The 55,772-nt window shown below is 70.4% G+C and carries 54 protein-coding genes (2 of these 54 cut by a window edge); 31 read left to right on the top strand and 23 right to left on the bottom strand.

Going from position 1 to position 55,772, the window contains the following annotated elements:
- The 4 genes from OG266_RS40075 to OG266_RS40060 all read left to right on the top strand — a co-directional run.
- On the top strand, nt 1-1,256 hold the 3' portion of the coding sequence (locus OG266_RS40075; RefSeq protein ID WP_371551845.1) for an ABC transporter transmembrane domain-containing protein. The gene continues 577 nt to the left of window position 1, outside the view; the window shows 1,256 of its 1,833 coding nt (coding positions 578-1,833); its start codon lies off the left edge, out of view; it ends in the stop codon at nt 1,254-1,256.
- Complete coding sequence (locus OG266_RS40070) at nt 1,253-3,034, top strand: ABC transporter ATP-binding protein (protein WP_371551843.1); 1,782 nt, start codon at nt 1,253-1,255, stop codon at nt 3,032-3,034. The genes OG266_RS40075 and OG266_RS40070 overlap by 4 nt, the downstream gene beginning before the upstream one ends.
- A gap of 237 nt (nt 3,035-3,271) precedes the next feature.
- A complete protein-coding gene (locus OG266_RS40065; RefSeq protein WP_266469078.1) occupies nt 3,272-3,742 on the top strand; it encodes a DUF5709 domain-containing protein in 471 nt (156 codons plus the stop codon).
- A 36-nt stretch (nt 3,743-3,778) separates the two neighbouring features.
- Entirely contained in the window at nt 3,779-4,054 is a 276-nt protein-coding gene (locus OG266_RS40060; RefSeq protein WP_266469077.1) for a type B 50S ribosomal protein L31, read from the top strand.
- Nucleotides 4,055-4,071: 17 nt separating this feature from the next.
- Here OG266_RS40060 and OG266_RS40055 read toward each other — a convergent pair whose 3' ends face one another.
- Nucleotides 4,072-4,866, bottom strand: a complete 795-nt coding sequence (locus tag OG266_RS40055) for a metal-dependent hydrolase (protein ID WP_266469075.1) — start codon at nt 4,864-4,866, stop codon at nt 4,072-4,074.
- Between the two features lie 145 nt (nt 4,867-5,011).
- On the opposite strand from OG266_RS40055, the gene OG266_RS40050 reads away from it, so the two are divergent.
- Complete coding sequence (locus OG266_RS40050; RefSeq protein ID WP_266469072.1) at nt 5,012-7,525, top strand: RNA helicase; 2,514 nt, start codon at nt 5,012-5,014, stop codon at nt 7,523-7,525.
- Between the two features lie 19 nt (nt 7,526-7,544).
- On the top strand, nt 7,545-8,411 hold the full coding sequence (locus OG266_RS40045) for an acyl-CoA thioesterase (RefSeq protein ID WP_371551838.1): 867 nt from the start codon (nt 7,545-7,547) through the stop codon (nt 8,409-8,411).
- Nucleotides 8,412-8,461: 50 nt separating this feature from the next.
- On the opposite strand, the gene OG266_RS40040 is transcribed toward OG266_RS40045, so the two are convergent.
- Both OG266_RS40040 and OG266_RS40035 read right to left on the bottom strand, forming a co-directional pair.
- Nucleotides 8,462-9,439, bottom strand: coding sequence for a DUF6397 family protein (locus OG266_RS40040; RefSeq protein ID WP_371551836.1), 978 nt, complete (start codon nt 9,437-9,439; stop codon nt 8,462-8,464).
- A 125-nt stretch (nt 9,440-9,564) separates the two neighbouring features.
- Entirely contained in the window at nt 9,565-9,978 is a 414-nt protein-coding gene (locus tag OG266_RS40035) for a roadblock/LC7 domain-containing protein (RefSeq protein WP_266469066.1), read from the bottom strand.
- Between the two features lie 94 nt (nt 9,979-10,072).
- Here OG266_RS40035 and OG266_RS40030 point away from each other — a divergent pair, with 94 nt between their 5' ends.
- Nucleotides 10,073-10,501: a PPOX class F420-dependent oxidoreductase gene (locus OG266_RS40030; protein WP_371551833.1), complete on the top strand. Its 429-nt coding sequence runs from the start codon at nt 10,073-10,075 to the stop codon at nt 10,499-10,501.
- Nucleotides 10,502-10,551: 50 nt separating this feature from the next.
- Here the strand turns inward: OG266_RS40030 and OG266_RS40025 are convergent, their stop codons facing one another.
- The 5 genes from OG266_RS40025 to OG266_RS40005 form a co-directional block, all read right to left on the bottom strand.
- Nucleotides 10,552-11,157, bottom strand: coding sequence for an ATP/GTP-binding protein (locus OG266_RS40025; protein WP_266469061.1), 606 nt, complete (start codon nt 11,155-11,157; stop codon nt 10,552-10,554).
- Between the two features lie 218 nt (nt 11,158-11,375).
- Nucleotides 11,376-11,789: a DUF742 domain-containing protein gene (locus OG266_RS40020; RefSeq protein WP_266469059.1), complete on the bottom strand. Its 414-nt coding sequence runs from the start codon at nt 11,787-11,789 to the stop codon at nt 11,376-11,378.
- Between the two features lie 19 nt (nt 11,790-11,808).
- On the bottom strand, nt 11,809-12,246 hold the full coding sequence (locus tag OG266_RS40015; RefSeq protein WP_266469056.1) for a roadblock/LC7 domain-containing protein: 438 nt from the start codon (nt 12,244-12,246) through the stop codon (nt 11,809-11,811).
- A complete protein-coding gene (locus OG266_RS40010; RefSeq protein ID WP_371551830.1) occupies nt 12,243-14,771 on the bottom strand; it encodes a nitrate- and nitrite sensing domain-containing protein in 2,529 nt (842 codons plus the stop codon). The genes OG266_RS40015 and OG266_RS40010 overlap by 4 nt, the downstream gene beginning before the upstream one ends.
- Before the next feature lie 61 nt (nt 14,772-14,832).
- Nucleotides 14,833-15,606 carry an MHYT domain-containing protein gene (locus tag OG266_RS40005; protein ID WP_326724736.1) on the bottom strand — a complete coding sequence of 258 codons (774 nt, stop codon included), beginning with the start codon at nt 15,604-15,606 and terminating at the stop codon, nt 14,833-14,835.
- Nucleotides 15,607-15,758: 152 nt separating this feature from the next.
- On the opposite strand from OG266_RS40005, the gene OG266_RS40000 reads away from it, so the two are divergent.
- Nucleotides 15,759-16,358, top strand: a complete 600-nt coding sequence (locus OG266_RS40000) for a class I SAM-dependent methyltransferase (protein ID WP_371551827.1) — start codon at nt 15,759-15,761, stop codon at nt 16,356-16,358.
- A 4-nt stretch (nt 16,359-16,362) separates the two neighbouring features.
- Here OG266_RS40000 and OG266_RS39995 read toward each other — a convergent pair whose 3' ends face one another.
- Entirely contained in the window at nt 16,363-17,121 is a 759-nt protein-coding gene (locus OG266_RS39995) for an alpha/beta fold hydrolase (RefSeq protein ID WP_371551825.1), read from the bottom strand.
- Between the two features lie 109 nt (nt 17,122-17,230).
- Here OG266_RS39995 and OG266_RS39990 point away from each other — a divergent pair, with 109 nt between their 5' ends.
- Nucleotides 17,231-17,773: a PadR family transcriptional regulator gene (locus tag OG266_RS39990; protein ID WP_371551823.1), complete on the top strand. Its 543-nt coding sequence runs from the start codon at nt 17,231-17,233 to the stop codon at nt 17,771-17,773.
- Here the strand turns inward: OG266_RS39990 and OG266_RS39985 are convergent.
- The gene (locus OG266_RS39985; RefSeq protein WP_371551821.1) at nt 17,741-18,640 is read right to left on the bottom strand and encodes an oxygenase MpaB family protein; all 900 of its coding nucleotides are present in this window, start codon (nt 18,638-18,640) and stop codon (nt 17,741-17,743) included. The genes OG266_RS39990 and OG266_RS39985 overlap by 33 nt on opposite strands.
- 114 nt (nt 18,641-18,754) lie before the next feature.
- On the opposite strand from OG266_RS39985, the gene OG266_RS39980 reads away from it, so the two are divergent.
- On the top strand, nt 18,755-19,060 hold the full coding sequence (locus OG266_RS39980; RefSeq protein ID WP_329548994.1) for a hypothetical protein: 306 nt from the start codon (nt 18,755-18,757) through the stop codon (nt 19,058-19,060).
- A gap of 136 nt (nt 19,061-19,196) precedes the next feature.
- On the top strand, nt 19,197-20,075 hold the full coding sequence (locus tag OG266_RS39975) for a hypothetical protein (RefSeq protein ID WP_329548993.1): 879 nt from the start codon (nt 19,197-19,199) through the stop codon (nt 20,073-20,075).
- A 277-nt stretch (nt 20,076-20,352) separates the two neighbouring features.
- Here OG266_RS39975 and OG266_RS39970 read toward each other — a convergent pair whose 3' ends face one another.
- The gene (locus tag OG266_RS39970) at nt 20,353-20,535 is read right to left on the bottom strand and encodes a hypothetical protein (RefSeq protein WP_081223009.1); all 183 of its coding nucleotides are present in this window, start codon (nt 20,533-20,535) and stop codon (nt 20,353-20,355) included.
- A 103-nt stretch (nt 20,536-20,638) separates the two neighbouring features.
- The gene (locus tag OG266_RS39965; protein WP_371551818.1) at nt 20,639-21,682 is read right to left on the bottom strand and encodes a fatty acid desaturase; all 1,044 of its coding nucleotides are present in this window, start codon (nt 21,680-21,682) and stop codon (nt 20,639-20,641) included.
- A 246-nt stretch (nt 21,683-21,928) separates the two neighbouring features.
- Between OG266_RS39965 and OG266_RS39960 the strand changes: the two genes are divergently transcribed.
- The 3 genes from OG266_RS39960 (at nt 21,929) to OG266_RS39950 (ending at nt 27,490) form a co-directional block, all read left to right on the top strand.
- Nucleotides 21,929-24,781: a DEAD/DEAH box helicase gene (locus OG266_RS39960; RefSeq protein ID WP_371551816.1), complete on the top strand. Its 2,853-nt coding sequence runs from the start codon at nt 21,929-21,931 to the stop codon at nt 24,779-24,781.
- Nucleotides 24,778-26,058 carry an SWF or SNF family helicase gene (locus OG266_RS39955; RefSeq protein WP_371551814.1) on the top strand — a complete coding sequence of 427 codons (1,281 nt, stop codon included), beginning with the start codon at nt 24,778-24,780 and terminating at the stop codon, nt 26,056-26,058. Before OG266_RS39960 ends, OG266_RS39955 begins: the two co-directional genes overlap by 4 nt.
- A gap of 88 nt (nt 26,059-26,146) precedes the next feature.
- The gene (locus tag OG266_RS39950; protein ID WP_371551813.1) at nt 26,147-27,490 is read left to right on the top strand and encodes an esterase-like activity of phytase family protein; all 1,344 of its coding nucleotides are present in this window, start codon (nt 26,147-26,149) and stop codon (nt 27,488-27,490) included.
- 69 nt (nt 27,491-27,559) lie between these two features.
- Here OG266_RS39950 and OG266_RS39945 read toward each other — a convergent pair whose 3' ends face one another.
- Both OG266_RS39945 and xylA read right to left on the bottom strand, forming a co-directional pair.
- Entirely contained in the window at nt 27,560-28,180 is a 621-nt protein-coding gene (locus OG266_RS39945; protein ID WP_371551811.1) for a hypothetical protein, read from the bottom strand.
- Nucleotides 28,181-28,651: 471 nt separating this feature from the next.
- Nucleotides 28,652-29,818, bottom strand: a complete 1,167-nt coding sequence (gene xylA / locus OG266_RS39940; protein WP_266468609.1) for a xylose isomerase — start codon at nt 29,816-29,818, stop codon at nt 28,652-28,654.
- A gap of 184 nt (nt 29,819-30,002) precedes the next feature.
- Here xylA and xylB point away from each other — a divergent pair, with 184 nt between their 5' ends.
- The 8 genes from xylB to OG266_RS39900 all read left to right on the top strand — a co-directional run bounded on the left by xylB (nt 30,003) and on the right by OG266_RS39900 (nt 39,390).
- Nucleotides 30,003-31,448, top strand: a complete 1,446-nt coding sequence (xylB, locus tag OG266_RS39935; protein ID WP_371551809.1) for a xylulokinase — start codon at nt 30,003-30,005, stop codon at nt 31,446-31,448.
- A gap of 56 nt (nt 31,449-31,504) precedes the next feature.
- Entirely contained in the window at nt 31,505-32,710 is a 1,206-nt protein-coding gene (locus OG266_RS39930) for an ROK family protein (protein WP_371551807.1), read from the top strand.
- Between the two features lie 356 nt (nt 32,711-33,066).
- Complete coding sequence (locus OG266_RS39925; RefSeq protein ID WP_371551806.1) at nt 33,067-34,080, top strand: acetamidase/formamidase family protein; 1,014 nt, start codon at nt 33,067-33,069, stop codon at nt 34,078-34,080.
- 51 nt (nt 34,081-34,131) lie between these two features.
- Nucleotides 34,132-34,731 carry an N-acetylmuramoyl-L-alanine amidase gene (locus OG266_RS39920; RefSeq protein WP_371551804.1) on the top strand — a complete coding sequence of 200 codons (600 nt, stop codon included), beginning with the start codon at nt 34,132-34,134 and terminating at the stop codon, nt 34,729-34,731.
- A 31-nt stretch (nt 34,732-34,762) separates the two neighbouring features.
- Entirely contained in the window at nt 34,763-36,139 is a 1,377-nt protein-coding gene (locus OG266_RS39915) for a GAF domain-containing protein (RefSeq protein ID WP_371551802.1), read from the top strand.
- Nucleotides 36,140-36,195: 56 nt separating this feature from the next.
- Complete coding sequence (locus OG266_RS39910; protein WP_266468593.1) at nt 36,196-37,719, top strand: aldehyde dehydrogenase family protein; 1,524 nt, start codon at nt 36,196-36,198, stop codon at nt 37,717-37,719.
- 8 nt (nt 37,720-37,727) lie between these two features.
- Entirely contained in the window at nt 37,728-38,084 is a 357-nt protein-coding gene (locus OG266_RS39905) for a DUF779 domain-containing protein (protein ID WP_266468589.1), read from the top strand.
- A gap of 76 nt (nt 38,085-38,160) precedes the next feature.
- A complete protein-coding gene (locus OG266_RS39900; protein ID WP_371551799.1) occupies nt 38,161-39,390 on the top strand; it encodes a phosphodiester glycosidase family protein in 1,230 nt (409 codons plus the stop codon).
- Nucleotides 39,391-39,431: 41 nt separating this feature from the next.
- On the opposite strand, the gene OG266_RS39895 is transcribed toward OG266_RS39900, so the two are convergent.
- The 6 genes from OG266_RS39895 to OG266_RS39870 form a co-directional block, all read right to left on the bottom strand.
- Nucleotides 39,432-39,626, bottom strand: coding sequence for a hypothetical protein (locus tag OG266_RS39895; RefSeq protein ID WP_266468584.1), 195 nt, complete (start codon nt 39,624-39,626; stop codon nt 39,432-39,434).
- 157 nt (nt 39,627-39,783) lie between these two features.
- The gene (locus tag OG266_RS39890; protein WP_266468582.1) at nt 39,784-40,638 is read right to left on the bottom strand and encodes a phosphatidylinositol-specific phospholipase C/glycerophosphodiester phosphodiesterase family protein; all 855 of its coding nucleotides are present in this window, start codon (nt 40,636-40,638) and stop codon (nt 39,784-39,786) included.
- 206 nt (nt 40,639-40,844) lie between these two features.
- The gene (locus OG266_RS39885) at nt 40,845-41,930 is read right to left on the bottom strand and encodes an acyl-CoA dehydrogenase family protein (RefSeq protein ID WP_371551796.1); all 1,086 of its coding nucleotides are present in this window, start codon (nt 41,928-41,930) and stop codon (nt 40,845-40,847) included.
- On the bottom strand, nt 41,927-43,108 hold the full coding sequence (locus tag OG266_RS39880) for an acyl-CoA dehydrogenase family protein (RefSeq protein ID WP_371551794.1): 1,182 nt from the start codon (nt 43,106-43,108) through the stop codon (nt 41,927-41,929). Before OG266_RS39880 ends, OG266_RS39885 begins: the two co-directional genes overlap by 4 nt.
- Nucleotides 43,105-44,082, bottom strand: a complete 978-nt coding sequence (locus OG266_RS39875; RefSeq protein WP_266468574.1) for an NADPH:quinone oxidoreductase family protein — start codon at nt 44,080-44,082, stop codon at nt 43,105-43,107. Before OG266_RS39875 ends, OG266_RS39880 begins: the two co-directional genes overlap by 4 nt.
- 86 nt (nt 44,083-44,168) lie before the next feature.
- A complete protein-coding gene (locus OG266_RS39870) occupies nt 44,169-44,777 on the bottom strand; it encodes a helix-turn-helix domain-containing protein (RefSeq protein ID WP_371551791.1) in 609 nt (202 codons plus the stop codon).
- A gap of 143 nt (nt 44,778-44,920) precedes the next feature.
- Between OG266_RS39870 and OG266_RS39865 the strand changes: the two genes are divergently transcribed.
- From OG266_RS39865 to OG266_RS39845, 5 genes are all read left to right on the top strand, one after another.
- Nucleotides 44,921-45,856 carry an NAD(P)/FAD-dependent oxidoreductase gene (locus tag OG266_RS39865; RefSeq protein WP_371551789.1) on the top strand — a complete coding sequence of 312 codons (936 nt, stop codon included), beginning with the start codon at nt 44,921-44,923 and terminating at the stop codon, nt 45,854-45,856.
- A gap of 29 nt (nt 45,857-45,885) precedes the next feature.
- Nucleotides 45,886-47,424, top strand: coding sequence for an ATP-dependent DNA ligase (locus OG266_RS39860; protein ID WP_371551787.1), 1,539 nt, complete (start codon nt 45,886-45,888; stop codon nt 47,422-47,424).
- Nucleotides 47,421-47,888 carry an NUDIX domain-containing protein gene (locus tag OG266_RS39855; protein WP_371551785.1) on the top strand — a complete coding sequence of 156 codons (468 nt, stop codon included), beginning with the start codon at nt 47,421-47,423 and terminating at the stop codon, nt 47,886-47,888. The genes OG266_RS39860 and OG266_RS39855 overlap by 4 nt, the downstream gene beginning before the upstream one ends.
- Before the next feature lie 98 nt (nt 47,889-47,986).
- Nucleotides 47,987-49,372 carry an NADP-dependent succinic semialdehyde dehydrogenase gene (locus OG266_RS39850; RefSeq protein ID WP_371551783.1) on the top strand — a complete coding sequence of 462 codons (1,386 nt, stop codon included), beginning with the start codon at nt 47,987-47,989 and terminating at the stop codon, nt 49,370-49,372.
- A 25-nt stretch (nt 49,373-49,397) separates the two neighbouring features.
- Nucleotides 49,398-49,637, top strand: coding sequence for a DUF6213 family protein (locus tag OG266_RS39845; RefSeq protein WP_266468554.1), 240 nt, complete (start codon nt 49,398-49,400; stop codon nt 49,635-49,637).
- Between the two features lie 36 nt (nt 49,638-49,673).
- Here OG266_RS39845 and OG266_RS39840 read toward each other — a convergent pair whose 3' ends face one another.
- Nucleotides 49,674-50,348, bottom strand: a complete 675-nt coding sequence (locus OG266_RS39840; protein ID WP_371551781.1) for a transcriptional regulator — start codon at nt 50,346-50,348, stop codon at nt 49,674-49,676.
- Between the two features lie 181 nt (nt 50,349-50,529).
- Between OG266_RS39840 and OG266_RS39835 the strand changes: the two genes are divergently transcribed.
- The 3 genes from OG266_RS39835 to OG266_RS39825 are packed head-to-tail and all read left to right on the top strand — an operon-like array spanning nt 50,530 to nt 53,343.
- On the top strand, nt 50,530-51,594 hold the full coding sequence (locus OG266_RS39835; RefSeq protein WP_371551779.1) for a type III polyketide synthase: 1,065 nt from the start codon (nt 50,530-50,532) through the stop codon (nt 51,592-51,594).
- Between the two features lie 5 nt (nt 51,595-51,599).
- Nucleotides 51,600-52,814, top strand: a complete 1,215-nt coding sequence (locus tag OG266_RS39830) for a cytochrome P450 (protein ID WP_329550319.1) — start codon at nt 51,600-51,602, stop codon at nt 52,812-52,814.
- Between the two features lie 7 nt (nt 52,815-52,821).
- Nucleotides 52,822-53,343: a cupin domain-containing protein gene (locus OG266_RS39825; RefSeq protein ID WP_266468540.1), complete on the top strand. Its 522-nt coding sequence runs from the start codon at nt 52,822-52,824 to the stop codon at nt 53,341-53,343.
- Nucleotides 53,344-53,350: 7 nt separating this feature from the next.
- Here the strand turns inward: OG266_RS39825 and OG266_RS39820 are convergent, their stop codons facing one another.
- Complete coding sequence (locus tag OG266_RS39820; protein WP_371551776.1) at nt 53,351-54,577, bottom strand: acyl-CoA dehydrogenase family protein; 1,227 nt, start codon at nt 54,575-54,577, stop codon at nt 53,351-53,353.
- A gap of 169 nt (nt 54,578-54,746) precedes the next feature.
- Between OG266_RS39820 and OG266_RS39815 the strand changes: the two genes are divergently transcribed.
- Nucleotides 54,747-55,391, top strand: a complete 645-nt coding sequence (locus OG266_RS39815; protein ID WP_266468534.1) for a TetR family transcriptional regulator — start codon at nt 54,747-54,749, stop codon at nt 55,389-55,391.
- Nucleotides 55,392-55,534: 143 nt separating this feature from the next.
- Here OG266_RS39815 and def read toward each other — a convergent pair whose 3' ends face one another.
- Nucleotides 55,535-55,772 carry the 3' end of a peptide deformylase gene (def, locus tag OG266_RS39810; protein WP_266468530.1) on the bottom strand. Its footprint extends 302 nt past the window's final position, so the window shows 238 of its 540 coding nt (coding positions 303-540); the start codon falls outside the window, past its right edge; its stop codon occupies nt 55,535-55,537.

Below are 55,772 nucleotides of genomic sequence, written 5' to 3'. Positions count from 1 at the left end.
GGGCCACCCGGCGTGCCGACTTCCAGCGCGAGAAGGCCGGTCGCGCCACCGAACTGGCCTCGGACACCGTCGCGGGCCTCCGGGTGCTGCGCGGCATCGGCGGCGAGGAACTGTTCCTCGACCGCTACCGCCGCGCCTCCCAGGAAGTACGCCACGCCGCCGTACGCAGTGCCCGCATGTGGTCCCTCATCTCGGCGATCCAGGTGCTGCTGCCCGGCCTGCTGCTGATCGCCGTCGTCTGGCACGGCGTGGGTCTGGCCCGCGACGGCCGGATCACGGTCGGCGAACTGGTCACCGTGTACAGCGCGGTCATGCTGCTCACCTACCCGCTGCGGCACTTCGAGGAGATCGCCATGGCGTACTCCTTCTCGCGCCCGTCCGCCAAGCGCGCCGCCCGGGTGCTCTCGCTCGAACGCGCCATGGACAGCGACGGGTCGCGATCGGCGGAGGTGCCGGCCGGGGATCTGTACGACCCGGCGACCGGGCTGCTCGCGCCTGCCGGGCGGCTCACCGCGGTGGTGTGCGGTGACCCGGACCTGGCGGGACTGCTCGCCGAGCGGCTGGGCGGACATCCCGGCGTCGAGGGCACTTCGGCGCTCCTCGGTGGCGTACCGCTGGACGAACTGCCCCTCGACTCGGCCCGTACCGCCGTCCTCGTCCAGGACAAGGACCCGGTGCTGCTGTCCGGCTCGCTGCACGAACTCCTCGACGTGCCCTCGTCGGGTGCGGTGAGCGCCGCCGAGGCCTTGGCGGCAGCGCAGTGCGGTGACGTGCTGGACGCGCTCGCCCAGGGGTCGCTGGAGGCGGAGGACCCGATGGACGCCCGTATCACCGAACGTGGCCGCTCCCTGTCGGGCGGCCAGCGGCAGCGTCTCGCACTGGCCCGGTCGCTGATCACCGACCCCGAGGTACTCGTCCTCGACGAGCCGACGTCCGCCGTCGACTCGCACACCGAGGCACGCATCGCCGACGGCGTCCGCTCACTGCGCACCGGTCGTACGACGGTGGTCTTCACCTCCTCACCGCTGCTCCTGGACCACGCGGACCGGGTCGTGCTGGTGCACGAGGGCGAGGTGGCGGCGGTCGGCGTACACCGCGAGCTGCTGCACAGCGAGCCGCGGTACCGGGCCGTGGTGACCCGGGAGACCGACGAGGAGGCCTCGGCCGCCGGCGCACTGGCAGAGGTACTGGACGAAGAAGCCGTACTGGACGACGCACTCGAAGACGTACTGGAAGAAATCGAGGAGACCGCATGATCGGCCTGGCGCCACCGGCGTACGACCCGGCGGCCCCGACGACGGCGAACACGCTGCCCGTCGGCGCCCCGGCGACCGTACGCGCCTACGTGGCCGAACTGTTCCAACGGCACCGCCGGGCCTTCCTGCTGCTCGTCAGCGTCAACACGGTGGCCGTCCTGGCCTCGATGGCCGGGCCCTATCTGCTGGGCTCGGTCGTCGAGCGGGTCTCGGACCAGGCACGCGAACTCCATCTGGAACGCACGGCCGCGCTGTTCGTCCTCGCGATCGTCGTACAGGCCGTGTTCGTACGTCAGGTACGGCTGCGCGGGGCCATGCTCGGTGAGCGGATGCTCGCCGACCTGCGTGAGGACTTCCTCGTACGGTCGGTGGGACTGCCGCCCGGCGTGCTGGAGCGCGCCGGAACGGGCGACCTGCTGTCCCGCATCACCACGGACATCGACCGGCTCGCCAACGCGATGCGCGAGGCGGTGCCCCAGCTGGCCATCGGCGTCGTGTGGGTGGCCCTGCTGCTCGGCGGACTCGCTGTCACAGCGCCGCCTCTCGCGCCCGCCGTGCTGGTCGCCGTACCGCTGCTGGTGGTCGGCTGCCGCTGGTACTTCAAGCGCGCGCCGTCCGCCTACCGCTCGGAGGCCGCCGGATACGCCGCCGTGGCCGCCGTCCTCGCCGAGACGGTGGACGCCGGGCGCACCGTCGAGGCCCACCGCCTGGGCGTGCGCCGTATCGACCTGTCGGATCGCCGGGTCAAGGAGTGGACCTCCTGGGAGCGCTACACGCTCTTCCTGCGCTCGGTGCTCTTCCCCGTCATCAACGTCACCCACGTCACCGTCCTCTGCTCGGTCCTGATGATCGGCGGTGTCTTCGTCCTGCAGGGCTGGATCGGTGTGGGCCAGCTGACGACGGGCGCGCTCATCGCGCAGATGCTCGTCGACCCGGTGGGGCTGATCCTGCGCTGGTACGACGAGTTGCAGGTAGCCCAGGTCTCGCTGGCCCGGCTGGTCGGTGTCCGGGACATCGAGCCCGACGCGGGCGACCCGGGGGTGGCCCCGGACGGCCGCGACGTGCACGCGGACCGGGTGCACTTCGGCTACCGCGCCGGCGTGGACGTCCTGCGCGACGTCTCGCTGGCGGTCGCGCCCGGCACCCGGCTCGCGCTGGTCGGCCCGTCCGGCGCGGGCAAGTCCACGCTGGGCCGGCTGCTCGCCGGCATCTACGCGCCCCGGGACGGCCGGATCACACTCGGCGGAGCGGAACTGTCCCGGATGCCCGCCGAGGAGGTGCGCTCCCACGTGGCCCTGGTCAACCAGGAGCACCACGTCTTCGTGGGCTCCCTGCGCGACAACCTGCTGCTCGCCCGGACGGGTGCCGACGACGCGGAGCTGTGGGCGGCGCTCGGCGCGGTCGACGCGGACGGTTGGGCCCAGGCCCTCGACGAGGGCCTGGACACGGAGGTCGGGTCGGGCGGGCTCGGACTCACCCCTGCCCAGGCCCAGCAGATCGCGCTGGCCCGGCTGGTGCTCGCGGATCCGCACACGCTGGTCCTGGACGAGGCGACCTCGCTCCTCGACCCGCGCGCGGCCCGTCACCTGGAGCGCTCCCTGGCGCGCGTCCTCGACGGCCGCACCGTCGTCGCCATCGCCCACCGGCTGCACACCGCCCACGACGCGGACGTCATCGCCGTCGTCGAGAACGGCCGCATCAGCGAACTCGGCAGTCACGACCAGCTGGTCGCCGCCGACGGCGCGTACGCGGCACTGTGGCGGTCCTGGCACGGGTGAGCGAGCGGGCCGCGCCGGTCCTCCATGGGCGCCCCTGGACACCCGTGGGCGCCCATGGTCGGACCGTGTGGCGTTGCGCGGTGCCGAAGGGGGGTGGAAGGCTGGACGTGGACACCGGCCCGGGGAACCCCCGGGAACCACCCGGTTCGCATCGGGCGACACCTGTGTCCAGCGGCCCGCGCGCCCGCCGTCGAGCGCGGCGGTACCGGGCCCGGCCCGCACCACCTGGAGGTACCCGTGGACAGCGCCGACGGATGGGGAGACGACGTCTACCAGCCCGACGGATCCGAGGTACAGGACGACGCGGGGCTGCTCGACGCCGAGGACACCCTGGACACCGACGGCGTCGGTGATCCCCTCGACCGTGGCTGGTCCCCGCCGGAGCGGCCGTGGGCGGTGGAGCACTCCGGAGTGACGGCCGAGGAACGCCAGCGGGGCGAGAGCCTGGACCAGCGTCTCTCGGAGGAGCTCCCCGACGTCGCCGAACCCGACGGGGACGGCATCGGCGACTGCGAGGGCACCGACGGCGAACCTCGGGACAACGAGGTGGGCGCCCTCCGATCCGGCCGTCTCGTGGCCCCCGACGAAGGGGCGCACGAAGACGAGGAGAGCGGGCTCATCGCCACGGACGTAGGCATCGACGGCGCAGCGGCCTCCGCCGAGGAAGCCGCTATGCACATCGTCGACGAGGACACCCTGTCCGGCTGACCGGCCCCCGTCACTCCCCCGCAAGGAGCATCGACCATGCAGAAGGACAAGCAGCCCGACTACCACGCCGTGGTCTTCCGCGACCGCACCGCCGGCTACGCCTTCCTCACCCGCTCCACCGCGACGAGCGACAACACCATCGACTGGGACGACGGCGAGACCTACCCCGTCGTCGACGTCGAGATCTCCTCGGAGAGCCATCCGTTCTACACCGGGAAGGCACGGACGGTGGACTCGGAGGGGCGGATCGCTCAGTTCGAGCGGCGGTACGGGGGTGCGGGGCAGGGAAGTGGCGAGGCCGGCACGGAGTGACCACGCGGCACGGTCACTCAGAAGACATTGAGCGCCGCCGCACACCCCACCCCGCCCAGCAGTATGAACACCGGCATCAGCACCTTGAGCTCCACCCAGCTGCCGGCCCTGAAGCGCAGCGCCTTGGGCGGACCGATCGGGTACCAGCGCTTGCGGCCGACCGGGATGGGCCACAGGATCGGGCAGCCGGAGACCGTCAGGGCGTCCCCGATGTCGTGTACCAACGCGCCCAGGACGATCGGCAGACCGAGCCACAGGTACTCCTGGCCCGGGGCTGTGAAGAGCCAGTCCGCGCCGTTGCCCGGCTTGTCCAGGGTTCCGGCGAGGATCCAGGCGCTGGTCGCGGCCAGCAGCCAGACCAGGACGTCGGCGCTGGAACCACGGGTCGCCCGCCAGAGCAGCCCTTCGATGGCGAGCACCAGGTGCACGAAGAGGATGGCCAGGACCGCCCAGCGGCCTCCCGTGATCGCGGCGACCGAGGTGCCCGCGCCGAGCAGCACAGCCCACAGCCAGGTGTGCGTCAACGTCCGGTGTCCACCGGAGCGGCGCGGGTCGCCCGGCTTGCGGGTCCCCTTGTAGACGGCGTACGAGAGTTTGTCGACGATCTCGCACAGGGCCCGTGAGACCGGTCCGAAGGCCCGCGAGATCGTGGCCGCCTTGTGGTCCAGGTCGGGGGCGAGCGCGGCTCCCGCGCAGATCAGGGCCCCGACGAGGAGAACCGGCCAGGGCATCGTGTGACCGGCCGCGGCCGCCGCCGCTCCGACGCCGAGCCAGGCCGCAGCTCCCGACAGTGAGTGTGCTGGTCCCATCATGGCCGTTCCCCGCCCCATTCCTCTTGTGCCGCTGTCCAGTTGCCCGCATGCGCTGACGCTTCGTCGGCGCCACAGCGTAGCGTTCGTGATCTTCGGACGAGCATCCGATTCCCCCATCGAGTGGGTTCACAGGCAAGATGGGGGCGTGACCCTTATCGATCAGCTGCCGCAGACCGCAGACCCCGACGCCCTCTACGAAGCCTTCGAGTCGTGGGTCGGGGAACGCGGTCTCACCCTCTATCCCCACCAGGAGGAGGCGCTGATCGAGGTGGTCTCGGGTGCGAACGTGATCGTCTCGACGCCCACCGGCTCGGGCAAGAGCATGATCGCCGCGGGCGCGCACTTCGCGGCTCTCGCTCGCGACGAGGTCACCTTCTACACGGCGCCGATCAAGGCTCTGGTCTCGGAGAAGTTCTTCGAGCTGTGCAAGATGTTCGGCACCGAGAACGTCGGCATGCTGACCGGCGACGCCTCCGTGAACGCCGACGCCCCCATCATCTGCTGCACCGCCGAGGTGCTGGCCTCCATCGCGCTGCGCGACGGCAAGCACGCGGATGTCGGCCAGGTCGTGATGGACGAGTTCCACTTCTACGCGGAGGCCGACCGCGGCTGGGCGTGGCAGATCCCGATCCTGGAACTGCCACAGGCGCAGTTCATCCTGATGTCGGCGACGCTCGGCGACGTCTCGATGTTCGAGAAGGACCTCACCCGCCGCACCGGCCGGCCCACATCGGTGGTCCGCTCGGCGACCCGGCCCGTGCCGCTGTCCTACGAGTACGTGCTGACTCCGCTGACGGAGACCCTCACCGAGCTGCTGGCGACCAAGCAGGCCCCCGTCTACATCGTGCACTTCACCCAGGCGCAGGCCGTGGAGCGGGCGCAGGCCCTGATGAGCATCAACATGTGCACGCGTGAGGAGAAGGACAAGATCGCCGACCTGATCGGCAATTTCCGCTTCACCACCAAGTTCGGCCAGAACCTCTCCCGTTACGTGCGTCACGGCATCGGCGTGCACCACGCGGGCATGCTGCCCAAGTACCGACGGCTCGTGGAGAAGCTGGCCCAGGCCGGTCTCCTGAAGGTCATCTGCGGTACGGACACCCTCGGTGTCGGCGTCAACGTCCCCATTCGCACTGTGCTGTTCACGGCTCTGACGAAGTACGACGGCACGCGGGTCCGGACCCTTCGTGCCCGCGAGTTCCACCAGATCGCGGGCCGCGCCGGGCGCGCGGGCTTCGACACTGCGGGTTTCGTCGTCGCTCAGGCGCCCGAGCACGTCATCGAGAACGAGAAGTCGCTCGCCAAGGCCGGCGACGACCCCAAGAAGCGCCGCAAGGTGGTGCGCAAGAAGGCTCCCGAGGGTTTCGTCGGTTGGACGGACAACACCTTCGAGAAGCTCATCGCCTCCGAGCCCGAGCCGCTGACCTCCCGTTTCCGGGTCACCCACACGATGCTCCTTTCGGTGATCGCCCGGCCGGGGAACGCCTTCGAGGCGATGCGACACCTGCTGGAGGACAACCACGAGCCGCGCAAGCAGCAGCTGCGGCACATCCGGCGGGCGATCGCCATCTACCGCTCGCTTCTCGACGGCGGCGTCGTCGAGAAGCTCGACAAGCCGGACGCCGAGGGCCGCATCGTGCGTCTCACCGTCGATCTGCAGCAGGACTTCGCGCTCAACCAGCCGCTGTCGACCTTCGCGCTCGCCGCGTTCGACCTCCTGGAGCCCGAATCCCCTTCGTACGCCCTGGACATGGTGTCGGTCGTGGAGTCCACGCTGGACGATCCGCGGCAGATTCTCGCGGCCCAGCAGAACAAGGCGCGCGGTGAGGCCGTGGCGGTGATGAAGGCGGACGGCGTCGAGTACGAGGAGCGCATGGAGCGGCTCCAGGACGTGTCGTACCCCAAGCCGCTGGAGGAGCTGCTCTTCCACGCCTACAACGTCTACCGCAAGAGCCATCCGTGGGTCGGTGACCATCCGCTGTCGCCGAAGTCCATCATCCGTGACATGTACGAACGGGCGATGACCTTCACCGAGTTCGTCTCCTTCTACGAGCTCGCCCGCACCGAGGGCATCGTCCTGCGCTACCTCGCCAGTGCCTACAAGGCCCTTGAACACACCGTCCCCGACGACCTCAAGTCCGAGGACCTGGAGGATCTGATCGCCTGGCTCGGCGAGATGGTGCGCCAGGTCGACTCCAGTCTCCTGGACGAGTGGGAGCAGCTCGCCAACCCGGAGGTGATGACGGCCGAGGAGGCCCAGGAGAAGGCCGACGAGGTCAAGCCGGTCACCTCGAACGCCCGCGCCTTCCGCGTCCTGGTCCGCAACTCCATGTTCCGCCGCGTCGAACTCGCCGCCCTCGACCACGTGAACGAGCTCGGCGAGCTGGATGCCGACTCGGGCTGGGACGCCGATGCCTGGGGCGAGGCGATGGACAAGTACTGGGACGAGTACGAGGACCTCGGCACCGGTCCCGACGCCCGCGGCCCCAAGTTGCTGTCGATCGTGGAGGAGCCGCAGAACGCCCTGTGGCGCGTCCGTCAGACCTTCGCGGACCCGAACGGCGATCATGACTGGGGCATCAGCGCGGAAGTCGACCTCACGGCTTCCGACGCCGAGGGCCGTGCGGTCGTCCGGGTCACCGACGTCGGCCAGCTGTGAGCACAGGAGAATCCCACACATGACGAACCCAGCCGAGAGGCTTGTCGACCTGCTCGACCTGGAGCAGATCGAGGTCAACATCTTCCGTGGCCGCAGCCCGCAGGAGTCACTGCAGCGGGTGTTCGGCGGCCAGGTGGCCGGCCAGGCCCTGGTCGCCGCCGGGCGCACCACGGAAGGCGACCGGCCGGTGCACTCACTGCACGCGTACTTCCTGCGCCCGGGCATCCCGGGCGTGCCGATCGTGTACCAGGTCGAACGGGTCCGCGACGGGCGGTCGTTCACCACGCGTCGTGTCACCGCCGTGCAGCAGGGCCGCACGATCTTCAATCTGACCGCCTCCTTTCACAAGCCTGAGCAGGGGAGCTTCGAGCACCAGTTGCCGCCGGCCCGCGAGGTCCCGGATCCGGAATCGCTGCCGACGCTGGCGCAGGAGATCAAGGAGCATCTGGGCGCGCTTCCCGACGCGTTGGAGCGCATGGCCCGGCGTCAGCCCTTCGACATCCGCTATGTGGACCGGCTCCGCTGGACCCCCGAGGAGATCAAGGACGCCGAGCCGCGCAGCGCTGTGTGGATGCGCGCAGTCGGGCCACTGGGCGACGATCCGCTCGTGCACACCTGCGCGCTGACGTACGCGAGCGACATGACCCTTCTGGACGCCGTCCGCATTCCGGTGGAACCGCTGTGGGGTCCGCGAGGTTTCGACATGGCCTCGCTGGACCACGCCATGTGGTTCCACCGGCCGTTCCGCGCGGACGAGTGGTTCCTGTACGACCAGGAGTCCCCCATCGCGACGGGCGGGCGCGGGCTTGCCCGCGGACGCATCTACGACCTGGAGGGACGCCTGCTCGTCTCGGTCGTCCAGGAGGGGCTTTTCAGGGCCCTGTAGCCAGTCCGGGAGCTGTGGGAAGTGCCGGGCCCGAGGGAAGTGCCGGGCAGTCAGGGGTTCTTGCGGCGCAACCAGCCGAGCAGCCTCCGTGGCCGCTCGGGCCCCTCGGTCGCGGGCCGATTCGGCGGTCCGACGGCCGGTCCCGGGCGTGGGACCTTCGGCTGTGAAGCCCTCGGCGCGGGACGTGGAGCGGGACGGAGATCGCGGGCTTCGGCGAGCAGCTGCCCCAAGTCGACCCGGAGCCAGCTGATCTCGTCGGCGTCGTCGGCTGTCATGATCCGCGAGGCGGTGTGCGCGGCGGGAGAGTCGGGGGCGCCGTGGGAGGCGCGTTCGGGCCGGCAGCGGTTCAGATGGGCGCGCTCGTACGGATCCCTGACGATCTCGGCGACCTGGACCGGTTCGAGCAGGGACGCCACGACCGCGGCCCGCTCCCACGGGTCTTCGGTCTGTCGCAGCAGGAACCCCATGTGGCGCCCCCGCCAGTTGCGGGGACGGAGGTCCAGCCCTTCGTCCAGCTGGTCGCGGAGCCCTTCTGGTGTGCGGCCGCTCAACAGCCGGGCGTTGTCCGTGTCGGCCGCGAACTGCCGCAATTCCTCCGCCAGATACAGCCACACGACCGCTCGGTACCTGTTGAGATAAAACTTCACCGGCACCACCAGGCCCAGGCGCGCGAGGCGCGTGAACCTGGCGGTCGTCACCTCCATGAGGGCGGCACCCTCCCTGGTACCCACGGCCTCGACGCGGTCCCGCAAGGCCTCGGGATAGCCGGGCTCGGAGCGCACCCGGTCGATCTCCGTCCGGGAGACCCGGCGTCCTCCTCCCCCTTCATCCGGGATGGTCCGTACGCACCCGAGTTGTACGGCGAGGTCGAACTCACCTCGCTTGAGATCGAGTTCTCGTGCGGCACGGCTGAGCGCGAGGGGCGGTCGGCGCGCCCCTGCCGAGGCTGTGGCAGGAGTGGCGGACACGGAGATGCCGGCCGCGGACGTGGCGGATTGGTCAGTGGTCGTGATGGTGTTGCCGGACATGGTTCTCCCCCGTCGCAGAAGTTGCTCGCGCTGGCGTGCGCTTGCTTCGGGAAAAACCGTAGCCGGTTCGACGGATCTCGCGCCGAGCCTGTGGATAACTTCGACCGCGGCGACGTATGCGCAGGTCAAAGGTCTTCGACGGGTGTGCTCCCCGGATGTCGCGCATCGACGCCGAGGTGCTCGCCGACACGGTTCACGAGCAAGGTCATCTCATACGCGATGTGGCCGATGTCGGCCTCCGCGGCGCTGAGGACACACAGACAACTGCCGGCGCCCGCCGCGGTGACGAAGAGCACCGCGTCGTCGAACTCGATCATCGTCTGGCGCACCTGGCCCGCGCCGAAATGGCGTCCGGATCCCTTGGCGAGGCTGTGCAGACCTGACGACACGGCTGCGAGATGTTCGGCGTCCTCGCGCCGAAGTCCCGTACTCGCACCGGTCACCAGCCCGTCGTTGGACAGCACCAAGGCGTGCCGTACGTGTTCGACCCGCTCTGTGAGGTCGTCCAGCAACCAGCCGAGTTGCGTGTTCTGCGCCATGATCCGGTCTCCCCGTGGTGTCGATCCCCCTGACCGGAGGATCTGACCAGCCAGCCTTCACCACAGCCGGAGCCCGGGCAAGGAGGATGGGGGCATGGCACAGAAGATGACCGAGGAGCAATGGCGGGCGTTCGTCTCGCACGGAACCCGCACCGCAAAGCTGTCGACCGTCCGGGCCGACGGAAGTCCGCATGTGGCGCCGATCTGGTTTCTACTGGACGGTGACGACGTGGTCTTCAACACCGGGAAGGAAACCGTCAAAGGACGGAATCTGGCCCGGGACGGGCGGGTCGCGTTGTGTGTGGACGACGACCGGCCGCCCTTCGACTTCGTTGTGCTGGAGGGGCGGGCCGAGCTTTCGGAGGATCTCGACGATCTGCGGCACTGGGCCGCTCGGATCGGCGCCCGCTACATGGGCGAGGAGCGCGCCACGGAGTTTGGGGAGCGCAACGGGGTTCCCGGTGAACTCCTCGTACGAGTAAGGATCAAGAAGGTTCTTGCCTTCGCCGCGCTGGCCGGCTGAGAGTCCCGATCCTCGCCCGACCGGGCCAAACGGAGCGGGCGCGACGTGTCTCAGCCGACGGAGTCGAGCAGCCGGGCGGTGTGTACCCGCCCGGCGTACTCGACCAGACGAATCAGCACCTCCTTCCCGGAGTCCCGGTCACGGGCGTCGCAGAGCACCACAGGCGTACCCCGGTCGAGGTCGAGGGCGCGGGACACGTCCTGAGCACCGTAAGTACGGGCGCCCGTGAAGCAGTTGACGGCCACCACGAACGGGATGTGCCGGTGCTCGAAGTAGTCCACGGCGGGGAAGCAGTCCTCGAGCCGCCGGGTGTCCGCGAGGACGACGGCTCCGAGGGCGCCCTGTGACAACTCGTCCCACAGGAACCAGAACCGGTCCTGGCCCGGGGTCCCGAAGAGGTAGAGCGAGAGACCGGACCTGATGGTGATGCGACCGAAGTCCATGGCGACGGTCGTCGTGACCTTCTGGTCCACGCCATCGGTGTCGTCCACCGACTGACCCGCCTCGCTCAGCAACTCCTCGGTGCGCAGCGGCCGGATCTCACTGACCGCGCCCACCAGGGTGGTCTTGCCCACGCCGAATCCGCCGGCGACCAGTATCTTCAACGCCAGGGCGGTCATGTCGCCATCCGAGGCATCGGAGTTCTCGGAGACCATTGATCACTTCTCTCGGGTGTGCCGGCAACGGTCGACGTGGGTACGTCCATACGGATTACAGGTCGGTACATCTGTGCGGGTGCGCGGAGTCAGCATCATGGCAACTGCGGGCCCCTTTCGAGGGATTGGACCGCTATTGACCGTTGCGGCCGACAGACACCCCATTTGGTACCCGGATGTGTCGGCAAAAGCGCACAGGACAATCCGACTTGGTTCATCTAGAGCGCCCTCAGTCCCTCGATCACCTCGCGGAGGATCCGCTCGTCGGGCAGTTGGGCGGGGGGTACCGGGCGGCTCACGGTGACGCAGCCCAGTTCCAGGAGATCGCCCAGAAGCACCCTGACCACGCCCACCGGCAGGTCGGCGTCGGCGGAGAGTTCGGCCACCGATTGCGTCTCGATACGGCACAGCTCGATCAGGGCCCGGTGCTCCGGCCCCAGTGAGGTGTCGTCGTCGATACCGGGTGCACCCGTGTCGAGCGTGACGAGGGCGATCAGATCGAAGCGCACGCCCGTGGGGCCGGATTTGGTACGGCCACCCGTCATCGCGTAGGGGCGGACGAGAGGTCCGGCCTCGTTGTCGTACCACTGGCTGCCCTCCTGCGGAGAGGCGCCCGGCATGTTCTCGGTCATCTGCACCGACCGTCCTCGGTCATCCGGCGGCAGGCGGTTGTGCGCCAACGCGCGGCGGTGTGTAGAGGTGTTCGCCGACGCGCTTGACCAGCAGCGCCATCTCGTACGCCACCAGGCCGATGTCGGCAGTCACCGCGGTCAGGACAGCGAGGCATGAGCCGTCGCCAGCGGCCGCCACGAACAGGAAGCCGTCGTCCATCTCCACCATCGTCTGACGCACGCCTCCGGCTCCGAAGTGGCGGCCGGCGCCCTTGGCCAGGCTGTGGAAGCCGGAGGCGACGGCCGCGAGGTGTTCGGCGTCCTCGCGCCGCAGGGCGGTGGACGCTCCCACCGCGAGTCCGTCGTTGGACAGCACCACTGCGTGCCGCACCTCAGCCACACGCAGCACCAAGTCGTCCAGCAGCCAGTCGAGTTCGCCGGACTGCTGGGCGGCCCTCATGCTCGGATCCTGGATCATGCGGGGTCTCCTTCGCTGCTGTCGCTGCCCGCTTCGGGGTCGGGTGTGGCACGGAGGCCGGGTGACCTGCCGCCCCCGCGCACCCAGCCGTCGCGGTAGGCCGACATCCGGTCCCGTACGACTTCGGGGGTGCGTTTGCCATCGGCCTGGTCATCCGCCGTTTGTACCGGCTCCTCGGCACGCTGTTCGCGCAGTTGCGGTGCGAGGTTCGCCTGCCGCACACGCCGAGGGAGGTCGTCGGACTCTTCGGCGTCGTCCGGGGGCCGGTGCAGCCGCAAAGTGGTGACTCCGGGAGGGGGATTTTCGGGCGAACCGTTCGCCGGGGCTTCGACGGCGGTCTGGATGGGGGGCACCAGCGCCGGCCGCTCGGTGACGGCCTGGACGGATTCCTGCTCTGGGGCGGCCGTCACCCGCGCGTACTCGCGTTGCGCGGGCCTTTCGGTGTCGCCCCTGCGGGGGGAACGTTCCGCCGCGCCGCCGTGCAGCAGGGCGGTGGGCAGCAGAACGACCGCGGTGGTGCCGCCGTAGGGCGAGGTCCGCAGGTGCACCTTGATGCCATGGCGGGCCGCGAGCCTGCTGACCACGAAGAGGCCGAGCCGGTCGCTGTCGAAGAGGTCGAGGGTTTCGGACTGCTCGATCCGGCGGTTGGCCTCGGCGAGCGTCTCCTTGCCCATGCCGAGCCCCCGGTCCTCGACCTCCACGGCGTAGCCGTTGCCGACCGGCTCTCCGGTGACCCGGACTCGGGTGTGCGGCGGCGAGAACTGGGCGGCGTTCTCGACGATTTCCGCAAGGAGGTGGGTGAGGTCGGCCACCGCGCCGCCCACCACCAGCGCTTCGGGGAGTTGTCGCACCTCCACGCGCGCGTAGTCCTCGACTTCGGAGACTGCCGCGCGGACCACGTTCGTCAGCGAGACCGGCATCCGCCAGGCCCGTCCGGGCGCGGCCCCGGAGAGGATGATCAGGCTCTCCGCATGGCGCCGCATCCTTGTGGTGAGGTGGTCGAGCCGGAACAGGTCACTCAGCTCGTTCGGGTCATCGGACCTGCGCTCCATGCTGTCCAGCAGGCTCAGTTGACGGTGCACGAGAACCTGGCTGCGGCGAGCGAGATTGACGAAGACCCCGGAGATTCCGCTGGCGAGTTCGGCACGTTCGACGGCGGCGCGCAGGGCGGCTCGGTGCACGGTGCCCAGGGCTTCCGCGACCTGCCCGGCCTCGTCCTCCGCGGGCGGTCCGGGCGGGGCCTCGGCTCGGACGTCGATCTCCTCTCCCGCGCGCAGTCTGCGCATGGCTTGCGGGAGTTTGCGGCGCGCGATCTCCAGGGCGCTGTTGCGCAGGCTCACCAGCTCGATGACGAGCCCGCGTCCGATGCGTACGGAGATGACGAGCGACGCGACGACGGCGGCGAGTCCGAACAGAACCGCGGCGCCGGCCGGTGTGAGCAGCCCGCGCGTGAACGGGTCCGCCCGGTCAGCGACACCGCGGCCCGCGTTCGCCTCGATCGTCCGCATTCCGTCCTGCACGCGCGCGTGGGCGGTGTTCCAGTCGGCCTCCGGAGCGGCGGAGATCGCCTTGCCGCCGGATGGGGACGCGAGCACCTTGTCCTCGACGGCGCCTACGTCGGCGTACGCGCTCCCCTCCACGAGGTCGTGCCAGGCGGCTCGTTCCGGCCCGCCGAGATCCGCCACAGCCGCGTCGGTCAGCGTGCGGCGGGTGTCGACAGCCCCTGCGAACAGCCGCAGTCGCTCGCCGTCGAGAGTCCTGGCGAGCCGGGCGCTGGCCAGGACCGTGTCCTCCTGGGCGAGCGCCTCCCCGGCACGGGAGAATTCGAGCAGCACGCGCGCGTCGGAGCCCAGATCGGCGTCCTGGATGCCGGTGAGCGCGCCGCCCACGGCGAAGGCCGTCGAAATGGTCCTGGTGTACGTCCTGTAGGTCTCGTCCCATCCCGTACGGCGGTTCAGCACGGCGGTGCGCAGGGTCCGCAGTTGCTCGGCTCCGGTGACGAAGGTCTCCAGGCGCGTGGCCACTCCGGCGGGCAGGTCCGCGCCGTCGGCGACGGTGTGCTCACCGAGTCGCAGCTTTGCCACCGCCCGGTCGGTGCGCCCGGCCAGCTCCTTGAGGTCGCTCTCCTGCACGGTGCCAGGGGCGGTCGCGTACCGGACGGCGGCCGCGCGTTCGGTCTGGAGTGCGGCGACGGCGGCGTCGACCGGGGCCCGGACCGTCGAGTCCACGCTCTGCAACTGCCGTAGCCGTGCGACGTCCTGGGCGGTGGTCACTGTTGCGTACGCCCACAGCGCGAGCAGCGAGACGACCGGCACCATCAGCAGGCAGACGATCTTGGCCCGAACGGTGCGGGGGCGGATGCGCCACGTGCCGGCGCGAGGGGGTGCCTCTGGCGGTGCCCCGGTGTCGGTCTCCTCGGTGTCCGCGCGCTCGTCCGCCGGCGGACCCGCGTGCGCACGCCGACCGCGCGCCGGGGCCTGGGGCGGCTCGGCGCCGGGTTTGGGGGTCCTACGGGGTGTACGCATGGCCTCCTCGCTCGGTGGTTCGGGACGTGCCTTCCGGTTCGTCATGGCTCCGGGGCCGCCGTTAACGGGCGACGCTCTCGACCGGCCGCTGGGCCGATGCGGACGCCTCGCGCTCACCGGTCGTCGGCGACAGCGCGACGAAGGCCGATGTCAGAAAGAGATAGGACCCGAGGCCGACGGCGAGGGGGAAGATGAACTGCATCGCCGTGGCCCCGGGCAGAACCTCGCCGGAGGGGCTGACGCGCACGCTCACCGCCATCATTCCGGTGTAGTGCATGCTGCTCACGGCCCCTCCCATGACGAGGGAGGCGACGGCGACGGCTACCGGCGACTTGATGTTGAGTGCCGCCCACAGGGCCGCGGTCGCCGCGACCACGGCGATCGCGACGGAGAGCCCGACGAGCGCCGGGTCGTAGTGCACGTCGCCGTGCAGCCGCAACGCGACCATGCCCAGGTAGTGCATGCTCGCGACGCCCAGCCCTGTGGTGAGCCCGCCGAGGACAAGGGCTCGGCCCCGGTCGCGGCCGTAGCCGACGGCGAAGACGCCCGCGCCGACGACGACCATGGCGACGAGCAGGCTGAGGATGGTCAACGGCACGTTGTAGCGCATTTCCGTACCGGTGACGCTGAAGCCCAGCATGGCCACGAAGTGCATCGTCCAGATGCCGGTGCCGATCGCGGAGGCCGCGGTGAGGAGCCAGTTGCGGCGCGACCGGCCGGTGGCGCCGAGTGCGCGGACGGTGCAGCGCAGCCCGAGGGCAGCGCCGATGCAGGCCATCGCGTACGACAGCACGGGGGTCAGCCAGCCGAAGGCTGCGTGGTCCAGGTGTCCCATGGCTCAGGGACGCTAGTCCGGGCAGGGGCGCACAACGGGGGCGCATTTCGAAAGGTGTTGAAATATGACGGAAAGGTGCAACTGAACGATCGCGGCCCGCTCGAACATGTGCGCCGCGTCGTACTTCGTGTCGGTGAGGGATCATGCGGAACATGAGCGACCACCACACACATGTCCAGGATTTCTTCGGGGCGCGCGCGGCGGACTGGGACACCCGGTTCCCCGACGACGGCCCCGCGTACGCCGCAGCGGTCGCCGAAATCGGGCTGCGCAAGGGCGACCGGGTCCTCGACGCGGGCTGCGGCACCGGGCGCGCCCTGCCGCCGCTGCGAGCGGCTGTAGGGCCCTCCGGAGTGGTGCTCGGGGCCGATCTGACCCCGGCCATGCTGGAGGCCGCCGTACGGGCAGGACGGGACCGCGAGGGACAGTTGCTGCTCGCCGACGTCGCCGCGCTGCCGTTGCGCGCCCAGTCACTGGACGCCGTGTTCGGGGCCGGACTCATCGCCCATCTGCCGAACCCCGCCGAAAACCTGCGCGAGTTGGCACGAGTCGTACGGCCCGGCGGGACTCTGGCGCTCTTCCACCCGATCGGCCGGGCGGCGCTCGCGGCCCGCCAGGGTCGGCGGATCACTCCGGAGGACCTGCGCGACGAGGCCAACCTCCGCCCCCTGCTGGCCGGCTCCGGCTGGGACATGACCTCGTACGTCGACGAGGACGCCCGCTTCCTCGCGCTGGCCGTACGCCGCGGCTGACGCCTCAGGCCCTTCCGGCGACCTCCGCCACGAAGGCGTCGGGGTTGTCGAACATGACGTTGTGCCCGGCGCCGGGCACGGTCACCACCCGTACACCGGCCGCCTCCAGACCTTCCTTGCCCGGGAGTTCGCCGCTCAGCTCGCCCTGGAGGTAGACGCGGTCCGCCGTCAGCTCCCGGAGCATGTGGCGCATCGTGGGGTTCGTGCCGCGTATGAGTCCGGTCGCCGTGCGGTGCAGGGCACGGGGGTCGGCGAGGCGCATGGTGGCCGCCCAGGAGGGGCCGACCTTGTCGAGCACGCGCGCGTGGCCGCCGTTTTCGACGTAGTCGTCCTCCTCGTACGAGGCGATGCCGCTGCTGCCGGCCTTGACCGGGGGGTGCGGGTCGAGGTTGGCCTCCGTGAGGACCAGCCGTGAGACGAGGTCGGGTCGCCGGTGGGCGAGCACGATGGCGACGGCGCCGCCCATGCTGTGCGCGACGAGTTCCACCCCGATGAGGTGGGCGGCGTCCAGAACCGCCGCCAGCGCGTCGGCGTGATCCTCCAGTGTGTAGCCGAAGTCCGCGGGCCTGTCGCTGATGCCGTGGCCTGGCAGGTCGACGAACAGGGTCCGGCGGCCCGCCAGTTCGGGCCGGGCCGCGATGTGCGCGTTGTAGACGGTCGATGCGGCTCCCAGCCCATGGACGTACACGCGTGCCGGTTCGGCGCCCGTCGTCTCCGTCCAACGGATGTGGCTTCCCTTGCCGTCGAACTCGGCCTGCTTCATCGCACTCTCCTCATGTGTCACGTCATCGTTCCTCGCGGCTTCAGGAGAATACATCGGAACCGATGTATAGAAGATGCGATGTACAGCGAGTGTGCGGCAGAATGTGAGCATGCTCGAGCTGGCCATCCTTGGTTTCCTGTGCGACGCCCCGCTGCACGGCTATGAGCTGCGCAAGCGCATCACCGCACTGACAGGCCATGTGAAGCCCGTGGCCGAGAGCACGCTGTATCCCGCGATCAAGCGCCTGGAGAAGGCCGGCCTGCTGGCGCGGGCCACCCAGCCCGGCTCCGTGGCGGCCCCACGTCATGTCCTGACGCTCACGGAGGAGGGCAGAGGCGAGTTGCGTCGCATGCTCGCGGAGCCGGTGCGGCGCGACATCACCGACGAGAACCGCTGGTTCACGGTGCTCGCCTTCCTCAGGCATCTGGAAGACCCGGTGGCGCAGGCCATCGTGCTGCGGCGCAGGCTCACCTTCCTGGAGGAGCCCGCGAGCTTCTTCTACGACGGTGACAGGCCGCTGCGTGCCGAGGAGTTGGACGACCCCTTCCGGCGTGGCATCCTCACGATCGCGCGGGCCACCAGCCGGGCCGAACTGGCCTGGCTGCGGACCACCATCGACTCACTCGACAGGAGCGGCGGGCGAGGCCGGTGAGGCGGGGCAGCCCCGCACGCCGGGCACCGGACGGGTGCCCAGCTCGGTGACGCGGTAGCCGTCGGGATAGCCCTTGATCTCCCAGTTCTGCCGCGCGAAGTGCGGGGCGCGGCGCGGCGACATCAGGCGCACCAGACGCCCGCGCATCCGCACCACGCGGCGGACCAGCGCGCGCGTGGCGGCACCTGGAGGCTTGTACCGGAAGGCTTGCAGCAGCGGCTCGTCGAGCAAGGCGAGCGTCGACACCCGCAACAGCGGCGCGAGTGGGCGCGGGTACCAGGAGGTCATCAGCGACAGGGTCGCGTCGGAGACTCGGCGCGCGCTCTCGTCCCATCCGAAATGGGCCTCTTCGTAGGCGTCGAGACAGGTCTCGAAGTCCTCATAAGCCTCCGGAGTGTCCTTGATGCCCATGTGCCGCCCCAGCGTGCGGTAGTACACGCTGGACGCGACGATCTCGTGCCGCGACATCCTGCGCCACCCGTAGAGGTCGGTCCAGCGTTTGGGCATCACCACGAACGTGCAGAGCACGTACCGCATGTCTTCATTGCTGATGTCGTAGCTGCGGTGCATCTCGTTGATCCGGCGGATCGCGGTTCTGCCCTCGTCCCCGTCGAAGCCGTGCTCGACCACGGTGTCGAGGAGCAGCACGGTGTCGTCGTAGCGCTTCTGAGCGCGGTCGGTGAGCTCCGCCGTCTCGGCGAGCAGCCGGCCGATACTGGGAACGGCGTAGGTGCGGTAGAGAGCCAGTTCCAGAGCTCGGGTGAAGTCCCAGGGGAACTCGTACGTGGCGGTGAGCCGGTAGATCTTCGACGCGTCCGCCACCGGGTCCATTCGCCGGATCCGTTCGAGTCGCTCGTAGCGCTTCACCGGGCCGACCCCCTTCTGCCGCCGAGGCTCCAACTCTACGTTGAGTAGCATTAGTTGACCGATGAGCTACTGCCCGTACGGGCTCCACAGGGGGAAGGCGGCCAGATGTCCGGTATGTTCGGCAGACTCCGCAAGACGTGGCGCAAGAAGACGGCCGAGCGGCCCGAGGAAGGGCAGCCCGCGATACGACGGCCGGAGAAAAGTACGCACAACTTGTTCGAGGCGGCCGCTGTGTACGTGTCGGCGTGCGCGGAGGACGATCAGGACCAGATCGAGGAGGCCGCGGCCTGGGTGTCGCCGGAGGCACTGTCGTTCGGTGTGAACGAGCTGGCCTGCCGGGCCGTCATCGCCCTCGCGCGGGAACGTGACGAGTCGCCGCAGACAGTGGCGCGGACGCTGCTCGGACTACCCGCCGTGTGACCCGCGACCGCCCCGGAAGGTCGATTCGCCCCTGTCCAGCCGGATAGCTGCAGCTCCGCGTGTACTTGGGCCTCGTGACAAGGGCCTTCCGGTCGCATTAGGGTGCGCCGACGGATGTAGCAATGGGGAGGCTGGGATGGCCGGGACGGACGATGACGCCATCGCCACCGTGGACGACGACGCGCTGTACGTGCTGACTGCCGTGCTGCTGACACCGGCGAAGTTCCCCAGTGTGCTGGGGGACGACTACCCGGCGGCCTGCGCGGCACTCGACCTGGCACCGCTCGCCGACGGATACGGCCTGGTACTCGGCCAGGACAGCGAGGGCGCCCGGTGGACGGTCGTCATCGACGACGTCTCGCTGGTCGCCGTCGCCATCGCCTCCTGGGACTGCGGAATGGAGCACGATCTGTCGCCGGACGAGCGCACGGTCGTCTCCGCACTGCCCGGCTGGCCCCTTGATGTCGCCGTATCGGCTCCGGGAGTGCCGGCCCCGCACGACCCCGGGCCCGAGCTCACGGAACGGCCCCCGCTGCGCCCGCCGGACACCACCATCTGGGGCCCGGCTCAACGGCGTCTCGGCGCCGACGAGATCGCGCTGCAGTGGGCGATCTGGCGGGAGCAGATCAACGACGCGGATTTCGCGAAGTCGGACGCCAGGACAGGGACCGAACCGGACGCCGGGGCGCAGACCGAAAACGCCTCTGAGGATGCTCAGGAGCGCACCGAGAGCGCCGACGGCGAGGCACCCAGCGGCATTCGCCGGGTCCTGGCGGAGGCGCGCTCCTACGTAGACACGCCACCCCCGCTCGGCCGCGTCCGCTCGTCCTTCGCCACGACCGACGCACGGACCCTGCGCGCCGACGGCCCCGGCTGGTCCTTGGTCGCCAGGACCGACGACATCGCCTTCGTCCTCCTCGACGAGGAGCCCGGAGAAGTCCTGCCCGTCGGCCGCGGGCCGGAGCTGCCCGGCCTCCTGGAGGCCCTCGACAAGCTGGCGGTACGCCCCAGCTGAGCGGCCGCGCCGAGCGATGCCCCGGTTGCGCGGCCCTTTGTCAGTGGGCCATGTCAGCGGCTCTCGTTCAAGTTGACGGGAAAAGCGCCCATCGCGATGTCATGGCCCTCGCGCGCGCTGAGCGTCGAGGTCGGCCCGCCAGGAAGTGCGCTCGGCTCACCCCGTCGGTGAGCCGAGCACGCATCACCGCTCGCGGATCATGCCGATGGCAGGCCCACGAGCGGCGATGCGCTCGACTCCGGCGCGCTGGGCGGAGACGTACCAGGTCGGTGGCGCCTCAGCGGCCGATCTCCTTGCGTGTGACGCGGCGCAGCCTGCGCCGCTGCGAGGGGTCCAGCGCCAGGTATGCGGCCGCCGGGACTCCCAGCACGATCAGGAAAGCGGCCCACCAGGGCAGCCAGATCAGCAGGATGAGCCCGACCGCCACACCCCCTGCGGCGATCTTCGCGTTCTTCGACATGTGTCGCCTCCTTTGCGGCTACTGCCGCTCTCTGTCCTGAGAACGGGTCCGTGCCTCCCACGGTTCCGGAACGAGACCCTGATACGACCCTGAGGCCTGACCCCTAGCCAACCCTGAGAGGTTCTCCGACCTCGTGCATGTGGCCCAGGGCCTGCCGGTAGGAGTCGACGAGCCCGGTCTCCACATAGGGGATACCCAAGTCTCGGCAGTGTGCGCGCACCAGCGGCTGCGCGAGTCGCAGATGGGGGCGGGGCATGCTGGGGAACAGATGGTGCTCGATCTGATAATTGAGGCCACCGAGAAACCAGTCCGTCAGGACGGCACCGCGGACATTGCGCGAGGTGAGCACCTGACGGTGCAGATGTCCCCAGCGATTGCCCTCCGGGTCGGGCATCTCCATGCCCTTGTGGTTGGGCGCGAAGGCCATGCCCAGGTGCAGACCGAACAGTGCTTGGTGGAGGGCGGCGAAGGCGAGCGCCTTGCCCAGGGACATGGAGGTGAGCAGCAGGGCCGCGTACGCGACGACGTGGATCACCAGCAGCAGTGCTTCCACGGTCCGCTCACGCGGCGGCTGCCGACGAAGGTCCTGGAAACCGTGCACCTTCAGGGCGACGCCTTCGAGAAGGGTGAGCGGAAAGAAGAGCCAGGCCTGGTTACGAGTCAGCCAGCGCCGGAAACCGGCCCTCCCCCGGGCCTGCTCGCTCGTGAAGACCAGGATGTCGGCGACGACGTCCGGGTCCTTGTCGATGTGGTTCGGGTTGGCGTGGTGGCGGTTGTGCTTGTCGTTCCACCAGGAGTAGCTCATCCCCAGCAGCAGATTGCCGTGGAGCAGGCCGATCAGACGTCCGGCGGGCTTGTTGCCGGTGATCTGGGAGTGGCCCGCGTCGTGGCCTATGAACGCCGTCCGGGCCGAGAGGACGGCCAGGAGCGGAGCGAGGAGCAACGTCCACCAGGAGTTGCCGGTCAGGACGACAGCGGTGACGACGGTGGCCAGGGACAGCGCGTTGACGGTGATCGTGAGCGCATACCAGCCATGGCGCCGCTTCAGTAGGCCCTCGCCCTTGACGGCTCGCAGGAGGGGCGCGAAGTCACTTCCCGGGGCCGTCCCGGGCGGATGTTCCGCGACGGCTGCGGCAAGCTGGGGCATGGCGGGTCTCCGGTCTCTGGAGAAACGGGTTGACCTGATGAAACGTACGAATCGGTGACCATCGGCGACCATGGCGCCACCACCCGGGTTGGTGCGGGGGTCTCCCCCGCACGTCAGGGGGGTTGCCTACACCCCCTGGCATGTAGTGACCCACGCCACGACTCCACCGTGCTCGCCCGTCGCCCGGAGTGCTGTACCCTCGGCGACCGGCCCCCGGTAGTCAAATTTGAGGAATGCATCATCGCTGTGCAGAGGATTCCTGCTGCAACTCCCACCGAGATCGCTGAACTGGCCCGCTGCTGTGCCGTGTTCGTGCCCGCCGATCCGTCCCGCACCGGCTGCGTCGCCTTCTGGCACCCGGACGGCGACGCTCCTCCCGTGGTGGCGTCCGGCTCCGCCGAGGATCTGGCCGTCGTCCTGCCCGCGGGTGAGGGCGTCGACCTCGTGACCGTGCCCGCCGTGCTCCTTCCCGTGCGCGCCGCGCTGCCGGTGCTCACACGCGCGCGTGCCGCCGCGCAGGCTCACCGGGCGACCTCGTTCTGGGGCGCGGCCGCCGTGCTGGCCCTCCAGTTCGCCGCGCGCGGACTGCTGTTGCCCGGACTGACCCCCGACGACCACGACGCGTGGCGCGCAGGCCCGCTGTCGGCGGACGACCTGGAGCGGATCCGTGAGCTGGCCGCCGCGATGCCGCCCCAGGCGCACGCGGTGCCGTTGGACGGAGCCGGACCGCTGAGGCTGCCCGATCCGGAGCGGCTGTTGCGGGCCTTCCTCGACGCGGTCGCCGACGCACTGCCCCGCTCGCCCGCGGCGGCGCTCGTGGCGGGCGGTCGGGCCTTCGCCGCGCCGGAGCCGCAGCACGTGCCCGAAAAGCGCGCCTGGGCCGCGGACATCGCCGCGGGGCACGACGCGGACGTACGGATCTCCCTGCGCGTCGAGGTACCGGGACTCGCGTCGGCCGTGTCGGACGAGACCCGCCTGCAGTTCCACGTGGTGCTGCAGGTGCACAGCGTGAGCGATCCGACCCTCGTCGCGGACGCATCCGCCGTCTGGGCCGGGTCCTCGGCCTTCGGCCCGCGCGCGCGGATGGACGCCTTGCTCGCACTGCGCCGCGCGGTCCGGGCCTGGGCCCCGCTGACTCCCCTGCTCTCGGCAGCCGTGCCGGACGCCGTCGAACTCGCCGACGAGGAGGTCACTGAACTACTCGGCGAAGGCGCCCGCATGCTGGCGTTCGCGGGCGTCGACGTGCACTGGCCGAAGGAGCTGGCACAGAAGTTGACCGCACGCGCGGTCATCGGTCCGCCGGACGAGGACAAGGGCCCGGTCAAGGCCTCGTCGGACACGCCCTCGTTCCTTTCGGCAGACGCGCTGCTCGCCTTCAACTGGTGGTTCGCGCTGGGCGATCAGCAGCTCACCCGGCAGGAACTGGACCGGCTCGCCGAAGCGAACCGGCCCATGGTGCGGCTGCGCGACCAGTGGGTGCTGGTCGACCCGCAGGAGGTGCGCCGCGCCCAGGCCCAGCAGGACCGCAAGGTCACACCCATCGACGCGCTGAGTGCCGCCCTGACGGGCTCGACGGAGGTCGACGGCCTCCGGGTCGACGTACGGCCCACGGGGTGGCTGGCGACGCTGCGCGAGCGGCTGGCGGACCCGGAGTCGCAGGAGCCGGTCGGGCAGCCCGCGGCGCTCGCCGCGACGCTGCGGGACTATCAGCTGCGGGGGCTCAACTGGCTCGCCCGGATGACCTCTTTGGGACTGGGCGGCTGTCTCGCCGACGACATGGGCCTGGGCAAGACGATCACGCTGATCGCCCTGCATCTGCACCGGCAGAGCGACGATTCGGCCGCGGGCCCCACACTCGTGGTCTGCCCGGCCTCCCTGATGGGCAACTGGCAGCGGGAGATCGAGAAGTTCGCCCCCGGCATCCCCGTACGGCGTTTCCACGGCTCTCGGCGCAGCCTGGAGGGCCTGGCCGGCGGGGAGTTCGTCCTCACGACGTACGGCACGATGCGGCTCGACGCGCCACGGCTCACCGAGGTGACGTGGGGCATGGTCGTCGCCGACGAAGCCCAGCACGTGAAGAACCCCTACTCGGCGACGGCACGGGCACTGCGCACGATCGGCGCACGCGCGCGTGTGGCGCTCACCGGCACCCCGGTGGAGAACAACCTCTCGGAGCTGTGGGCGATCCTCGACTGGACGACTCCCGGACTGCTCGGCAGGCTCGGCACGTTCCGTACGCGGTACGCGCAGGCCGTCGAGGGCGGCCAGGACCCCGCGGCGGCAGAGCGGCTCGCCCAGCTCGTACGACCGTTCCTGCTGCGCCGCCGCAAGTCGGACCCGGGCATCGCGCCCGAGTTGCCGCCGAAGACCGAGACCGACCGTGCCGTGTCGCTCACCAAGGAACAGGCGGGGCTGTACGAGGCCATGGTGCGCGAGACGCTCGCGGAGATCTCGGGCGCGGACAGCATGGCGCGGCGCGGACTGATCGTGAAGCTGCTGACCGGACTGAAGCAGATCTGCAACCACCCGGCGCAGTTCCTCAAGGAGGACCGGCCGAAGATCCCGGGCAGGTCCGGGAAGCTGGAGCTGCTCGACGAACTGCTGGACACCATCCTCTCCGAGGGGGCGAGCGTTCTGGTCTTCACGCAGTACGTGCGGATGGCGCGTCTCATCGAGAGTCACTTGGCAGCGCGCGGAGTGTCGACCCAGTTCCTGCACGGAGGGACTCCCATCAACGAGCGTGAGGCGATGGTGGACCGCTTCCAGGAGGGCGAAATCCCTGTCTTCTTGCTGTCGTTGAAGGCGGCGGGGACGGGGCTGAACCTGACGCGGGCCGAGCATGTCGTGCACTACGACCGCTGGTGGAACCCAGCCGTCGAGGCGCAGGCCACGGACCGCGCGTACCGCATCGGGCAGAGCCGGCCCGTGCAGGTGCACCGGTTCATCACGGAGGGGACCATCGAGGACCGGATCGCCGACATGCTGCGGCGCAAGCAGCAGTTGGCGGACGCGGTGCTCGGGGCCGGGGAGGCGGCGCTCACGGAGCTGACCGATGCCGAACTGGCCGACCTGGTGGAGCTGCGAGGGGGCACACGATGACGGATCGGAACAAGGAGCGCACGTTTGCCGCGCTGCCGCCCGCGCCCGGGCGGGGTTTCGCGCAGACCTGGTGGGGCCGGGCCTGGCTGCAGGCCCTGGAGGACGCGGCGTTGGACTCAGAGCCGGTGAAGACGGGACGCAGGCTCGCGCGCGGGGGTGCGGTGGGCGCCGTCTCGGTGCGTCCGGGGCGCATCACGGCCGTCGTACAGGACCGCGACGGCACCGCGCACCGGGCGGACGTGCTGCTTCAGGAGCTGTCCGAGGATCAGTGGGACCGCTTCCTCGGCATGGCCGTCGAACGCGCCGGGCACATCGCCGCGCTCCTCGACCGCGACATGCCGCCGCACCTGGTCGAGGACGCGGCGGCCGCCGGTGTCGAACTCCTGCCGGGACTCGGCGATCTGGAGGCGGAGTGCGGCTGCGGCGCCTGGGACCACTGCGGGCACACGGCCGCGCTCTGCTACCAGACGGCGCGGCTGCTGGACCAGGATCCGTTCGTTCTGCTGCTGATGCGGGGGCGGGACGAACGCACCCTGCTGGACGAGCTTCAGGCGCGCGGCAGCGCCCTCGCACAGCCCACGGAAGCGCCGGACCTCCCCCTGGAGGGCGTGGACGCCACCGAGGCGTACGCGGTCGGAGGCATCCTTCCGCCGCTGCCGCCCCTTCCGGTGTTGCCCGAAAGGCCGGGGCAGTCGCCTTCCCTGGACACGGAGGCCGCTCCGCCGGCCGAAGTCGACCCGGCTGCCTTGGAGTTCCTGGCAGCCGCGACCGCGGGCGAGGCGTATCTGCTGCTCGCCGAGGCGCTCCGTTCCGGGCACGGACAGCAGGCTGTCGAGGCGGAACTGACGCTCGCCCAGGATGCGGTGCGGCTGGCCGCCGGCCGCCCGGAGAGAGCGATCGCCCAGCGGCTCGCCGACGGCTCGGGTCGCGACCGCGAGGAGCTGGAACTCGCGGTACGGGCCTGGCGGTACGGGGGTGTCGCCGCACTGTCCGTCCTTGAGGACGACTGGACCGTGGAGGCCGAATCGCTCGCACGCGCGCGTGCCGCCCTGGAGTCGGCCTGGGACGAGGGCGAGCGGCCGCGGTTGCATGCCGCGCGCAACCGCTGGACCACGGTCGCGGCGGCGACGCAGTTGCGGCTGGGGCGCGACGGACGGTGGTGGCCCTACCGCAAGGAGCGGGGTCGGTGGAGCCCCGCGGGACCGGCTGCCGGGGATCCCGCGACGGCTCTTGCCCTGATGGAAGGGGACCCGAGCGGCGACCCGATGACTGGTTGACGCGCCATGTTCACCCTGGGGTCACGCGGCGTTCGGTGCCGGGGCGAACTGTGGCCGCTGTCACCGAACTTGTGCCCCAGGAGGCCAGATGTCCCCGCACGCCGTCGGCCGGCGCCGCGTCCACCGATCCGTCGCCACGGGCCTGCCGCTCGCTGTGGTGGCCGCCCTCGTGGTGGCCGGTACGGCGAGCGCGGAGGGCTACCCGTCGCAGCCGAGGGTGACGCGTACCGCGACGCTCGGTGACATCCCGCTGGGCACGTTCAGCAACGCGCTACTGCCCGGCACCGTCACTGACGACCGAGGTGTGGACCTCGGTGGCATCGGCAGCGACATCTACCCTGCCGGGCGCAAGGGCGAGTTCTGGACGGTCACCGACCGCGGGCCCAACGGCCAGATCAAGGTGGCCGGCACGAAGCGCCGCACGTTCCCGGTGCCCGGCTTCGACCCTGCCATCGTGAAGATCCGGGTCTCGGGTGACACAGTGAAGGTGCTCGACGCGATCCCGATCACCACGTCCGGCGGGAAGCCGGTCACCGGGTTGCCCAACCAGGCGGGGCGCGACGAAGCGCCGTACTCCTATGACGCGCAGACCCCGCTCTCGTACAACCCGAACGGTGTCGACACCGAGGGCATCGTGCGGGCCGAGGACGGCACGTTCTGGCTCGTCGACGAGTACGGCCCCTCGCTGATCCATGTCTCCGCGCGCGGGAAGGTGCTTACGCGCTACGTGCCCAAGGGGCTGAATCTGACCGGCACGGACTACCCGGTGGTCGAAGCGCTCCCGTCCGTTCTGCTGCACCGGAAGATCAACCGTGGCTTCGAGGGGCTCGCCCTGCTCCCCGGCGGTGACCTGGTGGTGGCCGTCCAGAGCCCGCTCTCCCTGCCGGACGGCGACTCGGGGGACGCCTCGCTCACGACGCGGCTGATGCGCTTCTCGCCGAAGAAGCGGGCCGTCACCGCCGAGTACGCGTACCGCTTCGACCCGGTGAACGTGGTCGACCCGAGCGAGGACGACACCTCCGAGCTGAAGATCTCCTCCGTGGTGGCCGTCGGCCGCGACAAGCTGCTCGTCGAGGAGCGCACCGACAAGGCGGCGCGCCTGCAGACGGTCAAACTCACCAGCAGCGCGAACATCCTCGGCGGCCCGTGGGACAGCGACACGACGTCCCCCTCCCTGGAGCAGCTCGACGACCCGGCGGCCTCCGGCGTCCCGGTGCTGCGCAAGAGCCTGGTCGTGGACCTCGGCACGGTCGACGGAGTGCCCGGCAAGATCGAGGGCGTCGCACGCGTGAACGACAACACGCTCGCCCTCATCAACGACAACGACTTCGGGATGACGGACGGGACGGGCGCGTTCAACGCGCAGGGCCGACTGGTGGACAGCGGAATCGAGACGACCGTCACCTACGTGCGGCTGCCTCGCGGTATCTGACCTCCAGAGAGCCGTTTTCGTGCGGCACGCGCGCGTGAGCCATGAACAACGGCCACGCACGCGTGCCGCTCACGCCAGCGGCTTGGTGAGCTTGTGGGTGCCGCTGCCGATGTCGGCGGCCAGGCTGCAGGCGACGTTGTCTATGCCGATCTCGTAGCCGCCGGGGTCCGGGTACTGCACGAGGGTGCCGCGTACGGTGCCCGTGGGCTGCTGGGCCGCCTTGCGTTCCAGAGGGGCTTCGCACAGGGCCGACGCGGCCTTCTTGAGCGCGGCCTCCGTCGTGTAACTGCCGTTGAGCTCAGCCACCTTCACGACCTCGGCGTCATGCGGTGTGCCGCAGGAGCGCTTGGCGGCCTGCCCGGGCAGGCTGTCGTTCGTGTCGAAACAATCGCCTGTCCTCAGCAAGTAGAACGGCACTTCGTCGTCCGCCAGGCTCGGAATGAGCGACTCCAGGCCGCTCGGCAGCTCCGAAGGCAGGGACGGCAGTTCGCTGGGCAGCTCCGAGGGTAGCGACGGCAGCTCGCTGGGCAGCTCGGACGGGATGCTGAACGACGGAGTGGGCGACCCCGTGCTCCCGCTGCTCTCGGTGGGTGACTTCTTGTCCTGATCGCCATCACCACCAGTGGCCACCAACGCCACGGCGATGATGATTCCGACGCCCACGATCACGGCAAGCAGGAGGAACAGCAAGTTGCGGCGGCGCCCTCCACGATGACCGCCGGACCCACCTGGTGACCCGGGCGGTTGTGGTGGCTGCCAGCCGCTCCCACCCTGTCCGGGCGGCCAACTGCCACCCTCCGAAGGCGGACCGTAGCCGCCGGAGTCACCTGGAGGCGGGCCATAGCCGCCGGAGCCGGCGGGTGGAGGCCCGTAGCCTCCTGACGACGGTGGGCCGAAACCACCGCCTCCGGGGGGCGGTGTTTCTCCCGGCGGCCGAGGAGGCTGGGGCGGTAAGGGCGGCATGGCCATACCGTCAAGAGTCGCCTCGAACCGGTCATGAGGCGACCCCTGTGCGGAAGTTGATACGGACCCATGCCATGGATCGCACGATTCCGGAGAATTGCGCGCAGAGATCACGCGCAGAGATCAGCACGCGCGGAGATCAGCAGAAGGAAGCGGGGGCCCGCACCCACCAGGATGCGGCCCCGCTCTCCCCGCGGTTCAGCCTCGCGCACCCAGCAGGTGGTCCATGGCCAACTGGTCCAGATGCTCGAAGGCCATCCCGCGCGCGGCGGCCGCCTCCACGTCGAAGTCCTCGAAGGACGCGCGGTCCGCGAGCAGCCCCTTGATGCCGTCCGCGGCGGTGGGCTGCGCCAGCTCGTCCAGGCGCGAGGCGCGCAGCGCGTCCTGGACCTCGGGGTCGGCACGGAAGGCAGCCGTGCGCTCGCGCAGGATCAGGTAGTTGCGCATGCAGCCCGTAGCCGACGCCCATACGCCGTCGAGGTCCTCGGTCCGCGGCGGCTTGAAGTCGAAGTGCTTCGGCCCCGCGTAACCGGCACTCTCCAGGAGGTCGACCAGCCAGAACGCGGAGCGCAGATCGCCCGCCCCGAAGCGCAGGTCCTGGTCGTACTTGATGCCGGACTGGCCGTTGAGGTCGATGTGGAATAGCTTGCCCGCCCACAGGGCCTGCGCGATGCCGTGGGTGAAGTTCAGCCCGGCCATCTGCTCGTGCCCGACCTCGGGGTTGACGCCGTACAGCTCAGGACGCGCCAGGCGCTCGATGAACGCCAGGGCATGGCCGACCGTGGGCAGCAGGATGTCGCCGCGCGGCTCGTTCGGCTTCGGCTCGATCGCGAACTTCAGGTCGTACCCCTGGTCGATCACGTACTCGCCGAGAAGATCGAAGGCCTCCTTCATGCGGTCAAGGGCCACGCGTACGTCCTTGGCCGCGCCGGACTCGGCGCCCTCACGGCCGCCCCAGGCGACATACGTCTGGGCACCCAGTTCGACGGCCAGGTCGATGTTGCGGATCGTCTTGCGCAGGGCGTAGCGGCGTACGTCGCGGTCGTTGGCGGTGAACGCTCCGTCCTTGAAGACGGGGTGCGTGAAGAGGTTCGTGGTGGCCATCGGCACCTTCATGCCGCTCGCGTCGAGGGCCTGCCTGAACCGCTTGATGTGGGACTCGCGCTCGCTGTCCGAGGACCCGAAGGGGATCAGGTCGTCGTCGTGGAAGGTCACTCCGTAGGCGCCGAGCTCGGCCAGGCGCTGCACCGACTCGACCGGGTCCAGGGCGCGCCGGGTGGCGTCGCCGAACGGGTCCCTTCCCTGCCAGCCGACGGTCCACAGGCCGAAGGTGAACCTGTCCTCGGGGGTGGGCTGGTAGTTCATATCGCGGCTCCTCAGCTTGCGCCGACTATTTCGTCATGGCGCTTAACAAATTAGTATGCGGAGGCGTCTCTGGGAAGAGACAAGGTGTCTCAGCACAAGCACAAGGTGCGAAACCCGGGCCACAGTGGTCCGGAGCACCCGAAAACAGGCCGATCCCGCGGAGCCGCGGAAGAGGGAGAACCCGATGTCAGCAGCCGAGGGTCCGCTCGTCGTCGGGGTGGACTCGTCCACCCAGTCCACCAAGGCCCTGGTCGTCGACGCGTCGACCGGACAGGTGGTGGCGAGCGGACAGGCGCCGCACACCGTCACCACCGGATCGGGCCGCGAGAGTGACCCACGGCAATGGTGGGACGCGCTCTGTGAGGCGCTGCACCAGTGCGGCGACGCGGCGCGCGAAGCCGCGGCGGTGTCGATCGGCGGCCAGCAGCACGGGCTGGTCACGCTCGACGCCCAGGGCGAGCCCGTACGCCCGGCCCTGCTGTGGAACGACGTACGGTCGGCGCCGCAGGCCCGCCGGCTGGTCGCGGAGCTGGGCGGCCCGAAGACCTGGGCCGAGCGCACCGGCAGCGTGCCGGGTGCCTCCTTCACGGTCACGAAATGGGCCTGGCTGGCCGAGAACGAACCCGCCGCCGTCCACGCGACCGCGGCCGTGCGCCTGCCCCACGACTACCTCACCGAACGCCTCACGGGACAGGGCACCACCGACCGCGGCGACGCCTCCGGTACGGGCTGGTGGGCATCCGGGACAGAGGCGTACGACGACGAGATCCTCGCCCACGTCGGCCTCGACCCTGCCCTGCTCCCCCGCGTCGTCCGGCCCGGCGAGGTGGCCGGAACCGTGCACTCCAGGGGTGAGCTGCCCTTCTCCAGGGGCACGCTGGTCGCCGCCGGCACCGGTGACAACGCGGCCGCCGCGCTCGGGCTCGGGCTGCGCCCCGGCACTCCGGTGCTGAGCCTCGGCACCTCCGGCACGGTGTACGCCGTCTCGACGAGGCACCCCGCCGATCCGACCGGCACCGTGGCGGGCTTCGCCGACGCACGCGGCGACTGGCTCCCGCTGGCCTGCACGCTGAACTGCACGCTCGCCGTGGACCGCGTCGCCGCGCTGCTCGGCCTCGACCGCGAGGCCGTCGAACCCAGTAATGGCGTGACGCTGCTCCCCTACCTGGACGGTGAGCGCACCCCGAACCTGCCGCACGCCTCGGGGCTGCTGCACGGCCTCCGACACGACACGACCGGCGGACAGCTGCTCCAGGCGGCGTACGACGGCGCGGTCCACTCCTTGCTGGGCGCCCTCGACCTGGTGCTCGACGCGGACGCCGACCGCTCCGTGCCGCTGCTGCTCATCGGAGGTGGCGCCAAGGGCGCGGCCTGGCAGCAGACCGTACGCCGTCTGTCGGGGCGGCCCGTTCAAGTACCGGAGGCCAAGGAACTGGTCGCCCTTGGCGCCGCCGCTCAGGCGGCCGGCCTGTTGACCGGTGAGGACCCGGCCGCGGTCGCCCGCCGCTGGAACACGGCCCGTGGGCCCGTGTTCGACACCGTGGAGCGGGACGAGGAGACGCTCGCGAGGATCGCCGGGGTACTCTCCGACGCGGCCCCGCTGCTGGAGCGGGAGCCGGACAAGCACTGACGAGGACCGCCCCGACGACATGGCTGGGGACCGGCCGGACGAGGACTGACGGAGGCATGACCGCACCGCTGCACGAGGCTCATCCGACCGGTTCCGGCCGCCTGCCCGACACCCAGCAGGGCATGCGCCGCCGCAACCTCTCCCGGGTCATGCACACGGTCAACGCCGAGGGGCCGCTGTCGCGTGCCGCGGTCGCCTCACGCATCGGGCTGACGCGGGCGGCCGTCTCGACGCTGGTGGACGAGCTGATCCGCTCGGGGCTCCTCGATGAGCTGGGACCCGAGCGGCCGGGGCGGGTGGGGCGACCCGGCTCGGCGCTCGCCGTCAGCGGCCACGGTCCCGCGGGGATCGGCGCGGAGGTGGGCGTCGATCATCTCGCGGTGTGCGCGGTCGATCTGCGCGGTGAGGTGCGGGCACGTGCCGTACGGCATGGGACGAACCGCGGCCGGGCGCCCGAGCCCGTGATCGCGGAACTGACCTCGCTGATCCGCCAGGTCATAGCCGAGGCTGAGCGGGAGGGTCTGTGGCCCGCCGGCCTCGCTGTCGCCGTGCCCGGTCTGGTGGCGCGGGACGCCCGGACCGTGGTCCGCGCCCCCAACCTCGACTGGCACGACACGGACCTCGGCGCGCTGCTGCCCGGGGACCTGCCGCTGACCGTCGACAACGAGGCCAACTTCGGCGGCCTCGCGGAACTCTGGCTGGGCGACGCGACTCCGCGCGACTTTCTGCATGTGTCGGCGGAGATCGGCATCGGCGCGGCGGTGCTCGTGGACGGGCGGCTGCTGCGCGGAACGCGCGGTTTCGCGGGCGAGTTGGGGCATGTGCCGGTCCGGCCGGAGGGGCCGCAGTGCCCGTGCGGTGGACGCGGCTGCCTCGAGCAGTACGCGGGTGAGGAGGCCGTCATGCGTGCCGCCGGCCTGGAACCGGGCGCGGACCGGGTGGGTCTCCTCGCCGCGCTTGCCGCCCAGGGCGACGCGGACGTAAGACGCGCGCTGCGCGGAGCCGGGACCGCACTCGGCATCGCGCTGACCGGGGCGGTCAACCTGCTGGATCCGGAGACTGTCGTGCTGGGCGGAGCACTGTCCGGCCTCGCGCCGTGGCTGCTGCCGACGCTGGAGCGCGAGTTGGCGCGGCGCACGGCGGGCCCCGCCTGTGCCGTGTCGGTCTCGCGGCTGGGGCCGGAGGGACCGCTGCTGGGCGCGGCGCACTCGGTGGTACGGGCGGTGCTCGACGATCCCGCGGCGGTGGCGGAACGGTCATAGCGGGGCGGGGGCGGTTGTCGCGCGGGCAGTCGCAGCGGGGGCGGTCGCGTTCGTGACGCGAGCCGTCGCATCACGGACGGTGGGACGGTGGCAGGGCAGTCGTCGTGGCGCGGGCAACGGTGCTCGGCGTAGGCGCTGCCGCGGCCGGCACACGTCAGGACGTGCGCCGCTGAACACCAGTACCCCCTTTCGGGTGACCGAGTTGTCCACAACCTCGCGCCTGTCCACTGATTCATGCGCGTCTTCCCTGCTCAACCGACAAGCGCCGTACCGTGATTCACGCGAGGCACGGCCGTCGGACCGATGGCAGTGTGTCCGGCACCAACGCACCCTTGGCAGAGCGGAGCTGTGCAGACATGAGCGACCCCCGAATCCTGACCGTGCGGCCCGAACCGGGCGAGTACGCGTGGACGTTCGGCGGCGCGCCGCCCGTCGCGCGCATCACGCCCGGCACCGTCCTCGACCTGTACACGGAAGACTGCTTCGCCGGCCGGGTGCGGTCCGAGGAGGACCTGGTGTCCGAGGTCTGCGAGTTCCCCTTCCTCAACCCGCAGACGGGACCCTTCCACGTGGAGGGAGCGGAACCGGGCGACACGGTCGCGGTGCACTTCGTGTCGATCGAACCGGCCCGCGACTGGGCGGCGTCGACGACGGTCCCCCTCTTCGGCGCGCTCACCTCCACACACACCACGGCCACTCTGCAGCCGCCGCTGCCGGAGACCGTGTGGATCTGGCAGCTCGACCGGGAGCGGCGCACGGCGTTGTTCCGCGCGCGTGAGAGTGACATCCAGATCGAGCTGCCCATGGACCCGATGCACGGAACCGTCGGTGTGGCGCCCGCGAACCTGGAGGTGCGCTCCGCGCTGGTGCCCGACGCGCACGGCGGGAACATGGACACTCCGGAGATGCGGGCCGGCGTCACCTGCTATCTCGGAGTGAACGTCGAGGGCGCCCTGTTGAGCCTCGGAGACGGGCACGCGCGGCAGGGCGAGGGCGAGACCTGCGGAGTCGCCGTCGAGTGCGCGATGAACACGGTGGTGATCGTCGAACTGCTCAAGGGGATCGCCACCCCCTGGCCGCGCATCGAATCCGACACTCACATCATCTCGACCGGGTCGGCACGCCCGCTGGAGGACGCGTTCCGGATATCCCAGCTCGACCTGGTGCGATGGCTGGTGCGCGACTACGGATTCAGTGAGCTGGACGCGTACCAGTTCGCGACCCAGGCGGTCGAGTCGCCGCTCGCCAACGTCTGCGACACCAACTACACATGCGTCGCCAAGCTCCGCAAGGAATGGCTGCCCGCACGTGAGACATACCGCGGGCTGCACACAGAGCTCCGCGGAAGGGCCGCGGCACTCGGGTTGTGAGCCAACGGACCCCCGGCATTCGCTCCGCCACCACCGAAAGGCAGATCCCCCATGGAACGGGCCAGATCGTTCCCCAGTCGACGACGTCTCCTGAAGGGCGCCGCCCTCGCCGCCCTCCCCTACGCGTTACTCCCCGACGCACGGGCCACGGCACAGGCCTCGGCCGTCGACTACCCGCTCGCCGAATGGACTCCGGCGACCACGTCCAACTACACGGCGTCCAGTCGGCCGACGAGTTATCCGCTCGACTACGTGGTCATCCACGTCACACAGGAGAACTACTCCGACACCCTGTCCATCTTCCAGAACCCGCAGAAGAAGGTGTCCGCCCACTACCTCGTGCGATCGGCCGACGGGCATGTGGCGCAGTGCGTGAGAGAGCGCGACGTCGCCTGGCACGCGGGGAACTGGGACTACAACACGCGCAGCATCGGTATCGAGCACGAGGGCTGGGTGGACCAGCCCGCCTACTTCACCAACGCCCTTTACGAGGAGTCGGCCAAGCTCACCGCAGCGATCTGCACCAGATACGGCATCTCCAAGGACCGCGCGCACATCATCGGCCACTACGAGGTGCCGGGCACCGACCACACCGATCCGGGGCCGAACTGGGACTGGACGCGCTTCATCAGGCTCGTCAACTTCGCCTGAGCGCTTGTCCGGGCCCGCACCGGGAGTGACGATGGGTCCCAGCCGCATCGCCTTCCGGGAGGCCGAGTTGACCGATCCATGGGTGGCCCTGGAACCGGGCGCCGATCCCGTCGAGCGGGTGCGGATCCTGCGCCGCGCCCACAAGGCGTTCACCGAGGCGGGCACGATGCCGCGGCCGGTCCGCTCGGTGGTGGCCGATTCGTGGCGGCGTTCGGCGCGGGCCGGGGTCATACCGGACGGCACCGCGAGCGTGGAGCTCACGGACGGTGATCTCGGTTCGTACCGGGCGGAACATCCGCTGGCCCGGGTGATGCCGCTGTTCCGTGAGCTCATGGGGACGTTCGCGGCGGACGGGGAGCATCTGCTGGCGGTGTGCGACGCCCAGGGCAGGCTGCTGTGGGTCGAGGGCCATCCGGCGACACGGCGGCAGGCGGGGCGGATGAACTTCGTGCCGGGTGCGCGCTGGTCGGAGACCTCGGTCGGGACGAACGCGCCCGGCACGGCGGTCGCCTTGGACCGGCCGGTGCAGGTGTTCGCGGCCGAGCATTTCATCCGCCGCGTCCAGCCTTGGACATGCGCGGCGGCGCCGGTGCACGATCCGCGCACCGGGCGAGTACTCGGCGCGGTCGACATCACCGGCGGAGACGGGCTCGCCCATCCGCACAGTCTCGGTTTCGTCCAGGCGGTGGCGCGGGCGGCGGAGTCCCAGTTGGCGCTGCTCGCACCGCCGAAGGCCACCGGCGACACCATCGAACTGTCCGCGCTGGGGCGCGACGAGGCTCAACTGGTCGCGGGCGGCCGGAAGATCAGGCTCAGTCGCAGGCACAGCGAGATCCTGGTGCTGCTGACCCGGCACCCGGAAGGGCTGACGGGCGACGAGTTGCTGTGCGCGTTGTACGAGGACGAGTCGGTGACGCCGGTGACCCTGCGCGCCGAACTCACCCGGCTGCGCCGGCTGCTGGGCCCGGGACTGCTGGACTCGCGCCCGTACCGGCTCACGGCGCCGGTCGAGTCCGACGTCGCGGTAGTCGAGCGGCGGCTCGGTACCGGCGCGGTGACGGCCGCCGCGTCGGCGTACGCGGGTCCGTTGCTGCCGGGGTCGGAGGCCCCGGCGGTGGTGCGGTTGCGGCGCAGGGTCGCCGACGGGCTGCGTGCGGCGCTCATCGCCCGCCGCGATCCCGACCTGTTGGCGGAGTGGTCCCGCGCGCCGTGGGGCGAGGACGACCTCGACGTATGGCGGGCGCTGGCGGCCGTACGACCCACAGCGGTCGTGCGAGCACGCCTGAGTGCGCTGGAGTCCGAGCTGTCGGCACCCCTGACACGCATGGCGCACCCGCCATGGACGCGACGAGCAGCCCAGAGGGAGCCGCGAACGTCCGCAACGTACTTGCAACGTCCCCGCTCCTAGCCTCGCGGCGAGAGCTGCCCAACGGCGGGCAGCGCTTCTCCGGGAGGCAGACCCGCATGACCCGTTACACGGCGCCCGGCACTGATGGCGCGATCGTCTCCTACCAGGCTCGCTACGACCACTTCATCGGCGGAGAGTACGTTCCGCCGGCCCGCGGGCAGTACTTCGAGAACCCGAGTCCGGTGAACGGGCAGCCCTTCACCGAGATCGCGCGGGGCACCGCGGAGGACGTGGAGCGCGCCCTCGACGCGGCACACGCGGCCGCACCCGCCTGGGGGCGCACCTCGACCACCGCGCGCAGTGACATCCTGCTGAAGATCGCCGACCGGATGGAGGCGAACCTGGAGAAGCTGGCGGTAGCCGAGAGCTGGGAGAACGGCAAGCCCGTACGCGAGACCCTGGCCGCCGACATCCCGCTCGCCATCGACCACTTCCGCTACTTCGCGGGGGCGATCCGCGCCCAGGAGGGTTCGGTCGGCGAGTTGGACGACGACACCGTCGCGTACCACTTCCACGAGCCGCTCGGCGTCGTCGCGCAGATCATCCCGTGGAACTTCCCGATCCTGATGGCGGTCTGGAAGCTCGCCCCGGCCCTCGCCGCCGGCAACGCGGTCGTCATCAAGCCCGCCGAGCAGACCCCCGCGTCCATCCACTACTGGATGAGCCTGATCTCCGACCTGCTGCCGCCCGGTGTGGTGAACATCGTCAACGGCTTCGGCGTGGAGGCGGGCAAGCCGCTCGCGTCCAGTTCGCGCGTGGCGAAGGTCGCGTTCACCGGCGAGACCACGACGGGGCGGCTGATCATGCAGTACGCCTCGGAGAACATCAAGCCGGTCACGCTGGAGCTGGGCGGCAAGTCGCCGAACATCTTCTTCGACGACGTCTGGGCAAGGGACGACGACTTCCGCGACAAGGCCCTCGAAGGCTTCACGATGTTCGCGCTCAACCAGGGCGAGGTGTGCACCTGTCCGTCCCGGGCGCTAATCCAGCGCGGAAACTACCGGGAGTTCCTGGAGGCGGCGGTCGCCCGCACCGAACTCATCAAGCCGGGGCATCCGCTCGACACCGACACGATGATCGGTGCGCAGGCCTCCAACGACCAGCTGGAGAAGATCCTCTCCTATCTCGACATCGGCCGGCAGGAAGGCGCCAAGGTGCTCACCGGCGGCGAGCGCGTCGAGTACGACGGAGAGCAGAAGGGCGGTTACTACGTCCAGCCGACGATCTTCGAGGGCGACAACCGGATGCGGATCTTCCAGGAGGAGATCTTCGGTCCGGTCGTCTCGGTCACGTCGTTCGACGACTTCGACGACGCCATCAAGATCGCCAACGACACGCTGTACGGGCTCGGGGCCGGCGTGTGGACGCGCGACATCAACACCGCCTACCGAGCCGGCCGTGCCATCCAGGCGGGCCGCGTCTGGACGAACTGCTACCACGCCTACCCTGCGCACGCGGCGTTCGGCGGCTACAAGCAGTCGGGCATCGGCCGTGAGAACCACAAGATGATGCTGGACCACTATCAGCAGACCAAGAATCTCCTGGTCAGCTACTCCCCGCAGAAGCTCGGCTTCTTCTAGCCGCCGCGGTGGATGCCACCCCTCGCGTGGAGCTGACCCCCGCGGCCGCCGAACTGGTGCGGCGGCTGCGGGACGTCCACGGCCCGCTGATGTTCCACCAGTCCGGCGGCTGCTGTGACGGCAGCGCGCCCATGTGCTACCCGGAGGGCGAGTTCCGTACCGGTGGCTCGGACGTCCTGCTGGCCGAGCTGGACGTCGACGGCGTCGACGAGCCGGTGACGTTCTGGATGGCGAAGAACCAGTACGAACTCTGGAGCCACACGCGGCTGATCGTCGATGTCGTGGCGGGCCGCGGCAGCGGCTTCTCACTGGAAGCACCCGAAGGAGTGCGTTTTCTGACCCGTTCCCGTCTGGTCGGCGGGTAGCCACTGCCACGGCCACCCGCCGTCTGATGAACTCCCCTTGAGTTCTCCGACAGTTGACGAGACATCAGGGGGCACGGTGGCACGTCGTAACCGACGGTTCAGAACGGCACTGACGGTTGTCGCGGCATGGAGTGCGCTGGCCGGTACCGCCCTTGTGGGGGCGGCACCGGCCAGCGGCGCGCCGAGAGTCACGCGCATCGCAGCCGGCGTCCATTACAAGGAGTTGGACATCCCGGCCGCCAACGGTGTGGCGCACGCACATGTGCTGACCATCGATATGCGCAACCCACATGTGCGGGTCGACCTCCTCTACCCCGGAGCCGTCGCATCCCGGGCGCCCGTGTCCCAGCTGGCCGGTGCCCAGGGTGCCGTCGCGGGCGTCAACGGCGACTTCTTCAACATCACGGAAACCCAGCATCCAGGGGTCGCGGCCACGGGCGCCACCGTGGGCCCGGCGATCGCGAGCGGGCACGCGCTGAAGGCGGCGGTCCCGAACGGCCAGCGCTTCGGGCCGGCCCTGCCGCCGGGGACGACCACCAAGGACGTGTTCGGCGTGGGCCCGGACCGCAAGGCCCGGCTGGGCAGCCTGGCCCTCGACGGCTCGGTACGCAGCGCCGAGGGCAAGTGGCCGCTCGGCGGGCTCAACCAGTACGCGCTGCCGGTGGGTTCGATCGGTGCGTTCACCTCGGACTGGGGAAGTGTCTCCCGGGTGCGCTCCACATGTGGCACGGACACCAACCGGGCCGCGCCCTGTAGTACGGACACCTATGAGGTGACGATCAAGAAGGGGCAGGTCGTGTCGTCGGCCAACACACCCGGCAGCGGTCCCATCGCTTCCGGCACAACCGTCCTGGTGGGCCGCGAGGCGGGCGCCCAGCAGTTGCGGAAGTTGTCGACGGGCGAGCCGGTGCGGCTACGGCACCGTCTGGTGGCGGAAACCTCCCGGATCCCGTACCGCTTCGCGCTCGGCGGCTATCCGGTGCTCGACGACGGTCTGCCGCTGCCGGGCCTCGACAACACCACCGCGGCCGTACGGACCGCCGTGGGCATCGCGGACGGCGGACGACGTCTACTGCTTCTCGCCCTCGACGGCGCGCCCGCTTACCGCAGTGGGCTCACCATCGCCGAAGTCGCGGACACCATGCGGAAGTTGGGCTCGGTCGACGCCTTCAGCCTCGATGGCGGCGGCTCCACCACCATGGTCGCCGAGCAGCCGGGGGCCGACGTGGTGAGCGTCCTCAACCATCCCAGCGGAGGCGCCGAACGCCCGGTCCCGAACGGCATCGGCGTGTTCTCAAGCCCCTGACGCCATAGAGCCGCAGGGGCATCGACCGACCTCGCAGGGGCTCACGGTTTGAGGCTGCTCACAATGTCCGCCGTTGCCGTGAGCCCGTCGTGGATGGTCGGCGCCATGCTCGTGCTCGACAGATAGAAGCCGAGCAGAACACAGACCACGGCGTGCGAGAGCTTCAGTGCGCCGTTGCGCACGAAGATCACCGCGAGGATCAGGAGCAGTACCACCACAGAGATGGAAATGGCCATCGTCAACCTCCTCCGCCACGTCGACACCGCGGCTTTCGGCCGCAAGTGTCGCGTAGCAGAGGGTTCGTCCGGGCGGCTGACGTGTCCTCCGAACGTGTGGTGTCTACGACCAATAATGCGACCAGTCATGCGGTCGCTCGTGCGTGTGTGCTGCGGGTCAGTGCGCGTCCAGGAACGCTTCGAGGCCCGCGAGGTCGTCGGTGTTGAAGTAGTCGACGTCGGCGGCGAGGAGTTCGCTCCACAGGGCGTCACGGGCCGGGCCCGCCAGATCCGGCGTCGCCCAGAACCTCACCTTCTGCCGGCGCGCGTGCGCCGCGGCGATGATGCCACGCAGTTTCTCGCGCTCGGCGGCGGGGAACGGGCCGGTGCCCAGCCAGGTGAAGTTGAGCGTCCAGTTGTCGCTGATCAGCGGAATGAAGGAGGCGGTGGCCGCGCTCCCGAGGTCGGCGAGCCGGCCGTCGTAGAAGGCGCGCCGCACCGTCTGGGCCTCCATGGGCGTACGGGCGGCGCGGTCGCCGGAGATCACGGCGGTGACCGCGCCGGGGTACACGCGGCCGTGCTTGTACGTGGTGAAGAGGTTCTTGTACCGGCGCAGGTGGCGGTCGAGTTCGAGGTACGTCGAGGAGCCCTCGGTCTTGATGTCGATGAGGAGTTGCAGGGGTGTGCGGTAACCCCGGTACACCGAGCCGTGGTTGGCCTTCACGCGGGCGGCGAGGGGGTCGAGGTAGAGGGATTCGATGGTCCGGGTCGGGTCGAGGTCGACGGGGTCGTGGGCGACGAGAAGCTGGTCGCCGACGAGGTAGATGTCGACCTCGACGCTGCCGAAGCGGTGGTCGAGGGCGTCGAAGAGGGGCCGCGGGTGGTCGTAGTCGTTGTGCGCGTGGGCGCGCCACAGCGGGCGCGGGCGGTGCTTCTGCTCCCCCGCCAGTGCGGACGTTGCGGGCAGCGCGACGGCGCCCGCGAAGGCGGCGCCGAGGGTGGTGAGGGCTCTGCGTCGGGTGGTAAGGGCCATGCTCTGCCTCCCTGGAATGCCGTACAGGACCTCAGCGAGTATGCGATCCATCGGCGCCCAAGGAGCAGGCCCGTGCGGGGAGTTGGCTGGACTGCCTCCGTACGTTCACCTCGTCGGCCGTACGTTCAGACGCAGGCCGCACGACGGGGTACACGAAGGCCCGCCCCCGGAATTGGGGGCGGGCCTGTTGGGAACTACGGCCTACGTCAGGGCATCTGGAGGTCGACGAGCCCCGCCAGCGCCTCGCGATGCGCGCCCGCCGTGCCGTACGCGATCGAGTCCGCCTTGGCGCGCTTGAGGTAGAGGTGGGCGGGGTGCTCCCACGTCATGCCCAGGCCGCCGTGCAGCTGGACGGCTTCCTCGGCGGCGTGGACGGCGACGGGCGCCGCGTACGCCTGGGCGAGTGCGACCGCCACGTCGGTGTCCTCGCTGCCGGTGGCGAGCGCGTCGGCGGCGTTCCGGGCGGCGGCGCGCGCGTGCACGACTTCCAGCCACAGTTGTGCGAGCCGGTGCTTGAGCGCCTGGAAGCCGCCGACGGGCCGGTTGAACTGCTTCCGCTCCTTCAGATAGCGGACGGTCTCTGTCAAACACCAGTCGGCCAGGCCGAGTTGCTCGGAGACAAGCAGTCCGGCACCGGCGCGCAGAGCCCGTCGTACGGCAGGTTCTGCAGCGCCCACACGACGGGCTCGCGCTCCGTCGAAGGCGACCGTGGCGACCGGCCGGGTGAGGTCCAGGGACACCTGCGGCGTGACGGTGACGGCGTCCGCGTCCACCGCGTAGAGACCGCCGTCCGCTGCCGGAACCAGGAACACATCGGCCGCCACCGCGTCTGCGATGCCGGTCAACTCCCCGTACAGGGCCCCGTCTTCATGCCGTACGTCCTTGTAGGCGCCGCCCGGTGCGACGGACAGGGAGACGGCGAGCGCACCCACCGTCCGTCCGGACGCCAGCGCGCCCAGCAGTTCCGCGGACTCATCGCCCTCGCAGGCGAGCAGTGCCTCGGTCGCGACGACAGCGCTCGTCAGATACGGCACGGGTGCAACCGCTCGGCCCAACTCCTCCAGAACCACGGCGACTTCGCGGTGCGTGGCGCCCTGGCCGCCCTGCGACTCGGGCACGAGGAGACCGGCGAGGCCCATCCCGTCGGAGAGCGCCTTCCACAGTTCGCGGTCGTGCGGCGCGTCCGACTCGGTCCGCACGATGACGCCCGCCGCGTCGCAGTGGTCCGTGAGAAGGTCGCGAACGGCTGCCCGCAGCGCCTCTTCCTCCTCCGAATACAGCAGGTCGCTCATCGCGCCAGGTCCTTCCATGCGACGTCCTTGTCGGTGCGCGGCTCGGAGGGCAGGCCCAGCACGCGTTCGGCGACGATGTTCAGCAGTACCTCGCTGGTCCCGCCCTCGATGCTGTTGCCCTTGGAGCGGAGGTAGCGGTAGCCGGCGTCGCGGCCGGTGAAGTCGACCAGCTCCGGTCGGCGCATGGTCCAGTCCTCGTACAACAGGCCCTCCTCGCCGAGGAGTTCGACCTCCAGGCCGCTGATCTCCTGGTTGAGGTGGGCGAAGGCGAGCTTCAGTCCGGAGCCCTCGGGGCCGGGCTGGCCCGCCACGAGCTGCTGGCGCACCCGCTCGCCGGTGAGCCGGGCGACCTCGGCCTCGACCCACAGCTTCAGCAGCCGCTGGTGCAGGTCGTGGGTGCGCAGTTCGGGGCGCTCGCGCCAGGTCTTGGAGACCGGGCCGATCATGCCGCCCTCGCGCGGGATGCGCATGCCGCCGATGGACACGCGCTCGTTCATGAGCGTGGTCTGGGCGACCCGCCAGCCGTCGCCGATCTCCCCGAGGCGGTGCGCGTCCGGGATGCGCACGTCGGTGAGGAAGACCTCGTTGAACTCGGCCTCGCCGGTGATCTGGCGCAGTGGCCGCACCTCGACGCCGGGGTCGGTCATGTCGCAGATGAAGTACGTGATGCCGCGGTGCTTGGGTACGTCCGGGTCGGTGCGGGCGATGAGGATGGCCCAGCGGGCGAGGTGGGCGCTGGACGTCCACACCTTCTGGCCGTTGACCACCCAGTTGTCGCCGTCACGGACGGCGCGCGTGCCGAGTGCCGCGAGGTCGGAACCGGCACCGGGCTCGCTGAAGAGCTGGCACCAGACCTCTTCGCCGACCCAGAGCGGGCGCAGGAAACGGCGCTTCTGCTCCTCCGTGCCGAAGCCGAGGATCGTCGGCGCGGCCATGCCGAGGCCGATGCCGATGCGCCGCGGGTCGTTGTCGGGCGCTCCCGCGGCCTCCAACTCGGCGTCCACGACGGCCTGGAGGGAGCGCGGGGCGCCGAGTCCGCCGAGGCCCTCGGGGTAGTGCACCCAGGCGAGTCCGGCGTCGAAGCGGGCCTTGAGGAAGTCCAGCCGGTCGGTCGAAAGCGGCGGGTGCGCCGCCAGCAAGTCCTGTGTGAGGCGGCGCAGTTCGGCGGCGTCAGTCATACGGCTTCTCCGTTCCCGAGCGCGGGGACCACGACGACGCGGCCCGTCGTGACACCGTCGGCGACCCGCTGCACTGCGGCAGCCGCACCGCCGAGCGGCACGCGCTCGCTCACCAACGGCTTGATCGCGCCCCGCGCGGCCAGCTCGGTGAGCCGCTCGTGGCAGTGCTGGACCAGCTTCGGGTTCTTGGTGTTGTAGAGGCCCCAATGCAGGCCGAGGATCGAGTAGTTCTTCACGAGGGCGTGGTTCAGCGCCGGACTCGGAATGGACCCGCTCGCGAAGCCCACCACGACGATCCGGCCCTCGAAGGCGACGACCTTGGTGGACTGGGTATAGGCCTCACCGCCGACGGGGTCGTAGATCACGTCGGCGCCCCGGCCGCCGGTGGCTTCCTTCACGGCTCCGATGACGTCCTCGGCACGCCGGTCGATGACGACGTCGCAGCCCAGTTCGCGGGCGACGGCGGCCTTGTCGGCCCCGCCCACGACGCCGATGACCGTGGCGCCCGCGGCCTTGCCGAGCTGCACGGCGGCGCTGCCGACGCCGCCGGCCGCCGCGTGCACGAGCAGGGTCTCGCCGGCCTCGAGTGCCGCGCGCCGGTGCAGACCGAACCAGCCCGTCTGGTAGCCGATGTGCAGGGCTGCCGCCTCGGCGTCGTCGAGGGCGTCCGGCGCGGGCAGCAGGGCGGCTCCGTCCGCGACGGCGTACTCGGCGAAACCGCCGTACGGCAGCGCGGGGTTGGCGAGCACGCGGCGGCCGTCCTCGGTCTCGCCGCAGATCTCCACGCCGGGCGTGAACGGCAGCGGCGGCCTGACCTGGTAGTGCCCACGGCACATCAGCGCGTCCGGGAAGTTGATGTTCGCCGCGCGCACCTTGAGCAGGACCTGGCCCTCGGCGGGCACCGGCCGCTCCACGTCGTCGAGGCGCATCACCTCGCCCGGCTCGCCGTTCTGGTGCACTTGCCATGCCTGCATGCGGGGCCTCCACGGGACTTCTTCGTCTGACCGGGCTCACAGGCATACTAAGCGGTCGCTTGCCGATCAGGGAACAGTCGCGTCCGTCACGCCCGGGTGGGCCGCGCCCTGACGTGCATCCGCTCCCCCTGCGGACCGAAGAGGCTCAGGAACTCCGCGGGCCCCTCGCCCGTCGACCCGAACCAGTGCGGTACCCGGGTGTCGAACTCCGCCGCCTCCCCCGGACCGAGCACGACGTCATGGTCGCCGAGCACCAGCCGCAGCCGCCCGGAGAGCACATACAGCCATTCGTAGCCCTCATGGGTCCGCGGCTCCGGCTCCATCCTGCGCACGGGTTCGAGCACCTTGAACGCCTGGAGCCCGCCGGGCTGCCGAGTCAGCGGCCAGTACGTCCGACCGTGCCGCACGATCGGCTTGGAGCGGACGCGCGGATCGCCCACCGGCGGCGCCCCGACCAGCTCGTCGAGCGCCACCTGGTGGGCTCGGGCGATCGGCAGCAGCAGCTCCAGGCTGGGCTTGCGCAAACCGGACTCCAGGCGCGAGAGCGTGCTCACGGAGATACCGGTCGCCTCGGACAGGCCCGCGAGCGTCGCCCCCCGCTCCTTCCTGATCCGCCGCAGCCGCGGCCCGACCTCGGCCAGGACGTCGTCCGGCCGGGAGCCCTCCTGGGAGTCCGTCTGGGAATCCTCGCTCATGCCCGCATCACCCGTCCCGCTCATGCCCGCATCACTCATCCCGCTCATGCCGCTCATCCCGACCATCTCCATATTGCAGAATCGGCAAAGCCATTTGTCAATCCTGCCACCTTCGAGGGACGTTCTTCATGGAGGTGGTCACCATGACCGAGAGGTACGAAGCGATCGTCATCGGCGGCGGCGCGGCAGGACTGTCGGCCGCACTCGTCCTGGGGCGCGCCCGGCGCTCCACCCTGGTCGTCGACGGGGGCGAGCCGCGCAACGCGCCCGCCGCGCACATGCAGGGCTATCTCACGCGGGACGGCATGCCGCCCGCCGAGTTCCTCGCCGAGGGGCGCCGGGAGATCGAGCAGTACGGCGTCGACCTGGTCCGGGACCGTGCGGTGGACGTGGTCCCGGACGGAACCGGGGAGTTCGACGTGACGCTGGCGGAAGGGCGCACCGTGCACGCGCGGCGGCTGGTCGTCGCCACCGGCCTTGCCGACGAACTGCCGTCGGTTCCCGGTGTCGCCGAGCGCTTCGGGCGGGACGTGCTGCACTGCCCGTACTGCCACGGCTGGGAGGTCCGCGACGAGGCCTTCGGCGTGCTGGCCACCACCCCCATGAGCGTGCACCAGGCGCTGATGGTCAGCCAGTGGTCGAAGGACGTGACGCTGTTCCTGCACACGGTCGCCGAGGACGAGCTGACCGATGACGACCTGCGCCGGCTCGCTGCTCCCGGGGTCGCCGTGGTGCCCGGCGAGGTCGCGGGGCTGGTCGTCGACGACGACCGCCTCACGGGCGTACGGCTCGGCGACGGCACGGTGCACGACCGCTCGGTGCTGTTCGTCGCGCCCCGCGCGGTGCCGCGCACCGGTCTCCTCGAGCGGCTGGGCGCCGAGCTGCGGGAGACTCCGTTCGGCTCGTATCCCGTGGTCGACGAGACCGGCCGGACGACCGTGCCCGGCGTGTGGGCGGCGGGCAACGCGATGGGGTTCTCGGAACAGGTCGTCAACGCGGCGAGCGGCGGCTACCGGGCGGGCGCCATGATCAACGCGGACCTGCTCTTCGCGGACCTCGACGCGGCCGTGCGGGTGTAGAGCGGCCGGCTCCGTAGCACCATGGCTGCATGCTGCTGAGCCGGCTCGCCCATGTGTCCCAGGAGGTCGCCGCCACCTCGGCGCGCTCCCGGAAGACCGCTCTGCTCGCCGAGCTCTTCCGGGACGCCGACGCGGACGACGTGCCGATCGTGATCCCGTATCTGGCGGGCCGCCTCCCGCAGGGGCGCCTCGGCATCGGCTGGAAGATCCTCAGTACGCCCGTCTCCCCCGCGTCGGAACCGACGCTGACCGTCCGCGAGGTGGACGCCCGGCTCACCGAGCTCGGCGGGGTCTCGGGCACCGGATCGCAGGCCGAACGGGCGCGCCTGGTGGGCGAGTTGATGGCGGCGGCCACCGAGGGCGAGCAGCGCTTCCTGTACGGGCTGCTCGCCGGTGAGGTCCGGCAGGGCGCGCTGGACGCGGTCGCGGTCGAGGGGCTCGCCCAGGCGACCGGCGCACCCGCCGGGGACGTACGACGGGCGGTGATGCTCGCCGGATCGCTGCAGACGGTGGCGCAGGCGCTCCTTTCGCACGGCCCGGCGGCGCTGGACGGCTTCCGGCTCACCGTCGGCCGACCGGTGCTGCCGATGCTGGCGCACACCGCCGCTTCGGTGTCCGAGGCGGTCGACAAGCTCGGCACCTGCGCGGTCGAGGAGAAGCTCGACGGCATTCGCGTACAGGTCCACCGTGACGGCGACGACGTAGGGATCTACACCCGCACCCTCGACGACATCACCGACCGGCTTCCCGAACTCACCGCTGCCGCACTGGAGTTGAAGGGCGAGCGGTTCATCCTGGACGGCGAGGTCATCGCCCTGGACACGGACGGGCGCCCGCGCTCCTTCCAGGAGATCGCCGGGCGCGTGGGCTCTCGCGTGGACGTGGCCACGGCCGCCGAAGCGGTGCCCGTCTCCCCCGTCTTCTTCGACGCGCTGTCCGTCGACGGGCAGGACCTGCTGGACCTGCCGTTCGCCGAGCGGCACGCGGAGCTGGCGCGGCTGGTGCCTGAGCCGCTACGGGTGCGGCGCACGCTCGTGTCGGGTCCCGGAGACCTCCCAGCAGCGGAGAAGTTCCTCGCGGACACGCTCGCTCGCGGGCACGAGGGTGTTGTGGTCAAAGCCCTGGACGCTCCCTACAGCGCGGGCCGGCGCGGTGCCTCCTGGCTGAAGGTCAAGCCCGTGCACACTCTGGACCTGGTGGTTCTCGCGGCCGAGTGGGGGCACGGGCGGCGCACCGGGAAGCTGTCCAACCTGCATCTGGGCGCGCGGAACGAGGACGGGTCCTTCGCGATGCTGGGCAAGACGTTCAAAGGCATGACGGACGCGATGCTGACCTGGCAGACCGAGCGGCTGAGAGAGCTGGCCGTCGAGGACAACGGCCACGTCGTGACCGTACGACCCGAACTCGTCGTCGAGATCGCGTACGACGGCCTCCAGAAGTCCACCCGCTACCCGGCCGGCGTCACCCTCCGCTTCGCCCGCGTCGTGCGCTACCGCGAGGACAAGACCCCTGCCGAGGCCGACACGGTCGCGACCCTGCTCGCCGCGCACCCGGAGGTGACCCCGTGACGACCGCCAAGCGCAGCGCCGGACTGCTGTTGTTCCGGCACACGGACAACGGCCTTGAGGTGTTGCTCGGCCATATGGGCGGCCCCTTCTTCGCGCGACGCGGCGCCGGGGCCTGGACCCTGCCCAAGGGTGAGTACGAGCCGGACGAGACCGCCTGGGAGGCCGCGCGCCGCGAGTTCCAGGAGGAGCTGGGACTGCCGCCGCCCGACGGCGAGGCCCTGCCCCTGGGCGAGGTCCGGCAGAGCAGCGGCAAGATCGTCACGGCCTGGGCGATCGAGGCCGATCTCGATCCGGCGACCGTGGTCCCCGGCACCTTCGAGATGGAGTGGCCACCGAAGTCGGGCCGCCGGCAGGCGTTCCCCGAGCTGGACCGGGTGGAGTGGCTCGGCCTGGAACGGGCCCGGGCGCTGATCGTGAAGGCGCAGGCGGGGTTTCTGGACCGACTGATGGAGCACACGGGGTGAGAGCCGGTGCGACTCCGGTTCGCAAGCACGCCCTCCACGTTGCGCCGCACCCCGGCGCGCGGGAGGGTCGAGGAACAGCCAGCTTCAGGAGGTCGGCCATGCCCATCGCGACGGTGAACCCTGCGAACGGCGAGACGCTCAAGACGTACGACGCCCTGGGCGCCGAGGAGATCGAGCGCAGGCTCGCGACCGCCGAGGCCGCGTTCCGCACCCATCGCAGCACCTCCTTCGCCGAGCGGGCGCGGCTGCTCCACAAGGCCGCCGACCTTCTCGAAGAGGATCAGCAGGAGATCGGCCGGGTGATGACCACCGAGATGGGCAAGCCGGTCAAGCAGGCCCGCGCGGAGGCCGCGAAGTGCGCGAAGGCGATGCACTGGTACGCCGACCACGCGGAGGGACTCCTCGCCGACGAGGAGCCGGCCGAGTCCGACGTCAAGGACTCCGGCGCCTCCCGGGTACTCGTGCGCTACCGCCCACTGGGCCCTGTCCTCGCCGTCATGCCGTGGAACTTCCCGCTGTGGCAGGTGATCCGGTTCGCCGCGCCCGCGCTGATGGCGGGCAACGTGGGCCTGCTCAAGCACGCCTCGAACGTGCCGCAGACCGCCCTCTACCTGGAGGACCTCTTCCGCCGCGCGGGCTTCCCCGAGGGCTGTTTCCAGACGCTGCTCATCGGCTCCGGCGCCGTCGAGGACATCCTGCGCGACCCGCGCGTCAAGGCGGCCACGCTCACCGGGAGTGAACCGGCGGGGCGTGCGGTGGCCTCCGTCGCCGGGGACGAGGTCAAGAAGACGGTGCTGGAGCTGGGTGGCAGCGACCCGTACGTCGTCATGCCGTCCGCCGACCTCGACCGGGCCGCGAAGACCGCGGTGACGGCGCGTGTCCAGAACAACGGGCAGTCGTGCATCGCCGCCAAGCGGTTCATCGTGCACACGGACGTGTTCGACGCCTTCGCCGAACGTTTCACGGCCGGCATGAAGGCTCTGAAGGTCGGCGACCCGCTCGACGAGGACACGGACGTCGGGCCGCTCTCCACCGAACAGGGCCGCGGTGACCTGGAGGAACTGGTCGACGACGCGGTCGAGGCCGGTGCGACGGTCCTCTGCGGCGCGGAACGCCCTGACGGGCCCGGCTGGTACTACGCGCCGACGATCCTCGCCGACGTCACACCCGAGATGCGCATCCACCAGGAGGAGGCCTTCGGGCCCGTCGCGACCCTCTACCGGGTGGCTGACCTGGACGAGGCGGTGGCTCTCGCCAACGACACGCCGTTCGGACTCAGTTCGAACGTGTGGACGCGCGACGGGGCCGAGGTGGACCGGTTCGTCCGTGATCTGGAGGCGGGTGGCGTGTTCGTCAACGGGATGACGGCGTCCCACCCCGCGTTCCCGTTCGGCGGGGTGAAGCGGTCCGGCTACGGGCGTGAACTGTCGGGGCACGGAATCCGCGAGTTCTGCAACATCACCACCGTATGGCACGGAGCGTGAGCGTTCCGCGGTTACGATCCCCTCTGTGAACCGCGAAGTGACCCTGCCTCTGATCGTCGACGACCGCGGCACGTTGCAGGTGGCGGCCGCCGACGTCAGCAAACTGCTGCGCACGGTGGGCGGCCGGTGGCTGCATCTGGTGGAGGCCGGCCAGGACGGGCTCGACGAGGACACAGTGGCGGCGCTCACGATCGAACTCGCCAAGCTCGCCGACCGCATCGACGTGGCCTGCATCGCGCACAGCAGCGGGACGACGTCCGACTGAGCACCCCGAATCGACACGGCGTCAGTCGACGCCGTGTCAGCCCGGTCGCCCGTCGAGTTCCCACAACGCGTGCCAGAACTTCGCCTCGCAGCCCTGCAGCAGGCGGCCGTACCGGTACGCCTCGTCCTCGTCGACCCGCCCGCCGTCCAGCCCCGCCTGCACGGCTGCCAGTGCCTTCCGCTCCAACTCCGGCGCGGGCTCGGCGAAGAAGTCGAAGAAGCCGCAGGCCTCGTCCTCGAAGCCGTAGTGGCGGCGCAGGGCCTCCGCGATCGTCGCGCAATAGCCGCCCCACGCCGCGAAGTTGGCGCTCAGCGCGAGCACCACGTCGGCGGGTGAACCGTTCAGGGCCAGCCAGGCGACGTACGCGGGATAGCTCCGGCAGTCCGCGAGCGGCTCGTACGCGGCCGCCAGTGCCTCATCGGCCCCGCACGCGGCGGTGTACGCGCCCAGCCGGTCCTCGGCCAGAGCCTCACCCTCAGCGAGCATTGCGAAGAAGGCCGCACTCTCGGGCCCGGCGTCCGGCCGCTGCGCCAGATGCAGGAACGCGCGGCGGTCCGCGGCGATCACATGGCGCTGTTCGAGGGCGAGCGCGGCGAGTGTGGAGCGCTGCGCCGCGCCCCGGGCGATCAGGGGCAGAAGCCGGTTGGCATGGGGGTCGGGGGCGAGCTTCCCGGTAATGCTCCCCCGCAGGTCACTGGCCGTCCGTGTCATCGCGTACCCCTTCGGTGCGGCGTTCGCCGAGCTCCTTGGATCAGGATCCCACTTGTCGGGCCATGTCCCCGATCTGGCGTAATCCGACGAGATATCCGCGCCCTGCCGGGTGATCGTGGGGGAACCACCCTTCCGCCGGGGGACGAACGGTTCCCCGGAAGGCGAAAGTAGGCGCTTCCTCATGGCGACTTTGTGCAGACCCGCGGTCTCAGTCCCCGAGTACGTGATCACAATGGAGGAGACGCTGGAGCTGGCACGCTCCCGTCACGCCGACCACCCCCAACTCCCCCTGGCCCTGCGGCTGATCGAGAACACCGGGGTTCGTACCCGGCACATCGTGCAGCCCATCGAGGAGACCCTCAAGCACCCGGGCTTCGAGGACCGCAACAGGGTCTACGGGAACGAGGCGAAGGCCCGCGTCCCCGCCGTCGTGCAGCGGGCGCTGGACGACGCCGAGCTCCTCACCACCGACATCGACGTGATCATCTACGTGTCGTGCACCGGGTTCATGATGCCCTCGCTCACGGCCTGGCTGATCAACGCGATGGACTTCAGCAGCGACACCCGGCAGATACCCATAGCCCAGCTGGGCTGTGCGGCCGGCGGCGCCGCGGTCAACCGGGCGCACGACTTCTGCTCGGCCTACCCCGAGGCCAACGCACTCATCGTGGCCTGCGAGTTCTGCTCGCTCTGCTACCAGCCCACCGACCTCGGCGTCGGCTCGCTGCTGTGCAACGGCCTGTTCGGCGACGGCATCGCCGCCGCGGTCGTCCGCGGAAAGGGCGGCACGGGCATCAAGCTGGAGCGCAACGCCTCGTACCTGATCCCCAAGACCGAGGACTGGATCATGTACGACGTCCGCGCCACGGGATTCCACTTCCTGCTGGACAAGCGGGTGCCGGCCACCATGGAGCCGCTTGCCCCGGCGCTCCACAACCTCGCGCGCCAGCACGGCTGGAATGCCTCCGACCTGGACTTCTACATCATCCACGCCGGTGGCCCGCGAATCCTGGACGACCTCAGCAAGTTCCTCGAGGTCCCGCCGGAGGCATTCCGGTTCAGCCGGGCCACCCTCACCGAGTACGGGAACATCGCCAGCGCCGTCGTCCTGGACGCGCTGCGCCGGCTGTTCGACGAGGGCGGCGCGGAGCACGCCGCGCGCGGCATGCTCGCGGGCTTCGGCCCGGGCATCACCGCGGAGATGTCCCTGGGCCGCTGGAGCAACGCAACCAACGAATCGACGTGACCTGGATGACCGAGAAGACGATCACCGAGGCCCTGCCGCCGGTCCGCCACTGGCCCGCGCTCAACCTGACCGGCGTGGACTTCGACCCGGTTCTGACCGAGCTGATGCGCGAGGGCCCGGTCACCCGGATCCAGCTGCCCAACGGCGACGGCTGGGCATGGCTGGTGACGCGGTACGACGACGTCCGCATGGTGACGAACGACTCCCGCTTCAGCCGTGAGGCCGTCATGGGGCGGCAGGTCACCCGGCTCGCCCCGCACTTCATCCCCTCGGCGGGCGCGGTCGGCTTCCTCGACCCGCCCGACCACACGCGGCTGCGCCGCTCGGTGGCCGCGGCCTTCACGGCGCGCGGGGTCGAGCGGCTGCGCGACAGCGCACGGCGGATGCTCGACGAACTCGTCGACGAGATGCTCGACACCGGTTCGCCCGCCGATCTCACCGAGGCGATCCTGAGTCCCTTCCCCATCGCCGTCATCTGCGAGCTGATGGGCGTCCCGGCCGCCGACCGGCACAGCATGCACATCTGGACCCAGCTGATCCTGTCCTCCTCGCACGGCGCCGATGTCAGCGAGAAGGCCAAGAACGAGATGGGCGCGTACTTCACGAAGCTCATCGGCGAGCGTGCCGGAAGTACGGGCGAGGACGTCGGTTCGCTGCTCGGCGCGGCCGTGGGCCGGGACGAGATCACGATGGAGGAGGCCGTCGGCCTCGCCGTGCTCCTCCAGATCGGCGGCGAGGCGGTCACCAACAACAGCGGGCAGATGTTCTTCATCCTGATGACCCGCCCCAAGCTGGCCGAACAGCTCCGCGCCGATCCGGCGATCCGGCCCCAGGCCATCGACGAGCTGCTGCGCTACATCCCGCACCGCAGCGCGGTCGGCCTCTCCCGGATCGCCATGGAGGACGTCGACGTCCATGGCGTGCGGATCCGGAAGGGCGACGCGGTGTACGTGTCGTACCTGGCCGCCAACCGCGACCCGGACGTCTTCCCGGACCCCGAGATGATCGACTTCTCGCGCAACCCGAACCCGCATGTGTCATTCGGCTTCGGCCCGCACTACTGCCCGGGCGGGATGCTCGCCAGGCTGGAGTCCGAGCTGATGGTCGACGCGCTCCTGGACCGGGTGCCGGGGCTGCGACTCGCCGTACCGCCGGAGCAGGTCCCCTTCAGGAAGGGCGCGTTGATCCGTGGACCCGAGGCCCTGCCCGTGACGTGGTGAGCGTCGGATGACCGCGTCCGAGGGGCTGCTCGTACCGCCCGGTCACGGCCGGGTCGTGCAGACGCCCGCCCAGCACGTGACGTTCAAGGTCACCGGCTCACACTCGCGCATGGCGTCCACCTTCGAGGTCCTGGTGCCCCCCGGCTTCGACGTGGGCGCCCATGTGCACACGCGCAGCGAGGAGTTGTTCTACGTTCTCGAAGGCGAGCTGGACGTCCTCGCCTTCGAGCCGCGGGTGCGCACACCCGACAACTGGCAACGCTGGGAGTCGGGTTCGGGCACCCGGGTGGTGCGGGCGACCCCGGGCACGGTCATCGTCGTACCGCCGGGATGCCCGCACGCCTTCTCCAACCCGACCGAGACGCCCGCGAAGATGTTCTTCCAGGCGTCACCGCCGCCGGACCACGAGCGGTACTTCGAGGAACTCCTGGAGATCCTGGGCACGGGCGGCCCGCCGGACGTCGCGGCGATCGAGGCGCTCCGGGCGCGGTACGACATCGAGCAGCTCACGCCTCTGAAGCACCGCTGAGCGCCGCCTAGCGGATCGGCATCCCCGACAGCGTGCGCGCGATCACGAGCCGCTGGATCTCGCTCGTGCCCTCGAAGATGGTGTAGATCGCGGCGTCGCGGTGCATCCGCTCGACCGGGTACTCCCGGGTGTAGCCGTTGCCACCGAGGATCTGGATCGCCTGCCCGGTGACCTTCTTCGCGGTCTCACTGGCGAACAGCTTCGACATGGACCCCTCGGCCGCGGTGAACGGCTTGCCGTTGACCGCCATCCAGGAGGCGCGCCAGGTCAGCAGGCGCGCCGCGTCGATCGACGTCCGCATGTCGGCGAGCTGGAAGGCGACCCCCTGGTTGTCGATGATCGGGCGCCCGAACTGCTCACGCGTCATCGCGTACTCGAGGGCCACCTCGTACGCGGCCCGCGCGGTGCCGACCGCCATCGCGGCGACCGCCGGACGGGACGCCTCGAACGTGGCCATCGCCGCGTTCTTCACGCGCTCGCCGCCCGACTTGGCGCGCTCACGGGCGCGGGCGAGGCGCTCGTCCAGCTTCTCCTTGCCGCCGAGGAGGCAGGAGCCGGGGACGCGGGCGTTCTCCAGGACGACCTCGGCGGTGTGCGAGGCGCGGATGCCGTGCTTCTTGAACTTCTGGCCCTGGGACAGGCCCGGCGTACCGGCGGGGACGATGAAGGAGGCGTGCCCCTTGGAGCCGAGCTCGGAGTCGACGACCGCGACCACGACGTGGACGTTGGCTATGCCGCCGTTGGTCGCCCAGGTCTTGGTGCCGTTGAGGACCCACTCGTCCTTGGCCTCGTCGTAGACGGCGCGCGTGCGCATGGAGGCCACGTCGGAGCCGGCGTCGGGCTCGGAGGAGCAGAAGGCCGCGACCTTGACATCGTTGGCATCGCCGTACATCTGGGGGATCCAGGTGCCGATCTGCTCCTCGGTGCCGTTGGCGAGGACGCCCACGGCGGCGAGGCCGGTGCCGACGATCGACAGGGCTATGCCCGCGTCGCCCCAGAACAGTTCCTCCATGGCCATCGGTATGCCGAGTCCGGTGGGGTCGAAGTACTGCTGCGCGTAGAAGTCCAGGGAGTAGATGCCGACCTTCGCGGCCTCCTGGATGACCGGCCACGGCGTCTCTTCACGCTCGTCCCACTCGGCGGCCGCGGGGCGGATCACATCGGAGGCGAAACCGTGGAGCCAGTCCCGGACCTCCTTCTGATCGTCGTTGAGCTCCATCGTGAACTCGGCCATGACCCCTCCAGCAATGCACTAAAGTGTTACTTGCGGTAACTGGAGTCTGTTACTGACCAGTAGGAAAAGTCAACTCCCGAACCGCGCTCGGCAGCCCGTTCGATACACATGCGCCATTGAGTGTTAGTTTGCGCAGGCGTCACCGAATCAGCACGGGTGGGGAGAGACCATGGACACCACACAGCGGACCGATCAGCAGAGGTCCGCCGAACGCCGACGGCGCGAGCTGCTGGAGGCCGCAGACAGAGTGGTGCTCCGTGACGGTCCCGGAGCCTCGATGAATGCCATCGCCGCGGAGGCGGGCATCACCAAGCCGATCCTGTACCGCCACTTCGGCGACAAGGGCGGACTCTACGCCGCTCTCGCCAAGCGGCACACCGACGCCCTCCTCGGATCGCTGCGCGCCGCGCTCGACGCGCCGGCCGAGCGCCGCGAGCGCGTCGAGGCCACGCTCGACACGTACTTGGCGGCCATCGAGTCACACCCTCAGGTCTACCGGTTCCTGATGCATCCCACGGAGGGCGGCCAGCCGGGCGACCCCGGCTTCGACGTGGGCAAGCACTCCGCTCCGCTGCTCCGACGCATGGGCGAGGAGTTGGCGGAGGTCATCGAGGAGCGGGTGGACCTCGGGCCCGACAGCCAGCAGCTCGCGCGGGTGTGGGGGCACGGGATCGTCGGCATGATGCATGCGGCCGGAGACTGGTGGCTGGGTGAACGGCCTTGCTCCCGGGCCGAGTTGGTACGGAGTCTGGCCGACCTGCTGTGGGGGCGGTTGGCTGCCGCCGGGGACAGGGTTGGCGGGCCGGGGTTCTGACGGCCGTCTCTCGGCTGCGGACCGATGTGGCTGGTCGCGCAGTTCCCCGCGCCCCTGAAGGGGCGCTGTCGGCACCCGGCGTCTTTAGGGGCGCGGGGAACTGCGCGACCAGCCCCCACTTGCCCGCAGCCGACCGCCAAAGCTCACCGCCCCCAAGACGCCCGCGCCGCCTGCCTCATCACCCGGCGATGGCGCCAACCGGTGAGCCGGTCCACGTACACCCCACCGTCAAGGTGATCGCACTCGTGTTGCAGGCACCGTGCGAACCAGCCGGTGCCGTGCACCCGCAACCGGTCGCCGTCCACGGTGAAGCCCTCGACGACCGCGTGGTCGTACCGCTCGGTCCCCGCCTCGAGGCCCGGCAGGGACAGACAGCCCTCC

Source organism: Streptomyces sp. NBC_00554, assembly GCF_041431135.1.
Lineage (GTDB): Bacteria > Actinomycetota > Actinomycetes > Streptomycetales > Streptomycetaceae > Streptomyces.
Note: the sequence above shows the minus strand (reverse complement) of the source record. Positions and strands in the feature narration are given on the sequence as shown.

Bases quoted from the DNA above. Each gene is read 5' to 3' on its own strand.
- xylB (WP_371551809.1), top strand. From the start codon at position 30,003: ATGTCAGCAGCCGAGGGTCCGCTCGTCGTCGGGGTGGACTCGTCCACC.
- OG266_RS39895 (WP_266468584.1), bottom strand. From the start codon at position 39,626: ATGGCCATTTCCATCTCTGTGGTGGTACTGCTCCTGATCCTCGCGGTG.
- OG266_RS40000 (WP_371551827.1), top strand. From the start codon at position 15,759: ATGAGCGACCACCACACACATGTCCAGGATTTCTTCGGGGCGCGCGCG.
- OG266_RS39955 (WP_371551814.1), top strand. From the start codon at position 24,778: ATGACGGATCGGAACAAGGAGCGCACGTTTGCCGCGCTGCCGCCCGCG.
- OG266_RS39835 (WP_371551779.1), top strand. From the start codon at position 50,530: ATGGCGACTTTGTGCAGACCCGCGGTCTCAGTCCCCGAGTACGTGATC.
- OG266_RS39890 (WP_266468582.1), bottom strand. From the start codon at position 40,638: ATGGCCCTTACCACCCGACGCAGAGCCCTCACCACCCTCGGCGCCGCC.
- OG266_RS40040 (WP_371551836.1), bottom strand. From the start codon at position 9,439: ATGTCCGGCAACACCATCACGACCACTGACCAATCCGCCACGTCCGCG.
- OG266_RS40060 (WP_266469077.1), top strand. From the start codon at position 3,779: ATGCAGAAGGACAAGCAGCCCGACTACCACGCCGTGGTCTTCCGCGAC.
- OG266_RS39815 (WP_266468534.1), top strand. From the start codon at position 54,747: ATGGACACCACACAGCGGACCGATCAGCAGAGGTCCGCCGAACGCCGA.
- OG266_RS39830 (WP_329550319.1), top strand. From the start codon at position 51,600: ATGACCGAGAAGACGATCACCGAGGCCCTGCCGCCGGTCCGCCACTGG.
- OG266_RS40045 (WP_371551838.1), top strand. From the start codon at position 7,545: ATGACGAACCCAGCCGAGAGGCTTGTCGACCTGCTCGACCTGGAGCAG.
- OG266_RS39870 (WP_371551791.1), bottom strand. From the start codon at position 44,777: ATGAGCGAGGATTCCCAGACGGACTCCCAGGAGGGCTCCCGGCCGGAC.
- OG266_RS39980 (WP_329548994.1), top strand. From the start codon at position 18,755: ATGTTCGGCAGACTCCGCAAGACGTGGCGCAAGAAGACGGCCGAGCGG.
- OG266_RS40055 (WP_266469075.1), bottom strand. From the start codon at position 4,866: ATGATGGGACCAGCACACTCACTGTCGGGAGCTGCGGCCTGGCTCGGC.
- OG266_RS39995 (WP_371551825.1), bottom strand. From the start codon at position 17,121: ATGAAGCAGGCCGAGTTCGACGGCAAGGGAAGCCACATCCGTTGGACG.
- OG266_RS39860 (WP_371551787.1), top strand. From the start codon at position 45,886: ATGCTGCTGAGCCGGCTCGCCCATGTGTCCCAGGAGGTCGCCGCCACC.
- OG266_RS39975 (WP_329548993.1), top strand. From the start codon at position 19,197: ATGGCCGGGACGGACGATGACGCCATCGCCACCGTGGACGACGACGCG.
- xylA (WP_266468609.1), bottom strand. From the start codon at position 29,818: ATGAACTACCAGCCCACCCCCGAGGACAGGTTCACCTTCGGCCTGTGG.
- OG266_RS39970 (WP_081223009.1), bottom strand. From the start codon at position 20,535: ATGTCGAAGAACGCGAAGATCGCCGCAGGGGGTGTGGCGGTCGGGCTC.
- OG266_RS40020 (WP_266469059.1), bottom strand. From the start codon at position 11,789: ATGACCGAGAACATGCCGGGCGCCTCTCCGCAGGAGGGCAGCCAGTGG.
- OG266_RS39875 (WP_266468574.1), bottom strand. From the start codon at position 44,082: ATGCAGGCATGGCAAGTGCACCAGAACGGCGAGCCGGGCGAGGTGATG.
- OG266_RS40010 (WP_371551830.1), bottom strand. From the start codon at position 14,771: ATGCGTACACCCCGTAGGACCCCCAAACCCGGCGCCGAGCCGCCCCAG.
- OG266_RS39920 (WP_371551804.1), top strand. From the start codon at position 34,132: ATGGAACGGGCCAGATCGTTCCCCAGTCGACGACGTCTCCTGAAGGGC.
- OG266_RS40015 (WP_266469056.1), bottom strand. From the start codon at position 12,246: ATGATCCAGGATCCGAGCATGAGGGCCGCCCAGCAGTCCGGCGAACTC.
- OG266_RS39925 (WP_371551806.1), top strand. From the start codon at position 33,067: ATGAGCGACCCCCGAATCCTGACCGTGCGGCCCGAACCGGGCGAGTAC.
- OG266_RS39950 (WP_371551813.1), top strand. From the start codon at position 26,147: ATGTCCCCGCACGCCGTCGGCCGGCGCCGCGTCCACCGATCCGTCGCC.
- OG266_RS40070 (WP_371551843.1), top strand. From the start codon at position 1,253: ATGATCGGCCTGGCGCCACCGGCGTACGACCCGGCGGCCCCGACGACG.
- OG266_RS39825 (WP_266468540.1), top strand. From the start codon at position 52,822: ATGACCGCGTCCGAGGGGCTGCTCGTACCGCCCGGTCACGGCCGGGTC.
- OG266_RS39885 (WP_371551796.1), bottom strand. From the start codon at position 41,930: ATGAGCGACCTGCTGTATTCGGAGGAGGAAGAGGCGCTGCGGGCAGCC.
- OG266_RS39965 (WP_371551818.1), bottom strand. From the start codon at position 21,682: ATGCCCCAGCTTGCCGCAGCCGTCGCGGAACATCCGCCCGGGACGGCC.
- OG266_RS39840 (WP_371551781.1), bottom strand. From the start codon at position 50,348: ATGACACGGACGGCCAGTGACCTGCGGGGGAGCATTACCGGGAAGCTC.
- OG266_RS39865 (WP_371551789.1), top strand. From the start codon at position 44,921: ATGACCGAGAGGTACGAAGCGATCGTCATCGGCGGCGGCGCGGCAGGA.
- OG266_RS39930 (WP_371551807.1), top strand. From the start codon at position 31,505: ATGACCGCACCGCTGCACGAGGCTCATCCGACCGGTTCCGGCCGCCTG.
- OG266_RS39880 (WP_371551794.1), bottom strand. From the start codon at position 43,108: ATGACTGACGCCGCCGAACTGCGCCGCCTCACACAGGACTTGCTGGCG.
- OG266_RS40035 (WP_266469066.1), bottom strand. From the start codon at position 9,978: ATGGCGCAGAACACGCAACTCGGCTGGTTGCTGGACGACCTCACAGAG.
- OG266_RS39820 (WP_371551776.1), bottom strand. From the start codon at position 54,577: ATGGCCGAGTTCACGATGGAGCTCAACGACGATCAGAAGGAGGTCCGG.
- OG266_RS40005 (WP_326724736.1), bottom strand. From the start codon at position 15,606: ATGGGACACCTGGACCACGCAGCCTTCGGCTGGCTGACCCCCGTGCTG.
- OG266_RS39915 (WP_371551802.1), top strand. From the start codon at position 34,763: ATGGGTCCCAGCCGCATCGCCTTCCGGGAGGCCGAGTTGACCGATCCA.
- OG266_RS40025 (WP_266469061.1), bottom strand. From the start codon at position 11,157: ATGGTCTCCGAGAACTCCGATGCCTCGGATGGCGACATGACCGCCCTG.
- OG266_RS39850 (WP_371551783.1), top strand. From the start codon at position 47,987: ATGCCCATCGCGACGGTGAACCCTGCGAACGGCGAGACGCTCAAGACG.
- OG266_RS40030 (WP_371551833.1), top strand. From the start codon at position 10,073: ATGGCACAGAAGATGACCGAGGAGCAATGGCGGGCGTTCGTCTCGCAC.
- OG266_RS39990 (WP_371551823.1), top strand. From the start codon at position 17,231: ATGCTCGAGCTGGCCATCCTTGGTTTCCTGTGCGACGCCCCGCTGCAC.
- OG266_RS39910 (WP_266468593.1), top strand. From the start codon at position 36,196: ATGACCCGTTACACGGCGCCCGGCACTGATGGCGCGATCGTCTCCTAC.